Source organism: Pseudochrobactrum kiredjianiae (assembly GCF_030362795.1).
In the GTDB taxonomy this organism is placed as follows: Bacteria; Pseudomonadota; Alphaproteobacteria; order Rhizobiales; family Rhizobiaceae; genus Pseudochrobactrum; species Pseudochrobactrum kiredjianiae.
On sequence record NZ_JAUCBM010000001.1, the window covers coordinates 1,267,053 to 1,323,832 of the forward strand.

Here is a 56,780-nt window from a genome sequence, read left to right on the forward strand (position 1 = left end):
CCGGAGACACAAAGGTCAGCATAATTGCCAGTACAACACCGACACTGCCGCAGAAGACCATGACATAACGACGATCGGCAAAATCTGAGAAGCGTCCCAGCGGATATTGGAAAATCGCCCCGCCAATCACAGCTGTGACCAGCATGGTTGCGATGCTCAGATTATCCAGTCCGTTCTTCTGACCATAGATCGGTGCGAGAATATTCCACGAACCGGCAATAATACCGGATATGAGCGAGCCGATGACAGCCGCCGGAGAACGCTTATACAGGCCGCGAATATCCAGCGACACCTGTGTCAGCGGTTTCGGGGATTCCGCACGCGACAGCGCGGTGGGAATGAGCGCAAGGCTGTAGATCAGCGTACAGATGATAAACAGAGTTTGTGTGGAAGGATCACCAAAAGGCAGAATATACTGGCCGGACATAGTGCCGATCATGGTGGTTATCATATAGACAGAGAAGATCATGCCGCGGCTGTCATTGTTGACACGCTCATTGAGCCAGCTCTCCACCACCATATAGCCGCCAGCGAGAGAAAAGCCCGCCAAGGCACGAAAGCCCATCCAGGCGATCGGATTTATTATCAGCGAGTGCAGCAGCAAAGACATACCAAGAATAGTCAGCAAGACTGTAAAAACGCGCACATGGCCGACATTGCGCACGAAAATTGGTACAATCAGACAACCGGCCGTGAAGGCGAGAGAATAAAAAGTTCCCATCCAGCCGATAGTGATTGTTGACCAGCCTTCCATACCGGCACGGATCGGCAGCAGGAGTCCCGCAAGGCCTCCGGCCATCAGCATCAGAAGCGTACTGAAAAGAAGCGCTGTAATCGGCAACAACTGTGCAGGCATGGCTTTATCCGGACTTAAAGCATTTCCAGCAAAAGTGCGAAGCGGTTTTGCGTAGGATAATGCGTAAAATAAATAATTAGAGCGGTTCCCACTATTCAATCGTAACTGGGACCGCTCTAAACCTTAAACGGCAGAGAGCCGTAAAAGAGAACACATTCAGCAGGACTGTATTGTGAAATCAATGCAGGGATATTGGCATTTTAAGGTCGTGAAAAATTCTCTCTTCACGGATATTTATGTCGTATTTTATGCTCTAAACCACAGATCAGACTTCAATGCCTTCCAGACGCATTTTGACCATCAGCCAGTCCTCCCATGCAAAACGTTTTTGCGCCGGTGTGCGCAATAAGTAATCTGGATGCAGGCTTGGCATAATTGCAACGGTCTGCGCACCGGCAGTTGTCAGGCTATGCCAGTTGCCGCGTAATTTATAGATCGGCTCGCGGGAGCCTGTCAGCGCCTTTGCGGCAGGGTCGCCAAGCGCAACAATTACTTTTGGCGCAACCAGTTCAATCTGCCGGTTGAGGAACGGACGGCAGAGGTCAATTTCCAGCGGCGTTGCAGGGCGATTGCCCGGCGGGCGCCATGGCAAAGTATTGGCCAGATAGGCTTGCTCGCGTTTCAGATTAATGGCTGCGAGAATGCGCTCCAGCATATGTCCGGCAGGGCCGGAGAAGGGGACGCCTTCAAGATCATCGTCACGCCCCGGTGTATCACCGATCACCATCAGGTCGGCATTCGCGGAACCGTCCGCAAAGCAGATATTTTTCGCCGTAAATTTGAGGCGGCAGCCGTCAAAGCCTGCCATCGCCTGCTGCAGCATATCAAGATTGTCTGCGCTGCTAGCAAGTTTGCGGGCTTCTTCCAGCAGGACTTCCGGTGCAATGGAAGCCTGTGCCGCAATGGGAGCTTGCTGCGCTCTTTGTTGCTGGTTTGCCGGTAAGGCGGGATTTTGTCGCGGTGCCTGTTGCGCATTGCCGGCTGGTGCCGCTGCATTGTTGCGCATTGTAGTGTCAGGTTGCGCAACGCGTTTTGGTTGCGCTGCCGCAAGGGCTGCGGCTTCAGCAAAGCGATCAACCGGCGCGTCATGCAGCGCGGAGTCCACTCCGGCTTCCGCGTAAAAGCGAATCAGATCTTCCCAATTGGCAGTTATTGCAGTGTCTGACACACGATTGTTCCGGTTTTAGGCATGTTTACTGCTCTGAGGTCGCAAATTGTCAGAGCTTTGGCAAGGGCTTTCGGACGGGGTTGTTCAAAAACCATTTACATTGACGTTTACGTCAATATTATAGTGATCTGTTAGTGAACAAACGTCATGATCTGCGGCGATTTTGGACAATAGGACGCATTTGAACTGTGTTACAACCCTGTATCAGGGTGAATAGAATATAATAACGGGAACCAGATACCACGCCCGATGCTATGGAGGCTTATATGAGCAACGAACACGAACTCCCGGAACGCGAAAGTATGGAGTTCGACGTTGTGATCGTTGGCGCAGGCCCTGCCGGTCTTGCTGCTGCGATCCGGCTGAAACAAAATAATCCGGAACTCTCGGTCGTCGTGTTGGAAAAGGGCGGGGAAGTTGGCGCCCATATTCTTTCCGGCGCTGTGGTTGATCCTATCGGGATCGACAAGCTGCTGCCGGACTGGCGCGAAGAGAGCGACCATCCGTTTAAAACTGCTGTGACTGACGATCAGTTTTTGCTGCTCGGGCCTGCAGGCTATGTAAGACTGCCGAATTTCGCTATGCCGAAACTGATGAACAATCACGGCAATTACATTGTATCTTTGGGCAATGTCGCGCGCTGGTTGGGCACACATGCTGAAAATCTCGGCGTGGAAATCTATCCGGGCTTTGCTGCTGCCGAAGTGCTTTATAATGAGGCCGGTGCGGTTATCGGTGTAGCCACCGGTGATATGGGCGTTGAGCGCAATGGCGAACCGGGGCCAAATTATACACGCGGTATGGAGCTGCTGGGTAAATATGTGCTGTTCGCCGAAGGTGCGCGCGGTTCACTCTCCAAAGAAGTCATTGCCAAATACAAGCTGGATGAAGGCCGCGAACCGGCTAAATTCGGTATTGGTCTGAAAGAATTGTGGCAGGTCGACCCGTCAAAGAGCAAGCCGGGTCTGGTGCAACATTCCTTCGGCTGGCCGCTCGATATGAAAACCGGTGGCGGTTCATTTCTCTATCATCTGGAAGACAATCTGGTTGCCGTCGGTTTTGTGGTACATCTCAACTACAAAAATCCGTATTTGTCGCCGTTTGAAGAATTCCAGCGCTATAAAACCCATCCGTCAATCCGCCCGACTTTTGAGGGTGCCAAGCGTATTTCCTATGGCGCGCGTGCGATCACCGAAGGCGGCTGGCAGTCTGTACCAAAGCTGACTTTCCCGGGCGGGGCGCTGATTGGCTGTGCGGCAGGTTTTGTTAACGTGCCACGTATCAAAGGCTCGCATAATGCGGTGCTGTCGGGCATTCTTGCAGCCGACAAAGTGGCAGAAGCTATTGCTGCCGGTCGTGCGAATGACGAAGTGGTTGGCATTGAAAATGAATGGCGCGACAGTGCAATCGGCAAAGATCTGAAGCGCGTTCGTAACGTGAAACCGCTCTGGTCGAAATTCGGCACAATCCTTGGCGTAACGCTGGGTGGTCTGGATATGTGGACAAACCAGCTGTTCGGTTTCTCCTTCTTCGGCACATTGAAGCATGGCAAAACCGATGCGGCATCGCTGGAACCGGCAGCCAAACATAAGCCGATTACCTATCCGAAGCCGGATGGCGTGATTACTTTTGACCGTTTGTCATCGGTGTTTTTGTCGAGCACCAATCATGAAGAAGATCAACCGGTGCATTTGCAGGTGAAAAATCTGGAGCTGCAGCTGAAGTCTGAGCATGATGTGTTTGGCGGGCCTTCAGCACGCTATTGCCCTGCGGGTGTTTACGAATGGGTTGAGAAGGACGGCAAGGAAACTTACGTCATCAATGCGCAGAACTGCGTGCACTGCAAAACGTGCGACATCAAAGACCCGAACCAGAATATCAACTGGGTTACGCCACAAGGCGGCGAAGGACCGGTTTACGCAAACATGTAAATGTTTGCGATAATAAACCGTGTCCGTCTCGACCGCCGTCAACGAAGATGTCGGCGAAGGACCGGTTTACGCAAACATGTAAATGTTCGTATTTTTAACGCGTATCTTGTCCGAAAACCGGAAACCACTTTTCGGGATACGCTTGATAAAACCGTGACCGTCTCGACCACCATGATCTAGATGTAAATATATAAAAACGGCGCCTCAAGAGGCGCCATTTTTATATCAGATGCGGACAGCCGCCGGATTAGGTTGCGGATTATCCTCCGCAGGCTCTGAAGCCGGTGCCGGAACAGAGAATTCAAATAGCAGCGGCAGATGATCCGAACCGGCAGGTTCTCCGGTACGCATGTTTCTTGCCTTCACCGTATTGTTGATAAGCACCTGATCAATCGGCAGACCGATCCACGGGCGCAGTATTTCTGGCAGGCGGTTTGTCAGCCATGTCGGGCCGGAACCGGCAACACGTTTTGTGTCGGTGAGCATTTCATATTTGCGTAGGTTGTAGCTCCACGGCGTGGCATTGAAGTCACCGGCAATAATCACCGGAATACCATGTGCATTGGCCATCGGTTCCAGTGCAGGGCGCAACATTTCAAATTGCTGAACCTGCGGAAATGGCCATGGCCATGACTGATGCACGGAAGAGACGAGCACATTGGTGCCGCCAAGATTGATCAGAGCGGTTGCCAGTACACCGTCACCGGTACAAACCGGTGAGCCGAATTCTGCAAAAGGACGGCGCGAGAGAATACCGACACCCCAGCGGTTCGGCAGCGTGCCGCACTGATGACGATACGGATAGCTGCCTTCCAGTATTTTAAGCCATGGCTGCCACTGCTCGGAGCCTTCCTGATAGGTGATAATATCCGGTGCATTACGGGCGACAGCTTGCAGCACTTCTTTCGGATCAGCGTGGTTTTGCAGCAAATTGATCTGCATCAGCCGGTAGGTCACAGTCTCATTCTGATCTGTCGTCTTTTGCGAAGAGCTGTTCCAGTTCACCGTTGTTGAGAAGGCGCTGATACCAAGCAATGCAACCATTGCCGCCTCACGGCGCAGACTGGTGAACAGCAGGAAAATGCCGCCAATTGCCATAATCGCTGCCAGATGCGCACGGAAATGCGCGAAACTGTCTAATGCCGGATGCACGCGGCCAAAGAAGCCCAGCACGAGTGGTACAGATAGCAATACTAATATGATCAGCAATGCAAAGAGCAGGCGGGACGGTTTTTTTACAGCAGGAACTGGCTTTTCAACGGACATAGAGACCACAGAGCAAGAGAAATAAAGAATGCGCTACTGATGGCTGCGAAAAGCAGCTTAATCAAGGCTAAACAAAAGCAGCGCCATTACAGCGCTGTTTTGTCATGTGCTTAAAGTGTTTACTGGAATGCAGTCTCGAAGAAGCTGCGAAGTTTACGCGAATGCAACCGGTCTTGCGGCATCGCAGCAATCTTTTCCATCGCACGGATACCAATCTGCAAATGCTGGGCAACCTGCTTCTTGTAGAATTCTGTTGCCATGCCCGGCAATTTCAGCTCGCCATGCAAAGGCTTATCGGACACGCAAAGCAATGTGCCGTATGGCACGCGGAAGCGGAAGCCATTTGCCGCGATGGTCGCCGATTCCATATCCAATGCTACTGCGCGGGACTGGGAAAGCCGCTGCACAGGGCCGCGCTGATCGCGCAATTCCCAATTACGGTTGTCAATCGTGGCAACGGTACCGGTACGCATGATGCGTTTTAGCTCATAGCCTTCAAGGCCGGTAACTTCTTCCACCGCATCTTCAAGTGCCACCTGAATTTCTGCCAATGCGGGAATCGGCACCCAGATCGGCAGATCATCATCGAGAACATGATCCTCACGCACATAGGCATGGGCGAGCACATAATCGCCAAGTTGCTGGCTGTTGCGCAGACCCGCACAGTGGCCAAGCATCAGCCATGCGTGCGGACGCAACACTGCAATATGGTCGGTAATGGTTTTGGCATTAGATGGGCCGACGCCAATATTGACCATGGTAATACCGGAACCATCCGGCTTGACCAGATGATAAGCTGGCATTTGCGGCAGACGTGCAGGCTCAGCACCTTGCGACGGCGCATTATTACCGGCAAAGGTCACCAGATTGCCGGGCTCAACGAATTTGGTGAAACCACCGCCGCCTTCCGCCATCAGCTTACGGGCATAGGCGCAAAACTCGTCCATATAGAACTGATAGTTGGTAAAAAGCACATAGTTCTGGAAATGTGACGGGCTGGTTGCCGTATAGTGCGACAGGCGTTGCAGGGAATAATCCACACGCTGGCCGGTAAATGGTGCCAGCGGCATCACTTCCAATGTCTGGAATTCTGCATCACCATTGGCGATGCTGTCATCCGTATTGCCGAGATCGGGCACATCAAACATATCGCGCAGCGGGTGCCGGAAAGCATCGGAGACGGACGCTTCGACATAGGTGCCTTCAAGGAACGCGAAATGCAGCGGAATTGGCGTTGAGGATTCCTGAACTGTAACTGGCACGCCGTGATTTTTGATCAGCAGGCGGATTTGTTCCAACAGATAGCTGTCGAAAAGATCGGGGCGGGTCAGTGTCGTTGCATAATCGCCGGGCAGGCTGACATGACCATAGGCGAGACGCGTATCCACATGGGCAAAGCTGGCCGTTGAAAAGCGCAATTCCGGGTAAAAAGCACGGAAACGCTGCGGCGGAACTTCCCCTTTGGCGACCTTATGAAAGGCATCGCGCAAAAAAGCAGTGTTGCGGTCATAGAGAGCACGCAATGCATCAACTGCAGCGCGGGCATCTGTAAATGCTTGAGGAGCAACTGGCTCCGGTGTGGCTATACCCGCAGAAATGACATCTGCGACGGACGTGCCGGTAAAAGTGTCGATTCTTTTGCTCATAGCTTACTATAAGCCGGAATTCTTACAGTTTATATGGCAAGATTACGCTTCGGATTGTGGTTGAGCGGGCTAGAGCGCGGTGTGCCTTGCTTGGCACACAAAGGTCGCTCTAACACTTTAAAATGAGGGCATAATTTTACCTTAAACTGATCCAACTTTGAGGAATTATGCTCTAGTGTCTATTTTTGTAAGCTGACAAATAGTACCAGACCGGTTGCAGTCACCTGTCCGCCGGTATTGGCGGCAATACCGGTAAAAGCCGCAACAGGAGCCACAAAGAATAGGCTGAAAACTATAATCCGCATAGCCAGAAACAAACTATCAGTCAGATTGTTGAGAACGGAAACACTCTTCATGGGCTAACCTCCTTTTCCTGTGTTGCAGTGGTCGTTGTCACAGGCGGATGGGAGGTGTCTTTTTGCGTGGTCGTGTGATGGGCTGTCATAGAGAGCAGGACAGGGCGGCTGGAGTGATTTTCATTCATCAGCAGCAGGCCGAGAAAAGTCGTACCCAGCACAAAGAGGCTGATAATGGTAAACCGGTGATACAACATCGCTTGCCCCCTTTTCTTGTCCTGAATGATCTTGTGCTTACCTTATAGGGAAGGGGCTGAACTCTTTCTGAGAGGCGCGTTCATCGGGCGTTCAAACTCATGAAGCCGGATTAAGCATAGTATCAGCGAGGTAGCGCAAAGTTTTCCCTTGCGGATTGCTTAATATGTAGCGCGGACTATATATTGCTGCATCTGACCAGTCAGGCTGACTGGCTTTACAAAACCTATAATCAGGAGCTGATCTCGATGAGTGCTGAGCCTAAGACCCAAACCAAGCCGATTGAACTTTATTACTGGCCGACTCCAAACGGTTGGAAGATCAGCATCATGCTTGAGGAACTTGGCGTTCCTTACGAGGTAAAATATATCAATATCGGTAAGGGCGATCAGTTCGAACCGTCATTCCTGAAAATCGCGCCGAATAATCGTATGCCAGCGATTATTGATCCGGAGGGGCCGGATGGTCAGCCGATTTCAGTTTTTGAATCCGGTGCAATTTTGCAATATCTGGGGCGTAAATTCGGCAAATATTATCCGACAAATGAGCGCGCCCGCGTGGCTGTGGACGAATGGCTGATGTGGCAAATGGGTGGTCTTGGACCAATGTCCGGTCAGGCAGGCCATTTTCGCGTCTATGCACCGGAGAAAGTCGAATACGGCATCAACCGCTATACCAATGAGGTCAACCGTCTTTATGGCGTATTGAATCGCCAGCTTGAAGGCCGTGATTATATTGCCGGTGATTATTCTATTGCTGATATGGCCTGCGTGGGCTGGATCAGTGCCTATAAAAACTACGATCAGAAACTGGAAGATTTCCCGAACCTGAAACGCTGGTATGAAGCCGTGTCTGCCCGCTCTGCCGTGCAACGCGGTATGGAACTGGGAAAGACTGAACGTGAAAAGAGCAATCTGGCCACGGATAAAGACGCGCAGAACGTGCTGTTTAATCAAAAAGCACGCTGACCGGGTCAGCAAAGATACTCTCTTCCATAGCCATTAAGTGCTTTGGGAGATGTAATTAGGCGTTGCATGACGGAAGTTGTGCAACGCCTTTGTTATTCTTTGCGAGGTTACTGACGTGTCAGTTTCTCAGTCTTACAAATCAGGCCGCCGGCAACACAACCTGCCAGAGATAGTGTGTTACCGCTGACACTGGCTTTGCCGGAATAGGTTTTGCCTTCATCGAGCTTATTGACGGTGCCTTTGTAGCTGCCGTCCGTGCCGGTCATCTTGCCAATGGATTTGCCTTTATATTCGCTGTTCAGCACAGTGCCGCAATAATCATCGCCGCCGCAGTTTTTATATTCAATGATTGTGCCGGTTGAGCGCTTCCATGTGCCGACAATCGGCTCTGCTGCGAGAGCAGGGCTGAGGGATACAGTCATAGCTGCAACGGTAAGCAAAATTCTCTTCATTCGTTCCTCCCGAAGATACGTAATCTTTGATGTGCCTATTATTTACGCTCACGTAAACGTAATCCAATCTTGCGTGCTTGAAAAGAGGGGATTTAAGAGGAGAAATAATGAAATGATGAGGGGGCTTTAAAACCCTTATGTGCGTCTTGGTTAGCAGCAGGTTTAAATTAGCAATATGAGAAAATACGTGATTTTGGCAGAAAGCCCGTAAAACCGGCAGAGTTATTCTTAATGAATTCTGATGTTTACCCATTGTTTGGATTTTGTTGATTGGCTGTTAAGGATGCAATTTAACGGCGGTTTTAACTCTTTCCTGCATTCTGATCACAACAACAGCAGAGATCTGCACGGCACTTCCAGCCCTAAGCAGACCGCAGTTTAACAGGACAGGATCAGAGCAATGTTTGCAGGTTTTAAAGCGAAATCAGAAAATAGCGTCCATGCCATGCAGGCCGAAATGCTGTTTGAGACCGGTATGATGTATTATGCAGGACGTGACTGCGAAGCAGATCGTATCGAAGCTTATAAATGGTTCAATATTGCAGCAATTCGTGGTGATGACCGTGCCCTGCCAATGCGCACGCAGCTCTCATCATTAATGAGCAAGACGGAACTGGTGCGTGCGTTGCGTGAGGCTCGCGAATGGATGGCGCGTCATTAATCGCGCCATACGATTTGTATTAAGTTAGCTTGTGGCCGCGTAACGACTTTGTTTAGCTTGTGGCCGCGTAACGGCCGGGCTTATGATTAATCGCGATAATAACATTCATCACCACTGCGCCGATGACAGAAATCGCAACCTGTTGCGGTGACAGGTAAAACAGCGATACAGCCATAAGCAGCAGATCAAGTGCAAGTTGAGACCAGCCCGCACGGATATTGTAATTATCCTGCAAATACAGCGCCAGAATATTGATGCCGCCAACACCGGCACGATGGCGAAACAGAGCCAGCACGCCCATTCCCATCAGAGTGCCGCCCATAAAAGCCGCAAAAATCGGTTCGAGCGTGGAAAAATCCACCCACATCGGAAACAGACGGGTAAAGACAGACATCAAAGCCACGGCAATAAAGGTGCGAATGGTGAAGTGCCAGCCCATCCGTTTGATGGCCAGATAATAAAAAGGCAGATTGATCAGGAAAAATACCAGAGCAAACTGCCAGTTTGTTGCATAATGCACGAGAAGGGCAACACCGGCGGTGCTGCCGGTCATAAGCTTAGCCTGTGCATAAAGCGTCAATCCGAGGCTCACAAAGCTGGTGCCGATAAGCATCGCCACAACATCTTCATAGAAACGGTGCCTCTCAGTAGGGAGTACTGAGGATAGAGCCGGAATTGCATCTGGTGTTGTGACTTCAGCCATGAAAAGACCCTGCAACTTGCTGCTGCGGCGTAACTTAAAACGTCGGACAGGTAATTGTTAAAACGCAAACTGAAAAACAGCAGAACCTTCACAGAGCGCTGTCAGTGGTGTTTCTAGCGGAAAATAAGAACGAAATCAGCGGTGAGAAAATTGTTATTTTGGCTCTGGCAATAGCGGATTACACGCGGATTTTATGTTTTAATATTCCAATAATTGCGCGTGACTGTGCGGCTATGTCAGGTGAAATGCTGCGGAAATCTGGTATAAATCAAGTTGAATGCGTGTTTTAACGATGCTTTACTGTCGTAAAGCGCGCACGAAGTGTTATTTATTGCATCCGTAATCATTATAAAAATGCTATGTTTAGCGTCTAAAATATAAGCAGTGACAATGCTGGGTCACAGCACGTCAAATCCTTTCAAAAATCGTGAAAAGGTTTTGCATTCGGAATCCTATACGATATTGATGGAAAAACGCTTTAGGCACAGTGTCTTAATAACTTACTCAGGAGAACAGAGATGAAAATTCAAACTCTCAGCAGCCTAGGCGGCGCAGCATTGTTGGCAGGAATGGCCGTCTTTGTACTGTCTTCACCAGCAAGTGCGCTGACAATGGCAGAATGCAGCACGAAATATCAGGCTGCTAAAGATGCCGGTACACTTGGCAATGTAAAATGGAATGATTTCCGTAAAGCACAATGCGGAACCGATTCTTCTGCTGCTCCTGCCGCAGCACCGGCAGCGCCTGCTGCAACTCCGGCAAAGCCTGCCAAACAGGCTGCTGCGCCTCAAGCTGATGAAGCTAAAGGCCTGACCATGCAGCAATGTTCTGCAAAATATAAAGCAGCTCAGGAAACTGGCCTTGCGACCGGTTTGAAATGGAATGCTTTCCGTAAGGAAGAGTGCGGTCCGGGTGCTGACCCTGAAAAAGTAACATCTGTTTCCACAAAAGAGCCAGCAGCTCCGACTGTTGCCGCACCAAGCGGCGTTAAATTCCCGTCTGCAGTATCTGGCAAATATGCCAGCGAGACTGTTGGCAAGCAGCGTATGAAAACCTGCCTCGACCAGTATTATGCCAATAAGAGCGCAAATTCACTCAACGGTCTGCGCTGGATCCAGAAGGGCGGCGGTTATTACAGCCTCTGCAATGCTCGTTTGAAGGGCAATTCCTGATATTTCCAGCTGATTATCAGAGCTGAAACAAAAAATAGCCGCCTCAGTTTTGAGGCGGCTTTTTTATATGAACGGATGATTTGCTCTATATTTAGAAGCCTTATTGCGCGGCTTCGTTTTTCTTCGCAGCTTTTGGCTTGGCCTTAGCTGTCGGTTTGGCCGCTTTTTTCACAGCGCGCTTAGGTGTGGCGGCAGTTGTTGTTGCAGATTTCCCCATCAGCTTCTTCGCAACAGCACCCCAGTTTTCACGCTCCATACGTCCAGCAAAACCAATGTTGCGGTTAATCCAGCCGGTTTGCACTTCATTGAGGTCGGCCAGCTGATCGTAATGAAAAATACCAATCTTAAATAATTTGTCCTGAATGGCTTTGCCAATGCCACTGATCAAAGTCAGATCATCTGCTGCGCCATTGCGTGGTTTTTTGAGAAGATTAGGTTCTGTCGCAGGCGGTGGCGTGACAATAGCTTCCGGTTCTGGAGCAGAAACCGGTGCTGTATCTGTGGTGGCTGGCGCTTCTATGGTGGCAGATGCCACTATAATAGCCTCAGTAGCAGATGTAGCTACGGCCTGCTTGCTATGAGCAGGGCCTACCGGCTCAGCCGCCGGAATAATTGTCTTCGCGGTTTTGGTCTGTTTTGGCGGGCTGGCCTGCTTTGTAACAGCGTCGGATTTTTCCTGCGGCATAACCATTTTGATGGATGACGGAGCAGGGGGCGTTTTGGCAATCGCCGCTTTTTCTAGCGGTGTAGCGACAGTTTCAGAAGATTTCGCAGGCGGAATGGTATTGGCAGCCGGCTGTTTTGCCTTGGAACTGATAAACTTGCTGTAAAGCAGACCAAGGAGAAATACGATTACACCGGTCAGTGCGATCCAGAGTAAAAATTCCATATAAATCTCCTTATGAGTGTTATCCGCTGCACAAACTGAATAGCGCATGAATTATGGCATATTCAGGCTCTGATCTGATTATTGTTCATTGGTTTTAGAACAGGGCAGAGGCAATGTGTGCTGTGAAATATAGCAGAGTGTACGCCGCTGCAAAATGCTGCGTCTCATAAAGCGTGGGGATAAAGCCTGCGTTGTAAATGCCAGAGATCGTTTTGCGTTCAAATCAAAAGGTAAAAACAGAAAACCCGGCAGTATAAACTGCCGGGTCTCTGTAACCTTACGGTCTGTTTTAAGCTGTAAAGCTTAGAACGAACGCTGGAAGCGGATCATACCCTGCCAAGCATCGTCGCCCTTAAGAACCGACTTGTTGTCGCTCCATTTGGTGTAGGATACTTCTGGAGTAATTGTGAAGCCTGGAACCAGCTGGTAAGCTACGTTTGCAGTTGCTGCGAAGGTTTTTGCATCTTCGTAAGCGAGCTGTACGTTGAAGGTTGCTTTGTCGGTAGCTTTGAACTTCGCGCCACCCCAAACAGCCCAATCGCCACCCCATGTGCCGTAGAAGCTGTCAACCAGACGAACGCCGCGCTGATTGCCGTTTGCATCTGTGTAAGCATATGCGTAATGGTCGTTGTTCGACTTGTAGCCGCCCTGTACCCATACGGAGAACTGTTCAGTTACGTTTACATCGAGACGTACTTTACCAGCCCATTCTTCGTTCTGCGCATCGTAAGCAGCAACACCAACGATCGAACCCCAAGCCTGTTCAAATTTCAGACCACCAACGATATGTGGTGTGTAGTCGTCAATTTTAACATCTTTGGTTGTAACGAACTGGTTGTTGAATGTGCGGTATTCGCCAGCTTTATCAGCATCGCCTGTGCCACCCTGTTCCAGAGCGATCATAGCCGAGAAGCCGTTGCCGCCTGTGAATGTGTAGCTGATGGCGTTGGTGCGGTAACCACCACCGAGAATTACGTCGTCGTTCATTACGTCGCCGTAGTAACCTGGGAAGGTTACGAATGCGGATTCGTCAAGACCAACGCGCAGACCGCCGAGCTGGATGTAACCGTAACGCAGGGAACCGGAAGAACCTGCAGTTTCACCGTTTTCGTACTGGAAACGAACGCTGGAGAATGTCTTCAGTGTGCCGAGTTCAGTTTCGGAAGCAGTTGTCATGTTCAGGTTGAAACGTGACATGAAGTTGTATGTGTCGCGGTTCTTCTTAGCGAAGCCTGTGAGGCCAGCTTCTTCAGCGCGGCTTGTCGAACGAGCGTATACGTTGTCGCCGCCTTTGATGTCAGCGCGAACATAACCGCCGATGCGCAGGCATGTTTCTGTACCTGGAATGTAGAAGTAGCCAGCGCCGTATGCATCGCAAACGCGTACATATTCAACAGCTTCTGGTTCTGGTGCAACGATGGCGTCGGCAGCCTGAGCGCCGGATACTGCAACGAGGGCTGCAGCGGAGCCGAGAAGAAGGCTCTTAATGTTCATTTCTGACCTCCAGTCAAAGTTTTAAATGGGTCTGGGCATTTTATTTTGGCTGAAGGACAACCTGCCCCCATCCCCTTGGGTGAAAAAGTCGCTACCGAAGCGCTCCTTCTTCTGCCCTCAAGATACTCAGGCTCAGTTTTGTTGCAACACTGAAAACGCATAAGTAGGGAGTGAGTTGTTGCTATCGGTATATCGTGTTGCAGAAAAGACACGAAACTTACCCTAGGCTGTGGATTTCATTTATGTTTTGTTTATAAACATTAAAGGAAATTAACCTGATTTTGCGGGCTTTTTCGCGTTTTTATGCAAATCACTGCCGACAAACCATCTCGAAGCACCTCTGTGCACATATGTTACACGATCAGAATTTGAGATGTGGCAACGCAGCAAAGACAACAAATCAGTCGCATTATTTCTCTAAAGATTCGACTCGGCTGATGAGGATGGCTTTTTTGCATTACTGGCTTTGATTCTTTCTCCAAAACGCTGATGCTATTCGTGCTAACTCTATAAGTAGGCTTATAATCGCCTGGAATTATCAGATTTTGATGCCTTTTTTAACGATACACTGTTGATGATGCATATTTTTTTGCACTTTACGCGTAAAGTGCTTGAACTCCTGATTATTACCGGCTATTGCGCCTTTACCGGAGAGGTGGCCGAGTGGTCGAAGGCGCTCCCCTGCTAAGGGAGTATACCCGGAAGGGTATCGTGGGTTCGAATCCCATCCTCTCCGCCAGAATTCATAGAATACCCTACAAACCGGCAGATTTTCTGACCGGTTTTTTTGTTGTTTTCCGTCCATTATATGTCCTGATCAGGCATGGTTTTTTCGGAATTTGGAAAACTTTAATTTTCAAAATTTTTTAACATGTTGAATTTATATGATTTTTCATCATCCTTAATGTTTCTGACTGGAGGTCAGAAATGAACATTAAGAGCCTTCTTCTCGGCTCCGCTGCAGCTCTCGTTGCAGTATCCGGCGCTCAGGCTGCCGACGCCATCGTTGCACCAGAACCAGAAGCTGTTGAATATGTACGCGTTTGCGATGCATACGGCGCTGGCTACTTCTACATTCCAGGCACAGAAACATGCCTGCGCATCTCCGGTTACGTTCGTTTTGATCTGTCTGCCGGTGATGATGCTTATTCAGGTAAAGACAGTGATACTTGGGGTACCAATACTCGTTTCACACTGCGTACAAGCACAGCTTCTGAAACAGAGCTCGGTACACTGAAAACCTACACTGAAAACCGTTTTAACTTCGGTGATGGTGAGCAGGGTAGTCACACTCTGAAGCATGCATACATTCAGCTTGGTGGTCTGATGCTCGGTAAAACCGACTCAGCATTCCATTCTTTCACTGGCTATCTCGGCGACATCATCAATGATGACGTGGTAAGTGCAGGTCTCTACAATACAAACCTGATCAGCTACACCTTTACAGGCGGTAACGGCTTCTCGGCAATTATCTCTGCTGAGCAGGGTGAGAAAGCGAAGCCTTTCGGCCACGGTAACTCACTGCCAATCGCTTATGATGCTGTAATCGACGATTACATGCCGCATGTTGTTGGTGGTCTGAAGTTTGAGCAGGCTTGGGGTTCCATCGCTGGTATTGCTGCTTATGACGCTGAGATCGAAGAATGGGCTGGTAAGGTTCGCCTCGATGTAAACGTAACAGACAAGTTCTCCGTATGGGTACAGGGCGGCTATGCTTCTTATGAAGCTCCAGTTGGTATGTACGGTAACTGGGGTGGTGATTGGGCTGTTTGGGGTGGCGCGAAATTCAAAGCTACCGACAAAGCGACATTCAACGTACAGGCTGCTTACGAAGATTGGGGCAAAACCGCTGTTGCTGCAAACGTAGCTTACCAGCTGGTTCCAGGTTTCACCATCACTCCAGAAATCAATTATACTTCTTGGAAGGGTGATCACCCGGTACGTGCTCTTGGTGGTGCGCCTAAGGATGCATTTGGCGGTCTCATCCGCTTCCAGCGTTCTTTCTAAGCCATTGGTTTAGCATAAAAAAATGCCAGCGGCTTCGGTCGCTGGTGTTTTCGTCTCAGAGGAGGCGTTCAAGCGGGGACCATCTTATTCAAGATGCGCTTTTATAAATGATGTAAGATTTTTGTATGCGAAGGGCGAAATAGTAGCTTTTTGAGAGGGGGCATCAGAAACACAACCAAAGTGGTTATCCTATGCTGCGCTATCAAAATTGCTGCCCGGACTTGTTTTATTTTTTGGTTGGCTCTAAGACTCCCCACCATTCAAGCGGCTGGGGGGCCCTATGATGGAGCTGAATCGGGACATTTATATCGATAATTCTGAAGGTTTTGCACCTGTAGTCGGGTATAATCTCAGTTTTACGTCTTCAAATACAAAAACACATCGTATTGTTAATCAGTACACAGTTACTGAATTGTCCGAGCGCTATCTCAATATTTTGTGGGACGATGGCTCCCATAAATACAATGTGAGATTGTTTCTCGGTGAAATAAATGAAATTCTGAAGGGAGAGCGTTTCAGCGGCTTTAGTCAGGAAATGCTCGACAGAATTATCGGTTCCCTGCGTGAACGCAATAACAGCAATGCAACCATTAATAGAAAAATGGCTGCATTAAGCAAGTTACTGCGAAAGGCGTATAAGATGGGGGATATCTTTAGCCTGCCGGAGTTCATTCGTCAGAAAGAGCGGGCAGGGCGAATTCGTTTTCTGGAACTTGAAGAAGAAGCACGGCTTTTTGCTGCGATTAAAAAGCGCTGCGAAAACAGCTATCGTTTGGCCGTTTTTCTGGTTGATAGTGGTTGTCGTCTGGGGGAGGCAATCGGCCTGACCTGGAATGATTTGCACGATCCACGCGTTACATTCTGGCTGACAAAATCGAATCGAAGCCGTACAGTTCCTTTGACAAAACGAGCGAGAAAAGCCTGTAAAATACCGGTTGAACGCCATAAAGGGCCGTTCTCAATGCTGACGCAGGTAGAATTCCGCGCTGTGTGGAAGGATGCTAAATATGAAGTCGGCCTTGGCACGGATACGCAGGTTGTGCCGCATATTCTTCGACATACTTGCGCTTCACGCTTGGTACGCGGTGGGATTGATATCCGCCGTGTTCAGATGTGGCTTGGGCATCAGACGTTGCAGATGACGATGCGTTACGCCCATCTTGCGACCAATGATCTTGATAGTTGCGTGAAAGTGCTGGAAATTCGCTGAGAATATCTGACTTTTAATCAATTTATGAGCTGACTATACAGGAAATCAGTCAAAGGGGCTGGTTTCATCCTGTTTGAAAGTCTGTGCAGTTTTAAATTCATGTCCATTTGCTTTGGTAGATGCCAGCAGCCAGTGCAGTGCATTGGCGTGTCGCGTGTACAAAGCACAAATATTAGAGTATGTCGCAGCTAAATGGGTTCATTTGAGCTAATGCGAACATGCGACAATTAAAGGAATCTAGAGCGAGTGCTGTGGGTACGATCAAACGCGATACGCTCTAGCGCTTCACTTGGTGTAATTAGATAAAATCCTCAGCATTATGCCCCATTTCGCCCAATATCAGCGGGTGAAAAATCTCTCTGTTATGTTCTTGCTCTGTTGAGGCTGTCAGAAGTTCAGAGTGCGCTCCGCAAAATATGAAACAGTCTCTGGGTAAAATATACGTAAAAGCAGATAGATAGAGCGGTTTCAGTAGTTCAGTATTAACTGAAACTGCTCTAAGCCATTGATAAAGCCTGCAATTAGCTGCATTGATGGAAAACTGGTTTATCAAGTTACAGGATTTACGATATGACTGCTGATTTTGAGCGGCTTTTTCTGTTTTTTGCCGGTGTTTCCGGCGCGATAGCAATGGCAAGTTACGCTGCCTCTGCCCATGGCGATCATGCTTTTCTGGGCGTTGTCGCACCGATTCTATTAGGGCATGCAGCAGCATTTATTGGCTTTGCAGTGCTGAGCGCCCGTAGTCGTGCTATTTATTGGGCAGCTGTTCTGGTGCTTGTTGGCCTTGCTTTATTTGCGGGGGATTTGATTCTGCGCGATCTGACCGGCAATAAATTGTTTGCTATGGCTGCACCTGTTGGCGGTACACTGATGATCGGTGGCTGGCTGATGACAGCTTTAGCTGCTTTTATACCTGTGAAAAAGCAGCGCTGATATCTGCTGTTTTATATATCTGTGCTTTCAAGGTAAAGTATCCGGCTAACAATCGTATTATAATGAAAAAGCCCCGCAACATTTTATGCTGCGGGGGTTTTCTTTGGTCATTATAATGTTTTATCCGCGGCGACCGCTAATCAGGTCCTGCTGGATATTGGCATTGCCATAGAGACGCGATTTATAAACCGCATAGTTCTCCATAACGCGCTGCACATAATTACGGGTTTCTGTGTAAGGAATGCGCTCAATCCAATCGACAACCTGATCAAGATTCTGCCCGCGCGGATCGCCATATTTAGCAATCCATTCGCTCGCGCGTCTTGGGCCTGCGTTATATCCCGCGAAGGTCAGAATATAAGAGCCGTTGAAACGCTCAATCTGTTCTCCCAAATAATGCGCGCCAAGCGTAGCATTATAGGCAGCATCGGTTGTCAGGCGCTTGTCGGAATAGGCAAGACCGGCACGCTGAGCGACGCCTTTTGCAGTTCCCGGCAATAATTGCAGCAAGCCACGTGCGCCTGCACTGGAAACAGCTGAAATATTGAACTCACTTTCCTGACGGGCAATCGCATAGGCAAGCGCTGCACCGGAGCCTTTAATATTGGCATTGGCAGGAATAGCGCCCGTCGGATGCGACAGTGCGCCAACATCAAGACCACGACCGGCAGCAATCTTGCCGACACGCAAAGACAGGTAATGATTACTGTTGCGCTCAGCCATCACAGCGAGCAAAGCGAGTTCGCCGGTGCTGCTGAGTTCCTGTGCCATATTGATATAAAGGCTCTGCGCACGGTTACCATAACCAATTGATTCCAGACGGCGAATTGCACGTACCGGTTCACGGCTGTCAAAACGCGAACGGTCTTCAGCGCTAGGCTTCGGATAAGGCAGCTGCAAGACATTGTTGCCAAGTTTGGCCGCGGCAAGCTGACCATAGAATGATGTGCCAAAATAGGAGGCGCGTTGATAAAGCTGTTTCGCATTACCACCACCGCCAGCTTCTGCTGCACGTCCCATCCAATAATAGGCGCGGGATGCCGACATCGGGCGTGAAGAAATCTCAGCAATACGGGTAAAATGCTTTTGTGCCGTTGCAGCATCATTGAGCGCGCGCAGAGCATACCAACCGGCATGGAATTCGGCATCAACAGCCATAGTTGCCGATTCCGCGCTATGGGCTGCAGCCAGACGATAGGCAATTTGCGGCTTTCCGATATCCAGCAACTCGCGGGATAAAACGCGGCGCTCAATCCACCATGCATCCGGATCAACTAGAGATTTGGCGTCACGTGGTGCCTTCAACATCAGGTTCGCGGCTTCTGTATAGCGCTCAGAGCGGCGTAAATGCTGAATATTAGCATAGAGAAACGCCGGATTGGACTGCCATGAACTATGCACGGCTTTCAGCTTTTGTGCAGCGTCCGGCGCACGTTTGCTGACGGCGACAAAAGCTGCATAAAGTGATTCCGCATTGGCAGGCGCAGCTAAGCGTGCAGCCGATGGCAAGCGGTTATCATAGAGCATACGCAGAAAACGTGCCTGATGATCGTCTTTGGTCAATACGCCGGAAAATTCGCGCAAAACCTGCGTTTCATCTTTTACATCGAGCTTGGCCGTTGTCCACCACGGTGCCAGCAATTGACGCGCCTGATTGCGGTTGCCGCTTGCAAGATAGGCGCGACCCAGCAGGATCATACCTTCTGTTGTCTGTGGTTTGCGGGTGCCGAGATAGGAAATTACAGTGCCTGCAGAGGCATTCTCCCGATAAAGTGCCCGTTCAGTATTGCGCTGAACAGTCGTCATACCAGGCCAGCCACGCAATTCAGATGCTGCGGCTAGATAATCAGAGCTTGTCAGCCCTTCTGCTCCCGATAGCGCCAATGCCCATGTCAGGATATGACGGTCGAGATCATTAACGGACATGCCATTACGGATAGCCAGAGCGCGACGCGGATCTTTGGCTGAAAGTGCATCCAATGCGGTTTTCAGACTTCCATTCATCGCTGCCGGTGCTTGTGCTCTTGGAATGGTTGCCGTGGTTGTCGGGTCCGGCTTCATCATTGGCGCAGGCATATTTCGCATTGCGGTTGGTGCGAAAGGACGCAGCAACGGGGTCGGCACATTTTCAGCATCCTGAGCGTAGGCGGACAGGCCATTTGTCGCCACGCTTGCACATAAAAGAGCAAGGGCTAAAATTTTCTGATCTGCTCGCTGTCCGAAAAGTGCAAATTTACGCATGACTGTTCCGTATAACTCTGTTGAAGCAAATTTAAGGCAGAATTTTCAGATATTCGAGTAAAAACTGAGTGTTAAAGAAATGGTGTTCTTTATGATCAGAGGCTCGCAATAGGCTTTCTGATCCTGCCGCTCTTCTTGTCACGGGACTATAATTCATATCTGTGAAAGCATTGTTAATGAAGCCTTACCTTAAATGCTCATTAGAGCGCCGGTGCCCTCATGGGCGCACAAAACTCGCTCTAACACTTTATATACACGCATAATTTTACCTTAAACTGATTCAAGTTTAAGGAATTATGCTGTAAGGAACTGAAGCCGTTTATGCACTGTTCTGTCATGCCGGTTCGATTGCGTGGTGCCCAAATTTTGCCTGTATTCACTGGTGTTGATAGATATGTTTTTCACCTTAGGGTGGTGAGAGCGATTCACAAGTTTCGTCTATATGCATAATCAATATCGTCTAACTGACGATATTGATGTTTAAATTTAGCATAGTGCTGATTTTGCTATGAATATGTATAAATTTACTTGCTGCGGTAGTTATGCGGGACTATGGTGCAGCACTTTTCACAAACAGGTGGTCAGGGTATCATTCTGTATGCGGCTCAACGGCCTGTATGGATTGTAATGCTATGACCTTTTGTCGAATATAATGAAATTCGCATAAGCTGTATATTTGAACTTGTCATTTATACGGATTTGAATATCTGGCATTCTGTTTTACCGAATAACGGCAAGCAGAACACCAGAATGTAATACCAGACTCTGATAAACGATATGTCCGGCCGGAACTCCTCACAGGGTTTGGCAGGCATATTATTCATTTTAAACTCAGACATATTTTTTGGGAGTACCCGATGCTGAAGGGCTCAATCACGGCTATCGTCACACCTTTTACTGAACAGGGTGCATTTGACGAAAAAGCGTTCCGTGGCCTTGTAAACTGGCAGATAGAAGAGGGAACGCACGGTTTTGTACCAGTTGGTACAACCGGCGAAACACCGACACTATCCCATGATGAGCATAAACGGGTGATCGAGGTTTGCGTTGAGGAAGCAAAAGGCCGTGCGCAGATTATTGCCGGCGCCGGTTCTAATAATACGATTGAAGCTATTGAACTTGCCCAGCATGCAGAAACTGCAGGTGCTGATGCGGTTCTGGTCGTGACGCCTTATTATAATAAGCCAAATCAGCGCGGTCTTTACGCGCATTATTCCGCTGTCGCCAAAGCGATTTCTATTCCTTTGGTCATTTATAATATTCCGGGTCGTTCAATCATTGATATGACGCCTGAAACGATGGGTGCGCTTGTGCGCGACCATAAGAATATTATTGGTGTGAAAGATGCCACCGGTAAAATTGAACGTGTATCAGAACAGCGTGCAACATGCGGTGCTGATTTTATTCAGCTCTCCGGTGAAGATGCAACCGCACTTGGCTTTAATGCTCATGGCGGTCGTGGTTGTATTTCTGTGACCTCCAATATTGCGCCGCGTTTGTGCGCGCAGTTTCAGGAGGCTTGTCTGGCAGGGGATTATGCAACCGCACTGACAATTCAGGATCGTCTGATGCCTCTGCATAAAGCATTGTTTTTAGAGCCAAATCCGTCCGGTGTTAAATATGCATTGGCACGCACCGGCCGTATTACCAATCATCTGCGTTTGCCGCTCATGCCGGTAGAAGCAGAAACGGCAGAGAAAATTGACGCAGCACTGCGTCATGCAGGACTGCTTGCTGCCTGATACGCGTACTTGCTAAGTAAACGAACAGTTTAAGCTGTTTATTTTGCTGCAAATCATTTAAAGCCTGCCGGTACATTGATTTATGAACCGGCAGGCTTTTTTACACTCAACTTGTAGTCATTTGAGTGCACTGTCCTCTGGTTTTATAGGGGTCGCATTATCACGACAGCCAAGTTGCTCCAATTTGACTGTGAAATGCTCTAGTAAAGTTGCGGATCAGATATATATTGCTGTCATGAATACGAAAAAAAATGCACCTGCTCGCAAAACCATCGCTGAAAACCGCAAGGCACGCTATAATTTCGAGATCCTCGAAGTTATCGAGGCCGGTCTGGTTTTGTCCGGAACCGAGGTAAAATCTCTGCGTTCCAATCAGGCTAATATTGCTGAGAGCTATGCCAGTTTTGAAAATGACGCTTTTTGGCTGATTAATTCTTATGTACCTGAATATACGCAGGGCAACCGGTTTAATCATGAGCCGCGGCGTTTGCGTAAGCTATTGCTCAATCAACGTGAAATTGTGCGTCTGGCAAATTCTATCGCGCGCGAGGGTATGACAGTTGTACCGCTGAAGCTCTATTTTAATGAGCGTGGCAGAGCCAAGTTGGAAATCGCATTGGCGCGCGGTAAGAAACTGCATGATAAACGCGAGACGGAAAAGAACCGGGACTGGAATCGTGAGAAATCACGTTTGCTGCGTGATCGCGGTTAATATGCGCCAAGTTCAAAGCCCTGTCTGTGACAGGGCTTTTCTTTAAGCGCTATATTTGTGGATTGGCGTTGAGATAATCGCGCACATTGTTGAAAACCGCATGGAACATTGCCTCAGTGAGGACGCCGGTATTGGTGTTATAGCGCGAGCAATGATAGCTGGAAAAAATCCGCAGCGATCCGATTTCTGTTTGCACATTATGGCCGAATTTATGTTTCGAAACCGGTTGGCCGAGTGCGCGGATTGTTGACTGGTGAGCAATTGTGCCAAGTGTAACAATTGCTTGCAGATTTGGCAGACCGGTAATGAACGGAGATAAAAACTGACGGCAGGTATTAATTTCAGCGCCTGTTGGTTTGTTTTCCGGCGGAACGCAACGCACGGCATTGACGATAGCGCAATCATTGAGCGTCAGCGTATCATCAGGCCGCGCTTCAAATGTGCCTTGTGCAAAATCATATTCTTTAAGTGTGGAATAGAGCAGGTCGCCGGCATAGTCGCCGGTAAACGGCCGGCCGGTACGATTGGCACCGCGTAAACCCGGTGCAAGGCCGATAATCAGCAGCCGTACCCGTTCAGGATAGGCGGGCAGGGTGAGCGTGTGCACAGATGTTGCGCTAACTTGCGGATCTGTCGGCAGAAAAGCCGGAACCGGTGCATTGTGCCACGTGGGCTCATTGCCCCGCCAGACTTGAATAAAGTCATGAAGGCGGGGGCAAAATGCACAATCAGGAGATGGTTCCGGATATAACACGATGATGAGAAGAGCCTAAAGCATGTCGCGCTCAAATGACTTCATTTGAGCTAATGCGAACATGCGACAATTAAAAGAATCTAGAGCGAGCGCTATGGTTCAACATGAGCGTAACCCGCTCTAGTAAAGCTCTTCTTCCTCTTCCATACGACGCGCAGGACGCTCAGTCATTTCGCGGCTGATTTCCGGTTTCAGTGTCATCAGGTCGATGAAATGATCTGCCTGACGACGCAACTCATCCGAAATCATAGGCGGCTGCGTGGTGAGGGTCGAAACAACACTCACTTTGCGGCCACGACGCTGAAGAGCTTCTACGAGGCAACGGAAATCGCCATCACCGGAGAAAATCACGAAATGATCGACAGTATCAGTCAGCTGCATGGCATCGACAGCAAGTTCGATATCCATGTTGCCTTTAACTTTGCGGCGACCAGTTGCATCCGTAAATTCTTTGGCCGCTTTGGTAATGACTTTATAGCCATTATAATCAAGCCAGTCGATCAACGGGCAAATAGATGAATATTCCTGATCTTCTACAAGAGCAGTATAGTAGTATGCACGCAGCAAGTAACCGCGTTTTTGAAAAGCTTTCAGCAATTTACGGTAATCAATATCAAATCCGAGCGTCTTAGACGCAGCGTAAAGATTGGCGCCATCGATAAAAAGCGCGATTTTTTCGCGTGAATCAAACATTTTGATAATTATCCATTCTTCAACAAATAATATTTGCTGATTAATTGTCTGCACTTTTCAATTTTATTTTTGAAAAAAGCCTCTCCTATTGTGCGTTCTAAGGCGCGTATCCAGAAAGGCAAGCAATCATAGGTTGTTTTTATTGCGTAGTTGATAAAAGACAGGGAAAATGTGTGATTAACATATCACAAATATCAAATAAATGAAAACTATTCATTAGGGAGCAAGAGTATAAACGGTTTAAGGCCGCTACCGGCAGGTTTCAACAGAGCGTTAAATTTGCATGGATTTTAAAGAATTGCCAGGCGATTCTTGCCTTGCAACATGATCGGTGTTTTGTGGGTTTCGACGTTTACGCTATATTCAAATGGTACGCTGATTGCGATTTCAACGGGCAGTGTCAGTTTTGTGGCTGATCCGGCGCTATAAATATGTTGTGTCATTTCCGGCTCTTGTGTATTTTAGGCGATTGATCGCAGGCTTTGTGCGCTTTTACTTGTTTTTTTCGTCAAGTGACGCTATGGAAGCCAAGAATTCCTGAATTAATTTGAGAGATGAAAGGGGCGATCTATGGCCCGCGTTACCGTTGAGGATTGCGTTGACAAGGTAGACAACCGCTTTGAGCTGGTTCTGCTTGCCAGCCATCGTGCACGTCAGATCTCACAGGGCGGTCAGATTACCATTGATCGCGACAACGATAAAAACCCGGTTGTTGCGCTGCGTGAAATCGCTGACGAGACTCTGTCGCCGGGTGATCTGAAAGAAGACCTGATCCATTCGCTGCAGAAGCATGTGGAAATCGACGAGCCGGAAGCACCAGCTCCATTGCAGATCAGCGGTTCTATGGATGAACTGACCGGTGAAGCGATTGTTGGCGCTGAAGACATTATGACTTTCGACAGCATGAGCGAAGAAGATCTGCTTGCTGGTATTGAAGGTCTTGTTGCACCAGAGAAAAGCGACGATTACTGATTTTTGTTGAAGCGCTTTAAGCTGTTTCAACGGATTTCCGGCTATATTTGTATGATGCCGGTGTCAGTAAAGATCGGATTATTAAAGCGCTGCAGATCACTCTGCGGCGCTTTATTTTGTGCGAAAATGGCTGTTTTAATATTCAGTTGATAAAATGCCGCACAAAAAATGCCGGAACTTGTTGAATTAATGCAGAGTTTTAAACTGGTGCCGCTTTGTACCAGTTGCGTTTTACAGTAAATTCCTGTGTTGCGACAAATGACTTGATTGATGTGTGAGCCGGAATTTATTGTAATAAGAGGAGTGCAGGCTGATGATGCGCCAATATGAGCTGGTTGAGCGGGTGCAGCACTATAAGCCTGATGTAAATGAGGCGCTGCTGAATAAGGCTTATGTTTATGCTATGCAAAAACATGGCAGCCAGAAGCGTGCGTCCGGCGACCCTTATTTCTCTCATCCGCTCGAAGTTGCAGCCATTCTCACGGATATGCGTCTTGATGAGGCGACGATTGCGATCGCTCTGCTGCACGACACAATTGAAGATACCGATGCGACCCGCGCCGAGATTGACCAGCTTTTTGGTCCTGAAATCGGCAAGCTGGTTGAAGGTCTGACCAAGCTTAAAAAGCTCGATCTGGTTTCCAAAAAAGCCGTGCAGGCAGAAAATCTGCGCAAGCTGTTGCTGGCGATTTCCGATGATGTACGCGTGTTGCTGGTGAAGCTGGCTGACCGTTTACACAATATGCGCACGCTTGGCGTGATGCGCGAAGATAAGCGTCTGCGTATTGCCGAAGAAACTATGGATATTTATGCGCCGCTGGCTGGCCGCATGGGTATGCAGGATATGCGTGAAGAGCTGGAAGAACTGGCTTTCCGCTATATCAATCCGGAAGCATGGCGCGCAGTAACTGACCGCCTTGCCGAGTTGATGGAGAAAAACCGCGGTCTGCTCAGCAAGATTGAAGCTGATTTGGCGCTATTGTTTCAGGAAAAAGGCTTGCAGGCAGATGTCTCAAGTCGTCAGAAAAAGCCGTGGTCGGTTTTCCGTAAGATGGAAACCAAAGGTCTGTCTTTCGAGCAGCTTTCCGATATTTTCGGTTTCCGCGTCATCGTTGATAATGTTGATGATTGTTACAAGGCGCTGGGTATTATTCACCGTACATGGTCGATGGTGCCGGGACGTTTCAAGGACTATATTTCAACGCCGAAACAGAATGATTACCGTTCCATTCATACCACAATTATCGGGCCTTCCCGTCAGCGTGTAGAGCTGCAAATCCGCACCCGCGCTATGGATGATGTGGCGGAATATGGTGTGGCTGCCCATTCGATCTATAAAGACGGTCGCAGTAATACCGTGCCGACTGCGATCTCGACAGAGTCTAACGCCTATGCATGGCTGCGCCGGACGATTGAAGCGCTGTCAGAAGGCGATAATCCTGAGGAGTTTCTGGAACACACCAAGCTGGAGCTGTTTCAGGATCAGGTATTCTGCTTCACACCGAAAGGTCGCTTGATTGCGCTGCCGCGCGGCGCAACGCCGATTGATTTTGCCTATGCAGTGCATACGGATATCGGTGACTCGACGGTTGGTGTGAAGATCAACGGCCGCATGATGCCGCTGATGACTGAGCTGAAAAACGGTGATGAAGTCGACATTATCCGCTCGAAATCGCAGGTGCCGCCGACCGCATGGGAATCCATCGTGGTTACCGGTAAGGCGCGTTCTGCTATTCGTCGCGCAACCCGTGCAGCGGTGCGTAAGCAATATTCGGGTCTCGGAATGCGCATTCTTGAGCGGGCTTTTGAACGTAGCGGCAAAACTTTCAGCAAGGATTTGCTGAAGCCTTCATTGGCGCGTCTGGCTCGCAAGGATATTGAGGATGTTTTCGCGGCGGTTGGTCGTGGTGAATTGTCATCCGGCGATGTTTTGAAAGCAGTATATCCTGATTATCAGGATACGCGTGTGACGGCTGGCAGCCCTGCTAAAACCGGTGAAAAGGGTTGGTTTAACCTGCAAAATGCTGCGGGTATGATCTTTAAAGTACCGGAAGGCGGCAATGCTGAGGAAGCACAGAAGCAGGCTGCCGCTCAAAATCATGCAGTGCCGATCCGTGGTGCAAATTCAGATCTGCCGGTACGTTTTGCGCCAGAAGGTGCCGTGCCGGGTGACCGTATCGTCGGTATTTTGCAACCGGGAGTAGGGATTACCATTTACCCGATCCAGTCTTCTGCATTGACCGCTTATGACGATCAACCGGAGCGTTGGATTGATGTGCGCTGGGATATCGACAGTGAAATGCATGAGCGTTTTCCTGCACGTGTATCGGTCTCTGCAATCAACTCACCGGGCTCATTGGCTGAAATTGCGCAGGTGGTTTCTGCGAATGACACGAATATTCACAATCTTTCCATGGTACGCACCGCGCCGGACTTTACGGAAATGATTATTGATCTTGAGGTTTGGGATCTCAAACATCTCAACCGCATTATTACGCAATTGAAAGAAAGCGCCTGTGTCAGTGATGCGCAGCGCGTTAGCGGATAAGAGGCTATTATGAATACTGAAGATGTGCTGGGCGTATTTCGTGAGGCAGGTGCCATTCTTGAAGGGCATTTTATCCTGACTTCCGGTCGCCGCAGTCCTGTTTTCCTGCAAAAAGCACGGGTGTTCATGCATGCCGACAAGACGGAAAAACTGTGTAAAGCACTGGCTGAAAAGATAAAAACCGCTGATTTGGGGCCAATCGACTATGTTGTCGGGCCTGCCATCGGTGGCCTGATCCCGTCTTATGAGACATCGCGCCATCTCGGCGTGCCGTCGATCTGGGTGGAGCGTGAAAATGGTGTATTCAAGCTGCGCCGTTTCGAACTGCCGGAAGGCTCCCGTGTTGTGATCGTGGAAGATATTGTCACAACTGGCCTGTCAATCCGTGAAACCATTGAGACACTGCGCGACCTGAAAGCTGAAGTTGTTGCGGCAGCTTGTATCGTTGACCGCTCTGCCGGTAAAGCTGATGTCGGCACCAAGCTGATCGCCTTGGCTGAATATGAAGTGCCATCCTATGATAAGGATGATTTGCCGCCGGAACTGGCAGCACTGCCAGCTGTTAAGCCAGGCAGCCGCAATATGTAATTGCAAATGTGGCTTTGCATTGGGAAATGCAAAGCCACTCCTTATTTCTTATGAGCGTGTTTTTTGACGCAGGCCTGTTCGGGATATAGAAATTACTGCGCATTCATGGCATGAGGGGCGCATTCTGCATGACATGAAGAGCCAGATGGCTCGTCGCTATTTATTGTTTTTTGCGCTAACCCCGTCGGGGCACTTACAAGGCATCATCGTGGTTTCAGTATTATCAGCTCAGACAAAACAAACTCAGCGTCATCGTGAACCATGCGGTGCCTGTGCTGATTGTGAAGTGCGTAAAATGGCAATCTGTGCTGCATTGCAGGATGATGCACTGGATGCACTCGAATCCATCATGACTTCGCGCAAGCTCGAAACCGGTGAAATGCTGGTGGAAGAGGGCGCGCCGAAGCTTAAAGTCTTCAGCCTGACCGCTGGTCTGCTACGCCTTTTCACGCTGTTGCCAGACGGTCGCCGCCAGATTTCCGGATTTTTATATCCGGGTGATTATCTCGGCCTTGCTGATGACGGGACTTATTCGCAAACGGCAGAGGCTGTTGTGCCTTCCGCCTTATGCAGCTTTTCAGTCAATGAAATGGATGGGCTGATGGAAGCACATCCGGCGCTGAAAGACCGGCTTTATGTGATGACTCGTGAGGCGCTGCGTCAGTCGCGGGATAACCAGTTGGTGCTTGGCCGATTGGCACCGGTTGAGAAACTGGCATCTTTCCTGCTGGTTTTGTCTGCGCAGGCAGAGCGTGTAGGGCAACCTGCAAATCCGGTGCATCTGGCGATGAACCGAACAGATATTGCAGATTATCTCGGCCTGACGATTGAAACTGTCAGCCGTTGTTTTACGAAAATGCGCACGCAGGGGCTTATTCATCTGCCCGACGCCAATACGGTAACTATTCTTTCGCACCGCTCATTGTCAGCGGTTGCCGGTGCAGAATTTAAAAGTTGATTTCTGAAAATCGTTAAAACCGGAACGCGCTGCGGCATTGCGGTGGGTAGAGTGCTGTCTATATTTTGTTGGGATTTTTTTGTTTTTGCGCTCGCGTAATATCAGTGCCGGAGAAGGACTATTTTTTGAAAAATTTTTAATTCGGAGGGAACATGTTCCGGCCACTACTATTTTCAGGACTATTATTATCTGTTTTTTCTAATTTTGCCCATGCGGAAACCGTTTTAAACCGCGGTAATGATATTGATCCGGCGACACTGGATCAGCAACTTACTGTGACAGTTGCCGAAGCGCGATTATTAAGTGATCTCTACCAAGGGCTGGTGATGCAGGATGCAAAAGGTGTAATTATTCCTGGTGTCGCTAAATCATGGGAGGTTTCACCGGATGGGCTAACCTACACTTTCAAACTGCGCGATAATGCCAAATGGTCGAATGGTGATCCGGTAACCGCGTCGGATTTTGTCTTCACTTTTCAAAGGATTATGGATCCGCAGACAGCAGCACCTTATGCCAATGTGCTTTTTCCGATCAAAAACGGCGAAGCGATTGCCACGGGCAAAATGCCTAAGGAGAAACTGGGTGTTGAAGCTATTGATGCGCAGACGTTAAAATTCACTTTGCAAGCGCCAACACCATATTTTGTGCAGCTTATGACACATAATACGGCACTGCCTTTGAATAAAAAAAGTGTGGAAGCCAATGGCAAAAAATTTACTGCGCCCGGTAATCTGGTGACGAATGGTGCCTATCAGTTAGTCAGCTTTGTACCGAATGACAAAATTACCATGAAGAAAAATCCGTATTATTATAATGCGGATCAAGTAAAAATCGATGTCGTAAACTGGTTCCCTTTTGAGGATCGTGCCAGTTGTATGCGCCGGTTTGAAGCGAAGGAAATCCAGATATGCTCCGATGTTCCGGCAGATCAGATGGATTATGTGAAAAAGACCTTTGGTAAAGAGCTGCATGTTGCTCCACTATTGGGAAGTTATTTCCTTGATATCAAAGGCAAGGACGGTAGTTCGTTGAAAGATGTGCGCGTACGCCGTGCGATTTCTATGGCAATTGACCGTGATTTTATCGCCAGTGAAGTCTGGCGAGGAACAATGCTGCCGTCTTATTCTTTGGTGCCGCCCGGTATTGATAACTATGTCAGCGGCGGTGTGAAACAGGATTATGCCAATGTCGATACTCTTGATCGGGAGGATAAGGCAAAGGCGCTGTTGAAAGAAGCGGGCGTCGAGCCGGGCAGTCTGACGCTTGAGCTTTACTATAGCACGTCGGAAAACCATAAGAATGTCATGGCAGCAGTAGCTGATATGCTGAAGAACATCGGTATTAAAGCAAAGCTGAATGAGCTGGAAGGCACGACTTATTTTAACTTCCTGCGCGAGGATGGTGATTTTAATCTGGCGCGCGATGGCTGGGTCGGAGATTACAGCGATCCGCAAAGTTTCCTGTTTCTTTATCAGACCGGCAACAGTTTCAATTATCCGAAATGGTCTAACAAAACCTATGACGCATTGCTTGAAAAGGCGGCGGTAACAAAGGATTTGAAAGCGCGTGCTGATATTTTAGCGGATGCAGAGCGTTTATTGCTGAAAGAGCAGGTGATTATTCCATTGTTGAGTTATGCATCCCGCGCACTGGTTTCTGATCAGGTTGAAGGTTGGCAGGACAATATTATGGATGTTCATGCCACGCAGTGGCTGTCCCTGAAATAATGGTCAGGTAGGAGCTGATTAACGGGCGGGGTATTCTCTGCCCGTTTTCATTTGACGGGCATTGATCAAAATCAATGCGGCAATTTCGCGGCCTGTTACAAATGCCTCTAAGGGGAGGCGGAGTCGTCTGAAAAAGGCGAATTCGGCAAGGCTTAGATTGTTTACTAATTTAGTATCGCCTTTTTTAATAAAGGGTGCATAAATAAGCGACGTCACAAAATAACGTGGCAGATCTGCATGTAAACCGTCGGTCTACCTTAGGATAAAAGGCTGAAACTATGATTGACTTTACTGTCGTTGATTTATCAAGATTGCAGTTCGCTGCAACAGCTATGTATCATTTTATCTTCGTTCCCCTGACACTCGGCCTGTCTTTGCTTATGGCAATTATGGAAACCGTTTATGTTATGACCGGTCGCGATATCTGGCGCCGGATGACAATGTTCTGGGGCGTGCTGTTTGGCATTAACTTTGCCATGGGCGTCGCCACAGGGATCGTGATGGAATTTCAGTTCGGTATGAACTGGAGTTACTATAGCCATTATGTAGGCGATATTTTTGGTGCACCGCTGGCAATTGAAGGCCTGATGGCTTTCTTCCTCGAAGCAACCTTTATCGGCCTGTTCTTTTTCGGCTGGACGCGTATGTCGCGCGTGGCGCATTTGATCGTCACATGGCTGATGGCGCTGGGCGCTAACTTCTCCGCATTGTGGATTTTAATTGCGAATGGCTGGATGCAAAATCCGGTCGGTGCGGTTTTCAATCCTGATACAATGCGTATGGAAGTCACAGACTTTATGGCTGTGCTGTTCAATCCGGTTGCGCAGGCTAAATTCGTTCACACTGTAAGTGCCGGTTATGTAACGGGCGCCATGTTTATCGTTGCGATCAGCAGTCTTTATCTGCTGCGCGGTAAGCATGTGGAAATCGCAAGACGCTCGATCACTGTTGCGGCTTCTTTCGGTCTGGCTGCGGCTTTGTCCGTGGTCGTGCTGGGTGACGAAAGCGGTTACGTTGCAACAGAACAGCAGAAGATGAAAATCGCTGCGATGGAAGCGATGTGGGAAACAGAACCTGCACCTGCCGGTTTCAACCTGTTTGCAATTCCGGGTGATGGCCAGAACAGCTACGAAGTTCATATTCCATATGTTTTGGGTCTGATCACCACACGCAGTCTGAGCACAGAGCTGCCGGGTATCAATGATCTGGTTGATATGGCTGAAAGACGTATTGAAAACGGTATCAAAGCTTCCGTTGATCTTGATCGTGTCCGCGCCAATCCGAATGATGCTGAAGCCCGTGAAGCCTTCAACGCCAATTGGCAGGATCTCGGCTATGGTCTGTTGCTAAAACGCTACCGCGATGATATTCAGAATGCGAGCCCGCAGGAAATCCGCAAAGCTGCTGAAGACACAATTCCAAGTGTCGGCACCTTGTTCTGGTCGTTCCGTCTCATGGTGGCACTGGGCTTCTACTTCATCGCATTCTTTGCCGTGGCCTTTGTTCTGGCCAGCATGCACCGCATCCACCAATATACCAATCGTACCCTGCTTAAAATTGCGGTGATCTCTTTGCCGCTGCCTTGGATCGCGATTGAAGCAGGCTGGGTTGTTGCTGAATATGGCCGTCAGCCATGGGCAATTGAAGGTGTGCTGCCGACATTCTATGCAGCTTCCAATCTCACAATGACTGATCTGGTGATCAGCCTTGGTTTCTTCCTCACTGTCTATACCGCTTTGTTGGTTGTGATGATCTGGCTGATGGTTCGTACCGTCAAAGCCGGACCAAAAGAACCGGTACGCCCTGATGTCGACATGGCACAGGATCCCGTACTCCTGAAAATGCAGAACAACGGTTAATCAGGGATAAGGAACGAGATCATGACAAATATTCCTTTAGACTACGAAACAATGCGCCTGATCTGGTGGCTGTTGCTCGGCGTATTGCTGATCGGTTTTGCGATCATGGACGGTTTTGACTTGGGCGTTGGTACGCTATTGCCTTTCGCAGCCAGAACAGATGAAGAGCGTCGTCTATTGATCAACCTGATTGGCCCGACATGGGAAGGCAATCAGGTCTGGCTTATCCTTGGTGGTGGCGCAATTTTTGCGGCATGGCCTGCACTTTATGCGGTGTCTTTCTCTGGTTTTTATCTGGCGATGATTGCCATTTTGCTGGCGCTGATCCTGCGTCCGGTTGGCTTTAAATTCCGCAGTAAAGTGGAAAATACCACATGGCGTTCCACTTGGGACTGGGCACTGTTCATTGGCGGTTTCGTACCGGCTCTGATTTTCGGTGTTGCCGTCGGTAATGTTCTGCTTGGTGTGCCGTTCCGTTTCGATAATGCCATGCGCATTTATTACGACGGCAACTTCTTCGGCCTGTTGACACCTTTTGCACTGCTCTGCGGTCTAGTCAGTCTGACTATGCTGGTGGCTCATGGTGCAACAGTTATCGTGGCCCGAGTTCCGGGAATTGTCGGCGAACGCGCACGCAGCTTCGGTAAAGTCGCAGCTCTGCTCAGTGTTGTCTTGTTCGCGCTTGCAGGCGTCTGGCTGGCCTTCGGTATCAATGGTTATGTCGTGACATCTGTTCAGGATGTGGCCGGACCATCGAACCCGATGCTCAAAACAGTCACAACCGGCTCCGGCGTATGGATGGAAAATTACACCAAACATAGCTGGATGCTGATTGCACCGGTACTCGGCTTTGCCGGTATGGCTCTGAGCTTCATTGCTCTGCATTGCCGCAAAGGTACGCTGGCCTTCTTGTGCAGCAGTGCCGGTATCTTCGGGATTATCAGCACAGCGGGCGTGTCTCTGTTCCCGTTCCTGCTGCCAAGCTCGGTAATGCCGAATGCAAGCCTGACTGTATGGGATGCATCTTCCAGCCATCTGACTCTGTTTATCATGCTCATCGCGACAGTGATCTTTCTGCCGCTCATTCTTCTCTATACCAGCTGGGTCTATAGCGTGATGCGCGGACCGATTACGAAAGACAGTGTCGATAATACGCCTAATGCTTACTAATCCTTTGAAGAGACAAGAAAAAGGAACAATGACATGTGGTACTTTTCCTGGATACTTGGATTGGGACTTGCCGCTTCCTTCGCAATTTTCAATGCCATGTGGTTTGAGTTGCGCAACGACGTGCTGGTGCGCGCCCCGGCGCTTGCGCCGAAAATGAAAAATAAGCCGGTTACGCCGAAAGTGAAAAATGTGTCGGTTACGCCGGAAATGAAACAGAAAGAACAGGCAGCTGCTGCCGGTAAAGGACAAACAGTATGACGGAGATTGCGGCAAGACATTATGCTTCTCTTGCCGTACCCCGCTATACATCTTATCCGACTGCCGCGGATTTCTCTCCGGTAGTCGGGAAAGATCAGTATGAGGCGTGGTTACGGCGATTAAGGCAGGGGGAACCGGTTTCTCTCTATCTTCATGTGCCTTATTGTCGTGACCTCTGCCACTATTGCGGTTGTCATGCCAAGATTGCGCGGCGTGATACGGTAATTGAGGCCTATGCCGATATACTGATCCGTGAAATTCGCCAGACAGGGCAATATCTGACCGAGCGCCCGAAAGCAGTTCATCTGCATTGGGGCGGCGGTACGCCAAGTATTCTGGGTGGTGAAGGCATTGGCCGTATCACGCAGATTTTGCGTGAGCAGTTCGACTTTGCTGATGATATGGAGCATGCGATTGAGCTTGATCCACGCAAAGTTGACAAGAAACTGTGCCGTGATCTGGCAGATATTGGTGTGAGCCGTGCGAGCCTTGGTGTGCAGGATCTTAATGCGGAAGTGCAGGAGGCCATCGGCCGTGTGCAGCCGATTGAGCAGGTTGAGGCTGCGGTCAATTCGCTCTGGCAGGTTGGCATTACCAGTCTGAACTTCGATCTGATTTATGGTCTGCCGCTGCAAACGGTTGCGACATTGCGCGAGACTTGCAAACGGGTGGCGGCATTCCGTCCGAGCCGTATTGCCTGCTACGGTTACGCGCATTTGCCTGCGCGCCGTGCCAATCAGCGTCTGATCGACACCAGCCTGTTGCCTGATGCCGATGCCCGTTATGAACAGGCGCAGATCGTCGGTGAAACATTCATGGCCATGGGCTATGAGGCCGTGGGCATCGACCACTATGCGCTGCCGGAAGATGCAATGGCCGTGGCTGCCAAAGCCGGTCAGCTGCGCCGTAATTTTCAAGGCTATACGGATGATGACTGCCCGACATTGCTCGGTTTCGGCGCATCGTCAATCTCGCAGTTCCGCGAAGGCTATACGCAGAATATTGCCGACATCGGTCAGTATAAAGCGGCTGTTCTTGGTGAGCGGGCTCCTGTCATTCGCGGTTATGCCTTCAATGACTCAGACCGCTTGCGGGCAAAAATCATTGAAAAACTGATGTGCGATTTCCGTGTTGATTTGAACGAGGTTGCACCGGGCGGTAACTTCTCCGACGAGCTGGCATTGCTACGGCCTTTAAGCGTTGACGGTATTGTTAATGTTCAGGGCGCGGTGATCACCATGACACCCGAGCATCATTCTCTGGTGCGGTTGGTTGCAGCCGTCTTTGATGAGTTTCGCAGAGAATGCGCGCATAGTTTCAGCATGGCCGTTTAAAACGGCCATGTAACAGAGCTTCGCATTAGCCGCGGGGGCGCGGGCAGATGCGGAGAAAGGGGCAGGGACTGCAAGCTGAAGGGGTAAGCTTCAGCGCGGAAATTGCCTGCAAAAGGCATCGCCTGATCAGCCACGGGGGCGCGGCGGATCAGTGCGATGCTTACTTTGTATTTGGGGGTAAAACAGGCTGAAATATTGCACTGTTTACAGGGTTCCCATGTGTTGCGGCACTTTCACGCTCTGTGCTTGCAAGAAATGACTGTTAAAAAAGCCTTAATATCGTATTATGTCAGTAGCTTCATGAGGCTTTCCGGCCTATGAAGCCTTGATTATGGCTGTCGGTAGCAGAATTATCTGCGGATAATAATGCATGACGCAGCCGCTATATGAAACAGGATGGTAACAGAGAGTAATGTTGTTCAGACGCAGAGAACCCTTGAGCTACAGGGAGCGCCTTCGTACAATGATCTGGCCGCGCCGTTCTTTTTCACGCTCATTGCGCTATATGGGCAAGCGGATTACCCGCATTACGGCCAGTCCGCATGCGGTTGCTGCCGGTCTTGCCGTTGGTGTTTTTGCGGCCTTTACACCATTCTTCGGCTTTCATCTTATTCTCGCGATTATCCTCGCTTATTTGATTGCCGGTAATATTGCTGCTGCGGCGATCGGTACGGCTTTGGCCAATCCGCTGACCATCCCGTTTATCTGGGGTGGAACATACGAAGTCGGCCGTATGATCGTTGATGAAAACGGTCAGTCGCAGGCATTGCCGCTGACCCGTATTCTGGAGAGTGAAATCTTCAAGCAGATGAGTTTTGCAGAGCTTTGGCAGCCGATTTTGAAGCCGATGTTGTTCGGCTCGCTGGTGCTGGGTCTTGGTTGTGCGCTGGCTGTTTATGTTGCCGCACGCTGGGCTACAATGAATTATCGCCATAAGCGCTTGCAGCGGATAGTCGTGAAGAAAAATCTGGCCGCGCAGCAGGGCATGTCCCGATGATTATTGGTATCGGCAGCGATCTGATTGATATCCGTCGCATTGAAAAGACGCTTGCACGTCATGGCAGTCGTTTCACTGAGCGGGTGTTTACAGAGCGGGAACGTGCCAAGGCTGAAAGCCGTAAACGTCAGGCCGATACTTATGCCAAGCGTTTTGCAGCCAAGGAAGCCTGTTCGAAAGCTTTGGGCACCGGTCTCTCGCACGGCGTGTTCTGGCGGGATATGGAAGTGATCAACCTGCCTTCCGGTAAACCAACCATGAGCCTGACCAATGGCGCTGAGACGCGTTTGCAATCACTGATGCCTGAAGGCATGAAAGCCGTGGTGCATCTGAGTATTACGGATGAATATCCGATGGCACAAGCTTTTGTGATTATTGAAGCTGTGCCAGCCTGAAGGTAGAAGACAGCGCCCGCATAATACGGGCGCTCTTTTATTGCAGCATAAAGAGTTAGAGCGACTTTTGTCCGCCCAATAGGGCGCACGGGGCGCTAAAGCATTTTGCGATATTGGATGAAACCGGATTTATCGGCAACACGGTCATAGAGCACCATCGCATCTGTATTGGTCTCATGGGTCAGCCAATAGACGCGGGAGCAACCGGCTTCTGCTGCAACCTTATAGACATGCTCAATCAATGCGCGGCCAATGCCTTTGCCGCGGATTTCCGGATTAACGTAGAGATCCTGCAAATAGCAGTAATCGCCTGTCGCCCATGTGGAGCGGTGGCGGATATAATGAACAAGACCAACGGCCTGACCATCGACAAAAGCCAGCGCACCATTCATCGGTTCTGCTGCATCCAGTAATCTTTCCCAGCTTTTATCGGTAACATCATCAGCAATACTGGTTTTGTAAAAATCCTGATAGGCTTTCCATAATGGCAGCCATGCGGCTTTGTCTTGTGCGGTGAAGAGACGGATTTCGACCGGTTGTGTCATGATCTTTATATTCCCCTGCGTTTTATTCAGTAGCTGACGTTCTTTTGATGAGACCGGTTGAATACTGATTTTCAATATTGTGGCACAGAATACATCATGGAATTTTCACGATAACCAGAATGAAAATGCTAGTCTGTGCAATAATTTGAACAATTTTCAGGATCAGAACGGTTCGTCTTTTAGTCATGAATCGCGGGTCATAAAAGCAAGAGCCGGTATGGTGTTTTTTATTGAAAAACCGGCCTGAAGCATGCCGCGGAAAAGTGGGAACCGGTTTTCCGGTAACGGCATGCGTAAAAGCAAACAGATAGAGCGAGCGCAGCGGATAGAACTAAACGCGGCACGCTCTAAATGCGGGTTTTATGCAACGCAGGCGGAGCGCAGTTCTTTGATCTGCGAGTTCCTGATTGCTTCATGGCTTTGTAGAGGTTAAGAGTCGCACAATAAACACGCGCAAAAGCGGAGAAGGTCGAGCTTGTCTAACAAGAGTGAAGTGAAAAAATCCGGCGGCGCCGGTGAACTCGTCAGTATTATTGTGCAGGCTTTGCTGCTGGCGCTTGTCATCCGTACTTTGCTGTTCCAGCCATTTAGCATTCCGTCCGGCTCAATGCGTCCGACGCTGTTGGAAGGCGATTATCTGTTCGTCTCCAAATATGCTTATGGCTATTCGAAATATTCTCTGCCGTTTTCGCCGGATTTGTTCGAAGGCCGCATCTGGGGTGCTGAGCCGAAGCGCGGTGATGTTGCTGTTTTCAAACTGCCGAGCGACACTAATATTGATTATATCAAGCGCGTGATCGGTCTGCCTGGCGATAAAATTCAGGTACGTGAAAGCGTTCTTTATATCAATGATGTCGCGGTGCCGCGTGAAAAAGTCGGTGAAATTTCCAATCCGGATGTGACCGACGAAAATCGTCCGATTGAAGTCTATCGTGAGACACTGCCAAACGGCGTTTCTTATGAAACGCTGGACGTAAGCCCGAATGCAATGGGTGACAATACGCGGGTCTTTGAAGTGCCTGCCGGTCACTATTTCATGATGGGTGATAATCGTGATAATTCACTGGATAGCCGCTATTCTGTTGGCTATGTGCCGTATGAAAATTTCGTTGGTCGCGCCAATGTGATCTTCTTCTCTATTTCCGGAAAATACAGCCCGCTGGAACTGTGGCGCTGGCCGACCAATCTGCGGTTTGACCGCTTGCTGAACTGGGTCGGTGCAACGGAAAATCCTAAATCTGTTGTAACGACAAATAACTGATGTGTGTTTTGACTAAATTAAAACTTGATAATGTTGTCGGTCAGGAGCCTGAAAATGGTTTCTGATCGCCAGCGTATAAAAATACTGCAAGAAAAAACCGGCCACACTTTTATCGATCTTGCGCGCCTTGAGCGCGCATTGACGCATTCCAGTGCCCGACCGCAATCCGGCTCGAACTATGAGCGTCTGGAATTCTTAGGTGACCGTGTTCTCGGGCTTATCATTGCGGATATGCTGTTCTCAGCCTTTCCTGATGCGCCGGAAGGTGAATTGTCAGTGCGCCTTAATGCGCTGGTGAGTGCTGAGGGTTGTGCATCTGTTGCCGATGAAATTGGCTTAGGTGATCTGATTGAAACAGGCTCTGACATCAAAAGTCTGAATGACAAACGTCTGCTGAATGTGCGCGCCGATGTGATCGAGGCACTGATTGCCACGATCTATCTTGACGGTGGCTTAGAGGCCGCGCGCGGTTTCGTGTTGAAATACTGGGAGCCGCGCTCACGTGAAAGCGATGCGGCGCGCCGTGATGCCAAGACCGAATTGCAGGAATGGGCGCACCAGCAAGGTAAGCAGCAAGGCAAATTACAGCCGGTTTACCGGATTGTCAGTCGTACAGGGCCGGATCATGAACCGGTCTTTGTAGTGGAAGTGGCAATCTCCGGCTTTCAGCCTGCGACCGGAACAGGACGTTCCAAGCGGATTGCTGAACAGGACGCTGCTGAAAATCTGCTGCACCGCCAAGGCGTCTGGCAGAAATAACTGATCTTATAAAACTTCCGTATTTACGCTAAACTTAAGCACATCCCGAAAAGTGGGAACCGGTTTTCGGAATAAGATGTGCGGTAAAATAAAGAGCTAGATCATTTTTAATAATTTAAAATGAAACGAAAATGATCTAGCTAGGGCTCGTTAAACCTGCGCAGGTTCTTCAGAGCATTTCCGATACAGCGCTTGGCTTAAAAGAGATAAAAATGACTGAAATCAACCATCCGCAGGATGACAGTGCAGCCACACCGGAAACACAAACCCGTTCGGGCTTTGTGACGCTGATTGGTGCGCCGAATGCGGGCAAGTCCACTTTGGTGAACCGCTTGGTCGGTACCAAAGTTTCGATTGTGACCCATAAGGTGCAGACAACCCGTGCGCTGGTTCGCGGGATTGTAACCGAAGATCAGACACAGATCGTGCTCGTTGATACACCGGGTATTTTTAAGCCGAAGCGCCGTCTCGACCGCGCTATGGTCACAACTGCATGGGGCGGTGCCCGCGATGCCGATCAGGTGCTGATCCTGCTTGATGCGCAGAGCGGCATGAATGAATCCGCTGAGGCTTTGCTGGAAAGCGTTGAAAAGACCTATCAGAATAAAATTCTGATCCTGAATAAGGTCGATCGCGTTGATCCGCCAAAATTGCTGAAACTGGCAGAGGCAGCCAATGAGAAAGTGAAGTTTGATAATACTTTCATGATCTCGGCATTGACCGGTTCAGGCTGTAAGGATCTGCTGAATTATCTAGTTTCCAAAATGCCATACGGCCCTTGGTATTACCCGGAAGATCAGATTTCCGATATGCCGATGCGTCAGCTTGCGGCGGAAGTCACCCGCGAAAAGCTCTATCTGCGCCTTCATGAAGAACTGCCTTATTCCTCGACGGTAGAAACCGAGAAGTGGGAAGAGCGCAAAGACGGTTCGGTACGTATCGAACAGGTCGTTTATGTTGAACGCGACAGCCAGAAGAAGATCGTACTTGGTCATAAAGGCGAGACGATTAAAGCCATTGGTCAGGCATCCCGTAAGGAAATGTCAGCTATTCTCGAGCAGCCGGTTCATCTGTTCCTGTTCGTGAAAGTGCGCGATAATTGGGGCAATGATCCTGAGCGTTATCGCGAAATGGGACTGGAATTCCCGAAAGCATAAGGCATAACGGATTATGGAGTGGCGCGACGAGGGCATCATTCTTGGCACAAGACGACACGGCGAGAGCAGTGCGATTGTGGAAGTGATGACCCGCGCCCATGGCCGACATATGGGCGTGGTGCGCGGCGGCCGCTCCAAACGTATGCAACCGATGCTGCAGGTGGGCAACCATGTTTCCCTGCATTGGTGGGCGCGGCTTGATGAACATTTAGGCTCTTATCAGATCGAGCCGTTGAGCTTCTCAGCAGCACGGCTGATTGATCTGCCGGTGGCGCTGTTCGCTATTCAGTTGGCAGCGGCGCATTTACGGTTGTTGCCTGAACGCGACCCGCATGAAAATCTTTATGAGACATTGCAGCTATTGCTGGAGCATTGCGAGACACCGGTTACTGCGGGTGAGCTGGTACTACGCTTTGAGTTGATGTTGCTGGAAGAACTGGGTTTCGGCCTTGATTTGAAAAGCTGTGCCGCAACCGGCGGCACCACAGATCTGATTTATGTGTCTCCGAAAAGCGGACGAGCCGTATCTCGTGATGCCGGTGCGCCTTGGGCAGACCGGCTGCTGGCGATGCCGGAATTCGTTTGCAATTCCCGTGTCAGAGCCGAGACTGTGCCCGATATCTGTACGGCGTTTAAACTGACGGGCTTTTTCTTCACCCGCCATGTGTGGGAGCCGCGCGGACAGCAACAGCCGGAGTCGCGCTCCGGCTTTATTTCTGCTTTAAATCGGGCAGCTTAATCAGGCTGCAGAGAGAGCAGGGCGCTGCACAGCGACTTCGCGGATCGGCAGATGAATGAGTGCTGCAAACAATCCGAGAATAATGCTCAGCCACCACACCGCATCATAGCTGTTGTAAATCTGGTAGAGCGTACCACCCAGCCAGACGCCGATGAACGAGCCGATCTGGTGCGAGAAGAACACCATGCCGCCAAGTAGCCCAAGATGGCGGGTGCCGAACATTGTGGCGACAAGACCATTGGTTGGCGGAACGGTTGAAAGCCAGAGCAAACCCATTAATCCAGAGAAAATCAGCACACTGGTTCCCGATTGCGGCAGCAGGATAAAGCCGGCAACTAATATTGAGCGCAGCAGATAGATCAATGCCAGTATTTTTGGCTTGGAGTGGGTCTGACCGAGAAAACCGGCACCAAGCGACCCGATAATGTTGAAAAAGCCGATCAGCGCCAGCCCCCAGACCGCATAATGTTTATCCACGCCGATATCGGAAATATAGGCCGGAAAATGCGTGGTGATGAAAGCGACCTGAAAGCCGCACACAAAAAAACCGGCCGTGAGGAACAGGTAGCTTTTGTGGCTCAGTGCTTCTTTGAGCGCTTCAACGGCAGTTTGCTTGGCGCTCATATCAGGCATACGCGCATTGGAGGCATTACCGCGCAGCGGAATAGCAAGCAGTGGCACCAATAGCATGGCAAAACCAAGCCAGACCAGCGCATCCGACCAGCCAAAACGTTCAATCAACCCCAGCGAAATCGGTGCGAATGCGAACATACCGGCAGAACCGGCAGCAGTCCCCAGGCCAAAAACCATACTGCGCTGCTGAGCGCTGACATGGCGGGCAAAGGCCGAGAGAATAATCCCGTAAGAACCGGCCGCAACACCAAGACCAACCAGAACACCACCGCCGATATGCAGAGCAATTGGCGCATCCGCATGTGCCATTAGCAACAAGCCGGAAGCATAGAAAATACCGGACATCAGCAGCACGCGCCATGAGCCGTATTTATCGGCAATCATACCGAAGATCGGCTGACCGGCACCCCAGAACAGGTTCTGCAAAGCCATAGCCAGACCATAGGTGCTGCGATCCCAGCCCTTATCACCGATGATCGGCAGCTGGAAAAACCCCATGGCCGAGCGCGGGCCAAAGGTCAAAAATGTGATGAGACAACCGGCGATAATGATCAGCCACGGCATAGATGCACTTTGATAGTTTTGCGAGCGAGTGGACATGCTGTTCGGTGCCTTCAGCGAAAATATCGGTAAAATGATTTTGTAATAGCGATTACATTATTTTTTTTACGCATGAAAGAGGCTTGAGAGAGAATGCCGCATTTGTATGCCTTACCAATTGATTTTGATGCATTTTCAGAAATTTTGGTAGCGTGGTTTTGAGCCTTGTGAATGAGGTGATGATTAATTTTACTCACTTTGAGCAAAATAATTTCTTGTCATGAAACTGTAATAAGCATAAAGATTCGCGCCACGGTATTGAGCAGTTTCAGGAAAAGTGTTTACGGTTTTCCGTTCGAAACTGCGTCATAGAAAATGACCGTTTTTCTTTTGGATATTATTATGCTCTATTTGAGTATAAATATGAAGGAAGCGGTTAAGGGGAAAACGGAGAGGGCAGCTTTATTGCTGCTTTATGAGGCAGATTATGACCACAGCCACCACAAAAGAGAACCTGAATAAAGGTGAAATCCGCAGCGCGGCAGAGCGTTTTGGCGTTTTGGAAATGCCGTCTCTGGAATTTACACCGGAGATCGCTGCGGAGACCGAGCATCTCTATCAGCGCGTGGCGCATCATATTCCGCGCATTGAGTGGCCTGCCTATGCGCCTTATGTGGCGGCAATCAATCGTATTAAAAAACAGCGCAATGCCGTTATCCTTGCCCATAACTACCAAACGCCGGAAATCTTTCATTGCGTGGCAGATATTGTCGGCGATAGCTTGCAGCTGGCGCGTGAGGCTGAGAGAGTGGATGCCGATATTATCGTGCAATGCGGCGTGCATTTCATGGCGGAAACTTCAAAACTGCTCAGCCCTGAAAAGACCGTGCTGATACCGGATATGAAGGCAGGCTGTTCGCTGGCTGAATCCATTACTGGTGCCGATGTGCGCTTGCTGCGCGAAACCTATCCGGGTGTGCCGATTGTCACCTATGTTAACACCTCTGCCGATGTGAAGGCCGAGAGCGATATTTGCTGCACCTCTGCCAATGCTGTGCAGGTGGTGGAGAGTTTCGGTGTTGATCGCGTGCTTTGTATTCCCGATGAATTTCTGGCGCAGAATGTGGCGGCTCAGACTTCCGTTAAAGTGCTGACATGGAAAGGCCGTTGTGAAGTGCATGAGCGCTTTACCGCAGAGGAACTGCTGGCATACCGTGCCACTGATCCGTCTATTCAGATTGTTGCTCACCCTGAGTGCCCGCCGGAAGTGGTAGCCGTAGCTGATTTCGCCGGTTCTACCAAAGGCATGATCGACTATGTGCGCAATAACCGTCCGGCTAAAGTGATGCTGGTGACCGAATGTTCAATGGCCTCCAATATTGCAGCGGAAGTGCCTGATGTGGAGTTCGTCAAGCCGTGCAATCTCTGTCCGCATATGAAACGCATTACCCTGCCGAAAATTCTCGATACTTTGGTGAATATGAGCGGCGAGGTTTTTGTCGACGCGACAATGGCTGTCAAAGCGCGGCAGGCTGTTGAACGTATGATTAATCTGAAAAACTGACGGCGTGGCGATGAGCACGAAACCCAATCAGATTGTAATTGTCGGTGGCGGGCTGGCAGGTCTGTTTTGCGCTTTGCAACTCAGTCCTTTGCCGGTCACGGTGATCGCGGCTGCTCCCATCGGGCAGGGCGCATCTTCCGCATGGGCGCAGGCCGGTATTGCTGCGGCTGTGTCATCCGATGATACGGTGGAAAGTCATGTAACCGATACGCTTATCGCCGGTGACGGTATTGTGGATGAAGATGTTATCCGCATGATGGCCACTTCGGCCTCAGATCGCGTGCATGACCTTCTCGAACTTGGCGTGCCGTTTGACCGCGATCTTGCCGGTCATTTGCAAGTATCGCGCGAGGCCGCGCATAGTCATAACCGTATCGTGCGTGTGCGTGGCGATATGGCTGGCCGTGCAATTATGCAGGCACTGGTTGCCAAAGTGCGCGAAACGCCGTCCATCACATTGATTGAAAATGCTTCGGCCTATCAGCTGATTTCGGATGCGAATGGTATCAGCGGCCTGACTATCCGTCGCACGGATGGCTCGGATCAGATTTTACCTGCCCGTCAGGTGGTAATCGCCAGCGGCGGTATCGGGCATCTCTATCAGGTGACCACCAATCCGGTTGAGGCCAGCGGTTCCGGCATCGGCATGGCGGCACGGGCCGGTGCGCTTTTGGCGGATATGGAATTTGTACAATTCCACCCGACAGCGCTGGATGTGAAAGCAGATCCGGCACCTCTGGCAACCGAGGCTCTGCGTGGTCATGGCGCACACCTCGTCAATAAGGCTGGTGAACGCTTTATGCAGCGTCATGATCCTGCGGCAGAAATGGCACCGCGCGATGTGGTCGCACGCGGCATTTATGAAGAAGTGATGAGCGGACGCGGTGCTTATCTCGATTGCACTCAGGCAATAGGTGAGAGTTTTGCGCAGGAGTTCCCGACTGTTTATGCCTATTGTCAGGCGGTCGGTATCGATCCTGCACATGATCTCATCCCCGTCGTGCCTGCCGCCCATTATTTTATGGGTGGTATTCTCACCGATATGGATGGACGTACAACGGTCAAAGGTCTGTGGGCTTGCGGCGAAGCGGCTTCTACCGGTGCGCATGGTGCCAATCGCTTGGCGTCCAATTCTTTGCTTGAAGCGGTGGTGTTTGGTACGCGCGTTGCTGATGCGATCAGGCAGTTGCCACAGGAAACAGCGGAACTGTTGCCTATTGTTGAAGTTTTGCCATTTTCTGATCGGTGTGCCAGTGCTGATGTGATGCAGCAATTGCGGGCGGTTATGAGCCGCAGTTTCGGCGTTATCCGCAGGAAGGATCAGATGTTGCAGGGACTGCAACAAATCCGGCAACTGGCGCAGGATAATCATGATCCGCTATTCGCCAATTGTTTGGCAACTGCGGAAGTGCTGGCCGTATCGGCTTTGGCACGCAAAGAAAGCCGTGGCGGTCATTATCGCAGCGACTATCCTGAAAGCTCAGTTATCTGGCAGCATCGGTCGATGATGACTTTGCAAGACGCCCAAGAGACTTATCAAAAATTAGCGGAAACTGCCTGATGAAAACTGCTTATCCTTCTGTTCTGCCTCGTCCGTTGGTTGAAGAGGCTGTGCGCCATGCGCTGCTCGAAGATCTGGGACGTGCCGGAGATATTACCAGTCATGCCACGATTTCTCCTGAGAAACAGGCAACAGCGATACTGACCAGCCGTGAGGATGGTGTGCTTGCCGGTCTGGATTTTGTGCGTGCCGCTTTCGCACAGATTGATCCGTCTTTGGAGGTTTCGATCGCTGTCACAGATGCAACCCGCATCAAAGCCGGACAGGAAATTGCCCGTATCAGCGGTAATGCCCGTTCCATACTGTCAGCTGAGCGTGTGGCGCTCAACTATCTGATGGTACTGTCCGGCATTGCGACTTACACGGCACGTTTCGCGGACAAGATTGCCCATACACAGGCGAAAATCTGTGACACCCGCAAAACCATGCCCGGTATGCGTTCATTTGCCAAATATGCGGTGCGCTGCGGCGGCGGTGCCAATCACCGTTTTGGCCTCGATGATGCGGTGCTGATAAAAGACAACCACATTGCCGTTGCCGGCGGTGTTAAACCGGCGATTGAAGCCGCCCGCAGCTTTGTCGGGCATCTGGTGAAGATCGAAGTTGAAGTCGATACGCTGGAGCAAATGACAGAAGCGCTCTCTATGCAGGCGGATGTGATTCTCCTTGATAATATGCCGCCGGAAACCCTTGTTAAGGCAGTGGAAATTAATGCCGGACGCGCAAAGCTTGAGGCGTCAGGCAATATTAATTTCGATATAGTGAAAGCTGTGGCTGAGAGCGGCGTTGACTATATTTCAACATCAAAAATCACAATGTCTGCACCAACTTTGGATGTTGGACTGGATATTGTTGTTGAATGATGAGACAGAGCCGTTACGACTATCGGGAAATGAGCATATGCAGCTGATACGCACGATTTCAGATTTACGGACGGCTCTCAAGGCTGAGCGCAGCCGTGGCAAGAGCATCGGCTTTGTGCCGACGATGGGCTATCTGCATATCGGCCATCTCACCTTGGTTAAAAACAGCCAACAGCATTGCGATGTGTCTGTGGTGTCGATTTTCGTCAATCCCACGCAATTCGCGCCCAATGAAGATCTGGCGCAATATCCGCGTGATCTGCCTCGTGATTTGAAATTGCTGGAAGAGCAGGGCTGCGATTATGTTTTCGCGCCGGATGTGAATGAGATGTATCCGGACGGCAGCGGCAAAACATCGACCTATGTCGATGCAGGGGAGCTTTCTTCCATTCTGATGGGAGCATTGCGTCCGCATCATTTCCGTGGAGTGGCTACGGTGGTGAGCAAGCTGTTCAACATTGTGCAGCCGGATAAAGCTTTCTTCGGCGAAAAAGACTACCAACAGCTCGCTGTTATCAAGCGTATGGTGACTGATCTCAATCAGCCGGTGGATGTGGTCGGCGTGCCGACTGTACGCGAGCCGGATGGGCTGGCCTGTTCATCGCGCAACAGTCTTTTGAGTGCGCAAGACCGCGCCGCAGCTGTTATCCTGCCGCAAGCGATGCAACTGGCTCAAACCTTGGTCGATCAGGGCGAGCGTTCTATTGCTGCATTGCACCAAGCTGTTGTCGATAAATTGCAGCAGGAATCACGTGGTGAGATTGAGGCCGTGGATATCTGCGATGCAGAAACACTAGCTGAAACAGCGGAGCAGCTCACCGCAGCGGCGGTGCTGTTGCTGACAGTGCGTTTTGGCAAAACCCGCCTTATCGACCAGCATGTGCTGCGTTTTTAATGTCTAATCAAAGGAAACGGCCATGAGTGTCCAGAAACAAATCCGCCGTATCACAGTGCCGGAAATCCGTGCCCGCAAGGGCGGCGTGCCGCTGGTATCTCTCACGGCCTATCATGCCCATACGGCTGGCATTGTCGATCGCTATGCGGATTTTATGCTGGTGGGCGATAGTGTCGGCATGGTGATGCATGGCATGGATTCAACCATCGGCGTGTCTATGGAAATGATGATTATGCACGGGCAGGCGGTGATGCGCGGCTCATCTCGTGCGCTGGTTGTGGTGGATATGCCGTTCGGCTCCTATGAGGAAAGTCCGCAGATCGCTTTTCGTAATGCGGTGCGGATCATGGCGGAGACCGGTTGCGGTGCGGTCAAGCTTGAGGGCGGCGTGCAAATGGCAGAGACGATCAGCTTTTTGACCAAACGCGGCATTCCGGTGCTGGCGCATATTGGTCTCACCCCGCAAGCCGTGCATGTGATGGGCGGTTATAAAGTGCAGGGGCGCGATCAGGCGCTGTGGGATTTGATCAAACAAGATGCACAGGCCGTTGCCGATGCCGGTGCATTCGGTATTGTGCTGGAAGGCATTGTCGAGCCGTTGGCGCGTGAGATCACCGCACAGGTTGCTGTGCCGACCATTGGTATCGGCGCATCTGCGGAATGTGACGGGCAAATTCTGGTGCTGGAAGATATGCTCGGCCTGAACGACAAGCCTGCGAAATTTGTCCGTCAATATGGTGCCATTGGTGCAGCCATTGACGAAGCAGTGAAGACTTACGCGGAAGATGTGAAAAGCCGCAGCTTTCCTGATGAGAGGCATATCTATCGCTAAAGTATTTCCAGAAAAAGTGGCCGCCGGTTTTCCGTCTGAAACTGCTAAAATTATCTTTGCGAGAGCGTTACCTTTAAGCCCGGTGCAGGGCGCTCTTCCAGAACCGCACGGCGGAAACGGTAGAGCGCTGCCGGACGTCCGCGTTGCTGGCTGAGGCTGGCACCGGTTGGCTCAACCAGTTCGGCATTTTCCACCAGACGACGGAAATTCTGCTTATGCAGATGACGGCCGGAGATTGCTTCAACGGTTTCTTGCAAGGCTGTGAGGGTGAAACAATCGGGCATCAGCTCGAAGATCACCGGGCGGTATTTCAGTTTGGCACGCAGGCGGGCAATTGCGGTCGCGAGAATACGGCGATGGTCGAACACCATGGCTTTGCCGGTATGGCGCTGTAATTCGTCCAGCTGTGCGCTCGGGCTGACAGTACCGTCAATGGTTGCTTCACGTACCAGACCAGCCTCATAAAGCAGCTCGTAGCGCTCAAGTGCGCGCTCCTCATCCCATTGAATACCATCGGTACCGAAGGCAAGGCGCAGACGTGTCAGGCGCGGCAACTGATGCAGATCATAGGCCGGATGGCTGCGTTTGTCGCTCTGCGCCCATTCACGCAAGGCGGGGATGATGAGCTGGTCGATGAGCGGTGGTTTGCCATTACGCCAGTCTTCCCAAGGCAGAAAATCATACCAATATTGCCAGTCATTATCCGGCTGTTCTCCGCTCTGGCGGGTCAGCGCCAGATAGCCGACAGAGATTACATGGGTATCATCGGTGGGCGTTGAAGACTTGGCACGGCCACGATCGCCAAACGTATAAAGCTGTTCGACATAACCAAGGCGCAAAGCTGTCTGCGCTTCCACCCACAAACGCAGGCCGGCTTCCAGTGTGCGGTGTTTCAGCGGATCAAACCGCCCGTAAGGCAGCGAAAGCGCGCCGGAAACCTCATGGGCTGCAGGCATTTCATGGTCATCCGAGCAGAGAATAACCGGACGGTTATTGCTGATTGTAACAACCGCAGCACTCAAGCCCACCTCAACGACAGCGGAAACATCAGCCATGAATTTGTGTCTCCAATGTGTTGAAACGATTGATAAAAGCCTGTTCTATCTCTGCGGTTGGCCGTGGTGATAAATCAAAGTGACCGGCATGAAAACCGCGCGGTCTGCCAAAAAACTCTGAAGCCTCAGATGCGCTGAAACCGGCCAGTTCTGTTGCCTCAAAATAAGCGGAAACAATGTCGGCTTTCTTAATGGCTTTTTTCAAAGTAGCAGGCACAGTCGCAGGCAGGGAAAAACGCAGATGAATGGCTGTCTCTAACCGTGCCTCAATCTGTTTATAGGCGCCGCCCATCACAGCTTTAAAAGGTGAAATCATATCGCCGATCACATATTCCGGTGCGTCATGCAGCAAAGCCAGCAGTTGATGTTGCAAGGAAGCATCCGGATTTTGCTCGCGGAAAATCTGCTCCACCAGCAGTGAATGCTGCGCCACAGAATAAGCATGGGTGCCACGGGTCTGGCCGTTCCAGCGGGCAACGCGCGCCAGCCCGTGGGCAATATCACTGATTTCAATATCCAGCGGCGAAGGATCAAGCAAATCCAGCCTGCGGCCGGACAACATACGCTGCCATGCCCGAACCGGTTTTGTTTTGGAGCCGCCGGATACTGCCATTAGTCTGCTGCTCCTTCCGGAAATGCGAACTTGGCATAGGCAGGAATTGTCAGGCTGACCTCCGTTTCACCGGCGAGCAGCGGAATATTTTTATCCATTGCGTCTTTCACGCGGTCAATACGCACCAGAGCGAGCGCGTTGCTGCCAGCGACACTACGCAAGGTTCCGACTTCTTTGCCACCGGCAGTAATCGGCGTGTCGGAAGCAGGCAGATCGGCCTGTGCTGTTACCTGCAAAATCCGGCGTCGTGCAGTGCCGCGATGCTGCATACGGGATACAACTTCCTGTCCGACAAAACAGCCCTTCTTGAATGACACGCCGCTGAATTGTTCGAAATTAATATCATGCGGGAAAACATCATTCATGATGAAATCCGCACCGCCTTCAGCGATGCCATAGTGAATACGCAAAGCTGCCCATGCATCGCGCTCGGCTTGCGTGGCAGGGGAGGCGCTGCCACTTTCAGCGTAATGGCGCAGGACATTCGCTTCTTCAGGAAAGCGCTCATCACGCACAGACTGATAATCTTCGCCTGTAATTGAATCACTTTCTGAACTGCTTGAATCAGTTTTCCAGCTCAGCCTGATAATTGATTCATTTAAAACGATAATTTCCGCTTTGGCACGCAGGCGATAGAGCGTGAGGCGCTTGGCAAAAACCTCAGCCACATCTTTGGCGAGATCAATGCGGAAGCCGTCTTTAATACGCGAAATCAGAAAATCAAATTGGATTTTACCCTGCGGACTCAGCAGTGCCGATGCCCGCAAAACATCGTTTTCGAGGGAGGTCAGATCAGCCGTAAAAATGGATTGCAGAAATGTTTCCGCATCAGGACCGCGCACAAGAATCTGTGTTCGGTCATCGAAATTTCCGGTTGATCCGGTAAACAGAGTTAAAGGTTCTGTCGTTGTCATATCAACTTTCCGGTTTATAAAGCAGAGCAGATGCAATTATCTTGATATTCATCACTTTGTTACGTAAGCCGCATTACGAGTAATCGCAAGTCAGGAGAGCCGCGAATGACCACAACATTCGATACGATTTTCAAAGGCGCAACGGTCGTCAATCATGACGGCAGCGCCGTTCGAGATATCGGCGTTAAAAACGGACGCATTACCGCTATTGGCTCCCTGTCAGAGAATGCCGCTGGCGAGGTTATCAACTGCACCGGCCTGCATATTCTGCCGGGCGTTGTGGATAGTCAGGTGCATTTCCGCGAACCAGGTCTGGAACATAAAGAAGATTTGCAAACCGGCTCGCTCGCAGCCGTGCTTGGCGGCGTGACCTCTGTTTTCGAAATGCCGAATACCAAGCCGCTGACGACTTCGCCGGAAGCGCTGGCTGATAAGGTGAAGCGCGGCACACATCGTATGCATTGCGATTTCGCTTTCTGGGTTGGCGGTACACGCGACAATGCCAAAGATGTAGCCGAGTTGGAGCGCCTGCCGGGTGCTGCAGGTATTAAAGTCTTCATGGGGTCTTCAACTGGTGACCTGCTGGTGGAGGATGATGAAGGCGTTGCCTCCATTCTCCGCAATACACGTCGTCGTGCAGCATTCCATTCGGAAGATGAATTCCGTCTGCGTGAGCGTGAAGGTCTGCGCATTGAAAACGATCCGTCCAGTCATCCGGTCTGGCGTGATGAGGTTGCAGCGCTGACCTGCACCCAGCGTCTGGTGCGCATTGCCCGCGAAACCGGTGCGCGTATCCATGTGCTGCATATTTCGACTGCGGAAGAAATTGAATTTCTGAAAGACTACAAAGATGTGGCGACCTGTGAGGCGACCCCACATCACCTGACATTGTCTTCAGAAGATTATAAAACACTCGGCAATCTCATTCAGATGAACCCGCCGGTACGTGATACACGTCACCGCGATGGTATCTGGCATGGTATCGGGCAGGGTGTTGTTGATGTGCTGGGTTCCGACCATGCGCCACACACATTGGAAGAAAAGCAGAAGCCTTATCCGGCATCACCATCCGGTATGACCGGTGTGCAGACGCTGGTGCCGATCATGCTCGATCACGTCAATGCCGGTCGTTTGTCGCTGGAACGCTTTGTTGATCTGTCGTCACATGGCCCGAACCGCATTTTCGGCATGTCCCGTAAAGGTCGTATTGCAGTCGGTTATGATGCAGATTTGACGATTGTTGATATGAAACGCAGCGTGATGATTACGCATGAACAGGCTGGCTCGAAAGCAGGCTGGACACCATATCACGGCAAGACAGTAACCGGCTGGCCGGTCGGCACAATTGTACGCGGCCATAAAGTAATGTGGGAAGGCGAGATCGTTAATCCTGCACTAGGCGAGCCTGTGGAATTTCTCGAGGCTCTTCCTAGACATTAAGAAAAGCGGCTTTGCCGAGAGATTGCACTAAGAAATAAAAAAGCCGCCTGATAAGGCGGCTTTTTATTAAAGATTTTGAGATGCTCAGTCTCCGGCCACAAAGAACTTCCATGAGCCATCCGGTGTAATGCCGAGGCGGTAGAAGATATAGGCGCCAACGCCTTTCATTTCTTCATAATCACCGGCAGTGATAAGCTGATAAAGCTCAACCATCTGCCGGTCATCCAGCTTGTCCAGCGGGTAGGCAAAGAAATAAGGCCAGACATAAACCTCGCTTGGCGTGCCTGCATCAAGATGCGCATAGCCGGACTCAAGCAGATCTACCAGAATAGCCAGCAGTTCCTGACCATTGCTATCGCCGGAGAGGCTTTTCAGAAATTCCAGCGGTGTGCCGTCATATTCTCCGAGTGAAAGCAGCGGGCTGGTTTCGCCCCCATCGCCGAGCAATGGTTTCAGCGCATCAATTTTACCGGCTTTGGCAATGTCGAGAATTTTTTTGCGGGTATCCTGCACAGCCTGCGGAAGTTTGGAATAATCGTAGGAAACTTCCGGAATCTTGCCATTCGTGGAAACCTGCGGACGCGTTATATCGCGTTCAGCCGCACCGTTTGCAGCAGGGGGTTCAGCTCCGGGGGCGCGGTAGGTCTCGGTCGGTACCTGACGCAGCGGTCCCGGTAATGGTACCTGTGCCGGATTAACCTCTTCTTCGTCGCCAGCCGGTGTCTCGCTGAGTGCGAGAATCTGAGGGCTCTTATTGAGAGAACCTGCAGAGGCCGGAACAGAGGCCGAGGCGGCGATCATAGCAAAAGCCAATCCGGTGAGAAAAGACTTGCTCAGAATTGTGTCTGAACTCAGCTTGCTCAGCCGGCGGCGAAATGAAAGCAACATCGAAAACTCCGGTAGAGAAATATTTTTCAAAATATATGCATAATTTGCTCTGGCGTACAAATTATGGCAAGCGCTGCCAGTTGCAGAAAATTACTGCAGAATGCGGTTTGGCAGAAAATCACCGGCAATAATCTGTTCGCGCAATTTGTCGAGCAGACCAAGAGCAGCGTCTTCACCGGTGCTGCGCAGCAATTCAGTCAGTGCATTGGCAAAAGCTGCCTCTGCGAGAATTTCCGGCTCAATACCTTCAGAGATTCCGTCTGCCCATGCTTCATGCTGATATTCAATTGCGGCTTGCTTCTTCTCATGGGCAATGAGTTCATCAAGTTCTGACAGAGAATGATTCATTAAAATATCACCTTGGCTTAATGCCGTTGGACACTGCATCGCAGAAGACGGACAGGACTTAAAGTGAAGTGCTGTCATAAAGCCATTCAGAGCAGAAACGACGATCCGAAGACCGTTTCTTACACCATCAGACGAAGCATCTCCATCAATAATTTAATCTCTTGTTAACAGATTGCGAGTGTTTGTGAATGATTGTTTGCTGCTTTATCGCGATGAATGAAGTTTTGGTTAATTGCCGTAATGGGCTACCAGCGCTTCAGTGAGTTTTTCGCCTTGTTGTTTGAACCGTTCAATGGCTTTCAGCGCCTGATCGGTACATTGGCTGTAATTATCGGAATAGGTACGGTAGCTGTTATTAAACGCGGAAATCAGCACTTTCCGTCTGTTGGTATCTGCTTTTTCTGCGGTGATGAGTTCATTCATCTGATCGCGCCAAAGATTGTTTTTATCACTGCACAGATTGCTCAGATAATGCAGGGAACCGAGTGTTTCTGCGAGTTGGATCATCTGGTGTTCATAGGGCGGGCCACTGATATCCTGCGCATTTGCGGAACTGCCACTGACAGTAAGACCTGCCAGCAATAGCAGGGAAACGAAATATCTGGTCATAACACGCTCCGCACCTTCACTATAAATTGTGCAGTAATCAGGCCGTTTCAAGGCAGTATCAGCCTTCTTCCTGTAAAATACGGCGGGCAAAGGCCAGCGTGCTGACAGTGGCAGGATAGCTCAGCATCTCCTCAATAGTGAGCCAGTGCAGGGAAACGGCATCATCACCGGCTTGTTCCTGACCGCTCAGATCAAGCGCGCGGTAAATGCTGAGATTATAGGTTTTGCCATAGAGCCCTTCTTTGGAAAGGTCGATGGTATCCACCAGCCGCAATATTTTGCAACATAGTCCGGTTTCTTCCATGAGTTCGCGATGGGCTGCTTCTTCGCCACCTTCACCTGCTTCCACACCGCCGCCGGGAAAAGCGAGCGAGCCTTTGAGCGGTTCTTTACCGCGCTTCACCAGCAGAAAGCGGTCTTCATTCCGGCAAATCATTGAAACGCCGTGCGCGATAATCGGGAGAGGGGAAATGTCCTGTGTCATAAAATGAGTGGTAAAAACCTGCCCGCTGATTTGCAAGCTTTGTTTATCAGGCACCTTGACCTTTGCGGTAAAACTCGCGACACCAAAACCTATGTGTGGACGTTTTGCTTTACTGGCGACAATTGATGAGGTGGAGGCGCATTTCGGCGTGATTGTCGATGAAGCCTTTCCGCCGCGTTATAATATTTCACCGACACAACCGATTATGATTGTGATGAATGGTGAAACACCGGCGCCCGGCAGCAACAGGCCAGACCGGATTGCCATGCTGGTGCGTTGGGGATTTGTGCCGTCATGGACAAAAGACCCGCTGAATTTTCCGCTGATGATCAATGCTCGTTCTGAGACAGCACATGAAAAGCCCTCTTTTCGCACAGCTATGGAACATCGCCGTAGCTTGCTGCCAGTCAGCGGTTTTTATGAATGGCGAAAACTGGGTGATGGCAGAAAGCAGGCCTATTGGATTAAGCCGCGTAATGGCGGCATGATCGCCTTTGGTACGCTAATGGAAACATGGATGAGCGGTGACGGTTCGCAGATGGATACAGCTGCAATCCTGACAACGGCTTCCAATAATGCATTGTCGCATATTCATGATCGTCTGCCGCTGGTGATCCATCCTGAGGATTATCAAGAATGGCTGGATTGCAAGCGCAACCGTGCCAAAGATGTTCAGCATCTGATGAAACCGGTTCAGGACGATTTTTTTGAGGCGATTCCCGTATCGGATAAGATCAATCATGCCCGCTATTTCGGCACGGATGTCCATGAGCGGGTGGAAGAACCGGTGATTTCGCAAGCGGGAAAGCTCCAAAAGCCGGTTAAGCCTAAAAAAAATGCTGCGAAGAAGAAAACAGATGACAATGATGATCAGTTCAGTATGTTTTGACTAACTCTTTCAAAAATATACAGCGCATCCCGAAAAGTGGAGGCCGGTTTTCGGACGAGATGCGCGTTGAGATAATGTTGCATCCCGAAAAGCGGCAGCGATTTTCGAATAAAATGCGCGTTAAATCTAAGAAGAATAGGTCAATCGTGGGAACAGCAGCAATTTCGGGCTTTCTGCTCGGACTATCACTCATCGTCGCCATTGGGGCGCAAAATGCATATATTCTAAGACAAGGGCTGCTACGCCAACATGTTTTTATCCTCAGTCTGATTTGTGCTTTATCAGATGCGGTGCTGATTATCGCCGGTGTGGCCGGTCTCGGCACATTGATTGCGCAATCACCAACATTGATCACGGTGGTAACCATTGGTGGCGCAGCTTTTCTGCTCTGGTACGGTTTTTCCGCGTTTCGTCGTGCCATGCATCCGGATGGCATGCGTGCGGCCAATACCGGCACAGTAAGCCTGAAAGCGGCAATCGGAACCTGTCTGGCGCTCACTTTCCTCAACCCGCACGTTTATCTCGATACGGTTGTGCTGGTTGGTAGTCTGTCTGCCCGCTTTGAAGGTGAGGCGCGTATCGCTTATGGAGCCGGCGCAGTCGCAGCTTCATTCGTGTGGTTCTTCTCGCTCGGTTATGGTGCTCGTCTGTTGCAGCCGTTTTTCGCCAAGCCATCGGCATGGCGTATTCTCGACTGTCTGATCGGCATCATTATGTGGATGATCGCGTTCAGCCTACTTAGCCGTCTGCTGTGGCCGTAAGGCTTTGTCAGAAGGCAAATAAGAAATATGCAGCCGCTTGGTATCTTCACGGCGGCTGCGCGGGGCAGCCATTAAAGCGGCCACCAGCGAAGCAGGGCCGATTGCGCGATACTGCTCGGTGAGCAGATCTTTTTTATATGAGCTGAATGTCTTTTTCATAATGTTTCCTTCCCGTTTTAGAGCGCCGTGCGCCTTCTCAGGCGCACAAAAGACGCTCTAACAGTTTATATTGGCAGCATAATATTAGCTTGAGAATTAGGTCTGAAGCATGGCTGCATAATGCGGAAATCGGGGTATTGTCGCGGCGGTATATTGCGCAGTGATCGCGTTGCAGCCCCGATATGGCCCTGATACAGCCTTGATACAGATTCTAAAAATCTGAGGTTACTCTCTTGACGCGAAGCAGGATCAGAGAGATAAGTACTGTCATGAAAACACCATTCGCAAACACCATTTGTATTATTGCGACCATTATTCGCTAGCAGATTGCTGGCTCGGATGTTTTCGTCTTTCCTTTACTTTGAAGCAGACAAATGCACCGGCCAGCAGGCTGCGCAAATGTTGTTTTGCGT

Annotated in this window: 56 protein-coding genes and 1 tRNA gene (1 of these 57 only partly in view); 33 read left to right on the forward strand and 24 right to left on the reverse strand. The window is 50.1% G+C overall.

Annotated features, from left to right (window positions below; all coding sequences use genetic code 11):
* On the reverse strand, positions 1–856 hold the 5' portion of the coding sequence (locus QUF18_RS05590) for an MFS transporter (protein WP_289385959.1). 410 nt of this gene lie to the left of the window's left edge; 856 of the gene's 1,266 nt are visible here — the first part of the coding sequence; the start codon lies at positions 854–856; the stop codon falls past the left edge of the window.
* A 265-nt stretch (positions 857–1,121) separates the two neighbouring features.
* Positions 1,122–2,024, reverse strand: coding sequence for a uracil-DNA glycosylase (locus QUF18_RS05600; protein ID WP_289385960.1), 903 nt, complete (start codon positions 2,022–2,024; stop codon positions 1,122–1,124).
* 266 nt (positions 2,025–2,290) lie between these two features.
* Here QUF18_RS05600 and QUF18_RS05605 point away from each other — a divergent pair, with 266 nt between their 5' ends.
* Entirely contained in the window at positions 2,291–3,955 is a 1,665-nt protein-coding gene (locus QUF18_RS05605) for an electron transfer flavoprotein-ubiquinone oxidoreductase (RefSeq protein ID WP_289385961.1), read from the forward strand.
* 225 nt (positions 3,956–4,180) lie between these two features.
* Here QUF18_RS05605 and QUF18_RS05610 read toward each other — a convergent pair whose 3' ends face one another.
* From QUF18_RS05610 to QUF18_RS05625, 4 genes are all read right to left on the reverse strand, one after another.
* Complete coding sequence (locus QUF18_RS05610) at positions 4,181–5,221, reverse strand: endonuclease/exonuclease/phosphatase family protein (RefSeq protein WP_289385962.1); 1,041 nt, start codon at positions 5,219–5,221, stop codon at positions 4,181–4,183.
* A 119-nt stretch (positions 5,222–5,340) separates the two neighbouring features.
* A complete protein-coding gene (locus QUF18_RS05615) occupies positions 5,341–6,867 on the reverse strand; it encodes an AMP nucleosidase (protein WP_289385963.1) in 1,527 nt (508 codons plus the stop codon).
* A gap of 179 nt (positions 6,868–7,046) precedes the next feature.
* Positions 7,047–7,223 carry a hypothetical protein gene (locus QUF18_RS05620; RefSeq protein WP_289385964.1) on the reverse strand — a complete coding sequence of 59 codons (177 nt, stop codon included), beginning with the start codon at positions 7,221–7,223 and terminating at the stop codon, positions 7,047–7,049.
* On the reverse strand, positions 7,220–7,420 hold the full coding sequence (locus QUF18_RS05625) for a hypothetical protein (RefSeq protein WP_289385965.1): 201 nt from the start codon (positions 7,418–7,420) through the stop codon (positions 7,220–7,222). The genes QUF18_RS05620 and QUF18_RS05625 overlap by 4 nt, the downstream gene beginning before the upstream one ends.
* 246 nt (positions 7,421–7,666) lie before the next feature.
* On the opposite strand from QUF18_RS05625, the gene QUF18_RS05630 reads away from it, so the two are divergent.
* Positions 7,667–8,386, forward strand: coding sequence for a glutathione S-transferase N-terminal domain-containing protein (locus QUF18_RS05630; RefSeq protein ID WP_289386163.1), 720 nt, complete (start codon positions 7,667–7,669; stop codon positions 8,384–8,386).
* A gap of 107 nt (positions 8,387–8,493) precedes the next feature.
* Here QUF18_RS05630 and QUF18_RS05635 read toward each other — a convergent pair whose 3' ends face one another.
* Positions 8,494–8,838, reverse strand: coding sequence for a DUF2147 domain-containing protein (locus tag QUF18_RS05635; protein ID WP_289385966.1), 345 nt, complete (start codon positions 8,836–8,838; stop codon positions 8,494–8,496).
* Positions 8,839–9,238: 400 nt separating this feature from the next.
* On the opposite strand from QUF18_RS05635, the gene QUF18_RS05640 reads away from it, so the two are divergent.
* A complete protein-coding gene (locus tag QUF18_RS05640) occupies positions 9,239–9,499 on the forward strand; it encodes an SEL1-like repeat protein (protein ID WP_289385967.1) in 261 nt (86 codons plus the stop codon).
* 52 nt (positions 9,500–9,551) lie between these two features.
* Here QUF18_RS05640 and QUF18_RS05645 read toward each other — a convergent pair whose 3' ends face one another.
* Positions 9,552–10,202, reverse strand: coding sequence for a YitT family protein (locus QUF18_RS05645; protein ID WP_289385968.1), 651 nt, complete (start codon positions 10,200–10,202; stop codon positions 9,552–9,554).
* A 518-nt stretch (positions 10,203–10,720) separates the two neighbouring features.
* On the opposite strand from QUF18_RS05645, the gene QUF18_RS05650 reads away from it, so the two are divergent.
* Positions 10,721–11,374 carry an antifreeze protein gene (locus QUF18_RS05650; RefSeq protein WP_289385970.1) on the forward strand — a complete coding sequence of 218 codons (654 nt, stop codon included), beginning with the start codon at positions 10,721–10,723 and terminating at the stop codon, positions 11,372–11,374.
* Positions 11,375–11,474: 100 nt separating this feature from the next.
* Here QUF18_RS05650 and QUF18_RS05655 read toward each other — a convergent pair whose 3' ends face one another.
* Positions 11,475–12,263: a helix-hairpin-helix domain-containing protein gene (locus tag QUF18_RS05655; RefSeq protein WP_289385971.1), complete on the reverse strand. Its 789-nt coding sequence runs from the start codon at positions 12,261–12,263 to the stop codon at positions 11,475–11,477.
* Between the two features lie 303 nt (positions 12,264–12,566).
* Positions 12,567–13,757, reverse strand: coding sequence for a porin (locus QUF18_RS05660; protein ID WP_289385972.1), 1,191 nt, complete (start codon positions 13,755–13,757; stop codon positions 12,567–12,569).
* 649 nt (positions 13,758–14,406) lie between these two features.
* Here QUF18_RS05660 and QUF18_RS05665 point away from each other — a divergent pair.
* The 4 genes from QUF18_RS05665 to QUF18_RS05680 all read left to right on the forward strand — a co-directional run bounded on the left by QUF18_RS05665 (position 14,407) and on the right by QUF18_RS05680 (position 17,910).
* A tRNA-Ser gene (locus tag QUF18_RS05665) sits at positions 14,407–14,496 on the forward strand.
* A gap of 188 nt (positions 14,497–14,684) precedes the next feature.
* Entirely contained in the window at positions 14,685–15,764 is a 1,080-nt protein-coding gene (locus QUF18_RS05670; RefSeq protein ID WP_289385973.1) for a porin, read from the forward strand.
* A 283-nt stretch (positions 15,765–16,047) separates the two neighbouring features.
* Complete coding sequence (locus QUF18_RS05675) at positions 16,048–16,974, forward strand: tyrosine-type recombinase/integrase (RefSeq protein WP_289386164.1); 927 nt, start codon at positions 16,048–16,050, stop codon at positions 16,972–16,974.
* Positions 16,975–17,544: 570 nt separating this feature from the next.
* Entirely contained in the window at positions 17,545–17,910 is a 366-nt protein-coding gene (locus QUF18_RS05680; protein WP_289385974.1) for a DUF423 domain-containing protein, read from the forward strand.
* A 120-nt stretch (positions 17,911–18,030) separates the two neighbouring features.
* Here QUF18_RS05680 and QUF18_RS05685 read toward each other — a convergent pair whose 3' ends face one another.
* Positions 18,031–20,151, reverse strand: coding sequence for a lytic transglycosylase domain-containing protein (locus QUF18_RS05685; protein WP_289385975.1), 2,121 nt, complete (start codon positions 20,149–20,151; stop codon positions 18,031–18,033).
* An 857-nt stretch (positions 20,152–21,008) separates the two neighbouring features.
* Between QUF18_RS05685 and dapA the strand changes: the two genes are divergently transcribed.
* A complete protein-coding gene (gene dapA / locus QUF18_RS05690) occupies positions 21,009–21,893 on the forward strand; it encodes a 4-hydroxy-tetrahydrodipicolinate synthase (protein WP_289385976.1) in 885 nt (294 codons plus the stop codon).
* Positions 21,894–22,128: 235 nt separating this feature from the next.
* Entirely contained in the window at positions 22,129–22,605 is a 477-nt protein-coding gene (gene smpB, locus QUF18_RS05695) for an SsrA-binding protein SmpB (protein ID WP_289385977.1), read from the forward strand.
* Positions 22,606–22,654: 49 nt separating this feature from the next.
* Here smpB and QUF18_RS05700 read toward each other — a convergent pair whose 3' ends face one another.
* The 3 genes from QUF18_RS05700 to QUF18_RS05710 form a co-directional block, all read right to left on the reverse strand.
* Complete coding sequence (locus QUF18_RS05700) at positions 22,655–23,359, reverse strand: uracil-DNA glycosylase (RefSeq protein WP_289385978.1); 705 nt, start codon at positions 23,357–23,359, stop codon at positions 22,655–22,657.
* 120 nt (positions 23,360–23,479) lie between these two features.
* Complete coding sequence (locus QUF18_RS05705) at positions 23,480–24,052, reverse strand: LabA-like NYN domain-containing protein (protein WP_289385979.1); 573 nt, start codon at positions 24,050–24,052, stop codon at positions 23,480–23,482.
* Between the two features lie 290 nt (positions 24,053–24,342).
* Positions 24,343–24,495, reverse strand: a complete 153-nt coding sequence (locus QUF18_RS05710) for a hypothetical protein (RefSeq protein WP_289385980.1) — start codon at positions 24,493–24,495, stop codon at positions 24,343–24,345.
* A 127-nt stretch (positions 24,496–24,622) separates the two neighbouring features.
* Here QUF18_RS05710 and rpoZ point away from each other — a divergent pair, with 127 nt between their 5' ends.
* The 11 genes from rpoZ (at position 24,623) to acpS (ending at position 36,858) form a co-directional block, all read left to right on the forward strand.
* Entirely contained in the window at positions 24,623–25,024 is a 402-nt protein-coding gene (gene rpoZ / locus QUF18_RS05715) for a DNA-directed RNA polymerase subunit omega (RefSeq protein WP_289385981.1), read from the forward strand.
* Between the two features lie 313 nt (positions 25,025–25,337).
* Positions 25,338–27,572 (forward strand): RelA/SpoT family protein, encoded by a 2,235-nt coding sequence (locus QUF18_RS05720; protein WP_289385982.1) that lies wholly within the window; start codon positions 25,338–25,340, stop codon positions 27,570–27,572.
* 9 nt (positions 27,573–27,581) lie between these two features.
* The gene (gene pyrE / locus QUF18_RS05725) at positions 27,582–28,160 is read left to right on the forward strand and encodes an orotate phosphoribosyltransferase (protein ID WP_289385983.1); all 579 of its coding nucleotides are present in this window, start codon (positions 27,582–27,584) and stop codon (positions 28,158–28,160) included.
* Between the two features lie 295 nt (positions 28,161–28,455).
* On the forward strand, positions 28,456–29,118 hold the full coding sequence (locus QUF18_RS05730) for a helix-turn-helix domain-containing protein (RefSeq protein ID WP_289386166.1): 663 nt from the start codon (positions 28,456–28,458) through the stop codon (positions 29,116–29,118).
* Between the two features lie 152 nt (positions 29,119–29,270).
* A complete protein-coding gene (locus tag QUF18_RS05735; protein ID WP_289385984.1) occupies positions 29,271–30,845 on the forward strand; it encodes a peptide ABC transporter substrate-binding protein in 1,575 nt (524 codons plus the stop codon).
* Positions 30,846–31,123: 278 nt separating this feature from the next.
* Entirely contained in the window at positions 31,124–32,704 is a 1,581-nt protein-coding gene (locus QUF18_RS05740) for a cytochrome ubiquinol oxidase subunit I (RefSeq protein ID WP_289385985.1), read from the forward strand.
* A 21-nt stretch (positions 32,705–32,725) separates the two neighbouring features.
* Positions 32,726–33,874, forward strand: a complete 1,149-nt coding sequence (gene cydB, locus QUF18_RS05745; protein ID WP_374806763.1) for a cytochrome d ubiquinol oxidase subunit II — start codon at positions 32,726–32,728, stop codon at positions 33,872–33,874.
* Positions 33,875–33,907: 33 nt separating this feature from the next.
* On the forward strand, positions 33,908–34,132 hold the full coding sequence (gene cydX, locus QUF18_RS20495; RefSeq protein WP_374806765.1) for a cytochrome bd-I oxidase subunit CydX: 225 nt from the start codon (positions 33,908–33,910) through the stop codon (positions 34,130–34,132).
* Positions 34,129–35,466 carry an oxygen-independent coproporphyrinogen III oxidase gene (gene hemN, locus QUF18_RS05755; protein WP_289385986.1) on the forward strand — a complete coding sequence of 446 codons (1,338 nt, stop codon included), beginning with the start codon at positions 34,129–34,131 and terminating at the stop codon, positions 35,464–35,466. Before cydX ends, hemN begins: the two co-directional genes overlap by 4 nt.
* Positions 35,467–35,878: 412 nt before the next feature.
* The gene (locus QUF18_RS05760) at positions 35,879–36,463 is read left to right on the forward strand and encodes a DUF2062 domain-containing protein (protein ID WP_289385987.1); all 585 of its coding nucleotides are present in this window, start codon (positions 35,879–35,881) and stop codon (positions 36,461–36,463) included.
* Positions 36,460–36,858 carry a holo-ACP synthase gene (gene acpS / locus QUF18_RS05765; protein WP_289385988.1) on the forward strand — a complete coding sequence of 133 codons (399 nt, stop codon included), beginning with the start codon at positions 36,460–36,462 and terminating at the stop codon, positions 36,856–36,858. Before QUF18_RS05760 ends, acpS begins: the two co-directional genes overlap by 4 nt.
* Before the next feature lie 95 nt (positions 36,859–36,953).
* Here the strand turns inward: acpS and QUF18_RS05770 are convergent, their stop codons facing one another.
* Positions 36,954–37,403: a GNAT family N-acetyltransferase gene (locus QUF18_RS05770; RefSeq protein WP_289385989.1), complete on the reverse strand. Its 450-nt coding sequence runs from the start codon at positions 37,401–37,403 to the stop codon at positions 36,954–36,956.
* Positions 37,404–37,878: 475 nt separating this feature from the next.
* Here QUF18_RS05770 and lepB point away from each other — a divergent pair, with 475 nt between their 5' ends.
* From lepB to recO, 4 genes are all read left to right on the forward strand, one after another.
* The gene (gene lepB, locus QUF18_RS05775) at positions 37,879–38,664 is read left to right on the forward strand and encodes a signal peptidase I (RefSeq protein ID WP_289385990.1); all 786 of its coding nucleotides are present in this window, start codon (positions 37,879–37,881) and stop codon (positions 38,662–38,664) included.
* 54 nt (positions 38,665–38,718) lie between these two features.
* Positions 38,719–39,423 carry a ribonuclease III gene (gene rnc / locus QUF18_RS05780; protein ID WP_289385991.1) on the forward strand — a complete coding sequence of 235 codons (705 nt, stop codon included), beginning with the start codon at positions 38,719–38,721 and terminating at the stop codon, positions 39,421–39,423.
* A 212-nt stretch (positions 39,424–39,635) separates the two neighbouring features.
* A complete protein-coding gene (era, locus tag QUF18_RS05785; protein ID WP_289385993.1) occupies positions 39,636–40,580 on the forward strand; it encodes a GTPase Era in 945 nt (314 codons plus the stop codon).
* Between the two features lie 13 nt (positions 40,581–40,593).
* Entirely contained in the window at positions 40,594–41,319 is a 726-nt protein-coding gene (recO, locus tag QUF18_RS05790) for a DNA repair protein RecO (RefSeq protein WP_289385994.1), read from the forward strand.
* Here the strand turns inward: recO and QUF18_RS05795 are convergent, their stop codons facing one another.
* Positions 41,320–42,552: an MFS transporter gene (locus QUF18_RS05795; RefSeq protein ID WP_289385995.1), complete on the reverse strand. Its 1,233-nt coding sequence runs from the start codon at positions 42,550–42,552 to the stop codon at positions 41,320–41,322.
* A gap of 427 nt (positions 42,553–42,979) precedes the next feature.
* Here QUF18_RS05795 and nadA point away from each other — a divergent pair, with 427 nt between their 5' ends.
* Genes nadA through panB form a run of 5 tightly spaced genes read left to right on the forward strand, consistent with a single transcriptional unit; the run spans position 42,980 to position 48,207 of the window.
* Entirely contained in the window at positions 42,980–44,056 is a 1,077-nt protein-coding gene (gene nadA / locus QUF18_RS05800; RefSeq protein WP_289385996.1) for a quinolinate synthase NadA, read from the forward strand.
* Positions 44,057–44,066: 10 nt separating this feature from the next.
* Positions 44,067–45,617: an L-aspartate oxidase gene (locus tag QUF18_RS05805; protein ID WP_289385997.1), complete on the forward strand. Its 1,551-nt coding sequence runs from the start codon at positions 44,067–44,069 to the stop codon at positions 45,615–45,617.
* On the forward strand, positions 45,617–46,480 hold the full coding sequence (nadC, locus tag QUF18_RS05810; RefSeq protein WP_289385998.1) for a carboxylating nicotinate-nucleotide diphosphorylase: 864 nt from the start codon (positions 45,617–45,619) through the stop codon (positions 46,478–46,480). Before QUF18_RS05805 ends, nadC begins: the two co-directional genes overlap by 1 nt.
* Before the next feature lie 37 nt (positions 46,481–46,517).
* Positions 46,518–47,375 carry a pantoate--beta-alanine ligase gene (panC, locus tag QUF18_RS05815; protein ID WP_289385999.1) on the forward strand — a complete coding sequence of 286 codons (858 nt, stop codon included), beginning with the start codon at positions 46,518–46,520 and terminating at the stop codon, positions 47,373–47,375.
* 22 nt (positions 47,376–47,397) lie between these two features.
* A complete protein-coding gene (gene panB / locus QUF18_RS05820; protein ID WP_289386000.1) occupies positions 47,398–48,207 on the forward strand; it encodes a 3-methyl-2-oxobutanoate hydroxymethyltransferase in 810 nt (269 codons plus the stop codon).
* Positions 48,208–48,257: 50 nt separating this feature from the next.
* Here the strand turns inward: panB and QUF18_RS05825 are convergent, their stop codons facing one another.
* From QUF18_RS05825 to ygfZ, 3 genes are read right to left on the reverse strand one after another with little or no spacing between them, the layout of a single operon-like run.
* On the reverse strand, positions 48,258–49,262 hold the full coding sequence (locus QUF18_RS05825) for an NUDIX hydrolase (protein WP_289386002.1): 1,005 nt from the start codon (positions 49,260–49,262) through the stop codon (positions 48,258–48,260).
* Entirely contained in the window at positions 49,255–49,875 is a 621-nt protein-coding gene (locus QUF18_RS05830; RefSeq protein WP_289386003.1) for a YfbR-like 5'-deoxynucleotidase, read from the reverse strand. The genes QUF18_RS05825 and QUF18_RS05830 overlap by 8 nt, the downstream gene beginning before the upstream one ends.
* Positions 49,875–50,765 (reverse strand): CAF17-like 4Fe-4S cluster assembly/insertion protein YgfZ, encoded by an 891-nt coding sequence (gene ygfZ / locus QUF18_RS05835; protein ID WP_374806905.1) that lies wholly within the window; start codon positions 50,763–50,765, stop codon positions 49,875–49,877. Before ygfZ ends, QUF18_RS05830 begins: the two co-directional genes overlap by 1 nt.
* A gap of 129 nt (positions 50,766–50,894) precedes the next feature.
* Here ygfZ and QUF18_RS05840 point away from each other — a divergent pair, with 129 nt between their 5' ends.
* Positions 50,895–52,229, forward strand: coding sequence for a dihydroorotase (locus QUF18_RS05840; protein ID WP_289386005.1), 1,335 nt, complete (start codon positions 50,895–50,897; stop codon positions 52,227–52,229).
* An 84-nt stretch (positions 52,230–52,313) separates the two neighbouring features.
* On the opposite strand, the gene QUF18_RS05845 is transcribed toward QUF18_RS05840, so the two are convergent.
* From QUF18_RS05845 to QUF18_RS05860, 4 genes are all read right to left on the reverse strand, one after another.
* The gene (locus QUF18_RS05845) at positions 52,314–53,117 is read right to left on the reverse strand and encodes a hypothetical protein (RefSeq protein WP_289386007.1); all 804 of its coding nucleotides are present in this window, start codon (positions 53,115–53,117) and stop codon (positions 52,314–52,316) included.
* 90 nt (positions 53,118–53,207) lie between these two features.
* On the reverse strand, positions 53,208–53,465 hold the full coding sequence (locus tag QUF18_RS05850) for a hypothetical protein (RefSeq protein WP_289386008.1): 258 nt from the start codon (positions 53,463–53,465) through the stop codon (positions 53,208–53,210).
* A 228-nt stretch (positions 53,466–53,693) separates the two neighbouring features.
* The gene (locus QUF18_RS05855; protein ID WP_289386009.1) at positions 53,694–54,074 is read right to left on the reverse strand and encodes a TIGR02301 family protein; all 381 of its coding nucleotides are present in this window, start codon (positions 54,072–54,074) and stop codon (positions 53,694–53,696) included.
* A 58-nt stretch (positions 54,075–54,132) separates the two neighbouring features.
* Positions 54,133–54,558 (reverse strand): NUDIX domain-containing protein, encoded by a 426-nt coding sequence (locus tag QUF18_RS05860; RefSeq protein ID WP_353074491.1) that lies wholly within the window; start codon positions 54,556–54,558, stop codon positions 54,133–54,135.
* A gap of 91 nt (positions 54,559–54,649) precedes the next feature.
* Between QUF18_RS05860 and QUF18_RS05865 the strand changes: the two genes are divergently transcribed.
* Complete coding sequence (locus tag QUF18_RS05865; protein ID WP_289386168.1) at positions 54,650–55,447, forward strand: SOS response-associated peptidase; 798 nt, start codon at positions 54,650–54,652, stop codon at positions 55,445–55,447.
* Positions 55,448–55,560: 113 nt separating this feature from the next.
* Entirely contained in the window at positions 55,561–56,208 is a 648-nt protein-coding gene (locus tag QUF18_RS05870) for a LysE/ArgO family amino acid transporter (RefSeq protein WP_374806776.1), read from the forward strand.
* Here QUF18_RS05870 and QUF18_RS05875 read toward each other — a convergent pair.
* Positions 56,182–56,367, reverse strand: a complete 186-nt coding sequence (locus tag QUF18_RS05875) for a hypothetical protein (RefSeq protein WP_289386013.1) — start codon at positions 56,365–56,367, stop codon at positions 56,182–56,184. The genes QUF18_RS05870 and QUF18_RS05875 overlap by 27 nt on opposite strands.
* Between the last annotated feature and the right edge of the window lie 413 nt (positions 56,368–56,780).

Bases quoted from the DNA above. Each gene is read 5' to 3' on its own strand.
- QUF18_RS05605 (WP_289385961.1), top strand. From the start codon at position 2,291: ATGAGCAACGAACACGAACTCCCGGAACGCGAAAGTATGGAGTTCGAC.
- QUF18_RS05610 (WP_289385962.1), bottom strand. From the start codon at position 5,221: ATGTCCGTTGAAAAGCCAGTTCCTGCTGTAAAAAAACCGTCCCGCCTG.
- QUF18_RS05615 (WP_289385963.1), bottom strand. From the start codon at position 6,867: ATGAGCAAAAGAATCGACACTTTTACCGGCACGTCCGTCGCAGATGTC.
- QUF18_RS05620 (WP_289385964.1), bottom strand. From the start codon at position 7,223: ATGAAGAGTGTTTCCGTTCTCAACAATCTGACTGATAGTTTGTTTCTG.
- QUF18_RS05625 (WP_289385965.1), bottom strand. From the start codon at position 7,420: ATGTTGTATCACCGGTTTACCATTATCAGCCTCTTTGTGCTGGGTACG.
- QUF18_RS05630 (WP_289386163.1), top strand. From the start codon at position 7,667: ATGAGTGCTGAGCCTAAGACCCAAACCAAGCCGATTGAACTTTATTAC.
- QUF18_RS05635 (WP_289385966.1), bottom strand. From the start codon at position 8,838: ATGAAGAGAATTTTGCTTACCGTTGCAGCTATGACTGTATCCCTCAGC.
- QUF18_RS05640 (WP_289385967.1), top strand. From the start codon at position 9,239: ATGTTTGCAGGTTTTAAAGCGAAATCAGAAAATAGCGTCCATGCCATG.
- QUF18_RS05645 (WP_289385968.1), bottom strand. From the start codon at position 10,202: ATGGCTGAAGTCACAACACCAGATGCAATTCCGGCTCTATCCTCAGTA.
- QUF18_RS05650 (WP_289385970.1), top strand. From the start codon at position 10,721: ATGAAAATTCAAACTCTCAGCAGCCTAGGCGGCGCAGCATTGTTGGCA.
- QUF18_RS05655 (WP_289385971.1), bottom strand. From the start codon at position 12,263: ATGGAATTTTTACTCTGGATCGCACTGACCGGTGTAATCGTATTTCTC.
- QUF18_RS05660 (WP_289385972.1), bottom strand. From the start codon at position 13,757: ATGAACATTAAGAGCCTTCTTCTCGGCTCCGCTGCAGCCCTCGTTGCA.
- QUF18_RS05670 (WP_289385973.1), top strand. From the start codon at position 14,685: ATGAACATTAAGAGCCTTCTTCTCGGCTCCGCTGCAGCTCTCGTTGCA.
- QUF18_RS05675 (WP_289386164.1), top strand. From the start codon at position 16,048: ATGGAGCTGAATCGGGACATTTATATCGATAATTCTGAAGGTTTTGCA.
- QUF18_RS05680 (WP_289385974.1), top strand. From the start codon at position 17,545: ATGACTGCTGATTTTGAGCGGCTTTTTCTGTTTTTTGCCGGTGTTTCC.
- QUF18_RS05685 (WP_289385975.1), bottom strand. From the start codon at position 20,151: ATGCGTAAATTTGCACTTTTCGGACAGCGAGCAGATCAGAAAATTTTA.
- dapA (WP_289385976.1), top strand. From the start codon at position 21,009: ATGCTGAAGGGCTCAATCACGGCTATCGTCACACCTTTTACTGAACAG.
- smpB (WP_289385977.1), top strand. From the start codon at position 22,129: ATGAATACGAAAAAAAATGCACCTGCTCGCAAAACCATCGCTGAAAAC.
- QUF18_RS05705 (WP_289385979.1), bottom strand. From the start codon at position 24,052: ATGTTTGATTCACGCGAAAAAATCGCGCTTTTTATCGATGGCGCCAAT.
- QUF18_RS05710 (WP_289385980.1), bottom strand. From the start codon at position 24,495: ATGACACAACATATTTATAGCGCCGGATCAGCCACAAAACTGACACTG.
- rpoZ (WP_289385981.1), top strand. From the start codon at position 24,623: ATGGCCCGCGTTACCGTTGAGGATTGCGTTGACAAGGTAGACAACCGC.
- QUF18_RS05720 (WP_289385982.1), top strand. From the start codon at position 25,338: ATGATGCGCCAATATGAGCTGGTTGAGCGGGTGCAGCACTATAAGCCT.
- pyrE (WP_289385983.1), top strand. From the start codon at position 27,582: ATGAATACTGAAGATGTGCTGGGCGTATTTCGTGAGGCAGGTGCCATT.
- QUF18_RS05730 (WP_289386166.1), top strand. From the start codon at position 28,456: ATGGCAATCTGTGCTGCATTGCAGGATGATGCACTGGATGCACTCGAA.
- QUF18_RS05735 (WP_289385984.1), top strand. From the start codon at position 29,271: ATGTTCCGGCCACTACTATTTTCAGGACTATTATTATCTGTTTTTTCT.
- QUF18_RS05740 (WP_289385985.1), top strand. From the start codon at position 31,124: ATGATTGACTTTACTGTCGTTGATTTATCAAGATTGCAGTTCGCTGCA.
- cydB (WP_374806763.1), top strand. From the start codon at position 32,726: ATGACAAATATTCCTTTAGACTACGAAACAATGCGCCTGATCTGGTGG.
- cydX (WP_374806765.1), top strand. From the start codon at position 33,908: ATGTGGTACTTTTCCTGGATACTTGGATTGGGACTTGCCGCTTCCTTC.
- hemN (WP_289385986.1), top strand. From the start codon at position 34,129: ATGACGGAGATTGCGGCAAGACATTATGCTTCTCTTGCCGTACCCCGC.
- QUF18_RS05760 (WP_289385987.1), top strand. From the start codon at position 35,879: ATGTTGTTCAGACGCAGAGAACCCTTGAGCTACAGGGAGCGCCTTCGT.
- acpS (WP_289385988.1), top strand. From the start codon at position 36,460: ATGATTATTGGTATCGGCAGCGATCTGATTGATATCCGTCGCATTGAA.
- QUF18_RS05770 (WP_289385989.1), bottom strand. From the start codon at position 37,403: ATGACACAACCGGTCGAAATCCGTCTCTTCACCGCACAAGACAAAGCC.
- rnc (WP_289385991.1), top strand. From the start codon at position 38,719: ATGGTTTCTGATCGCCAGCGTATAAAAATACTGCAAGAAAAAACCGGC.
- era (WP_289385993.1), top strand. From the start codon at position 39,636: ATGACTGAAATCAACCATCCGCAGGATGACAGTGCAGCCACACCGGAA.
- recO (WP_289385994.1), top strand. From the start codon at position 40,594: ATGGAGTGGCGCGACGAGGGCATCATTCTTGGCACAAGACGACACGGC.
- QUF18_RS05795 (WP_289385995.1), bottom strand. From the start codon at position 42,552: ATGTCCACTCGCTCGCAAAACTATCAAAGTGCATCTATGCCGTGGCTG.
- nadA (WP_289385996.1), top strand. From the start codon at position 42,980: ATGACCACAGCCACCACAAAAGAGAACCTGAATAAAGGTGAAATCCGC.
- QUF18_RS05805 (WP_289385997.1), top strand. From the start codon at position 44,067: ATGAGCACGAAACCCAATCAGATTGTAATTGTCGGTGGCGGGCTGGCA.
- nadC (WP_289385998.1), top strand. From the start codon at position 45,617: ATGAAAACTGCTTATCCTTCTGTTCTGCCTCGTCCGTTGGTTGAAGAG.
- panC (WP_289385999.1), top strand. From the start codon at position 46,518: ATGCAGCTGATACGCACGATTTCAGATTTACGGACGGCTCTCAAGGCT.
- panB (WP_289386000.1), top strand. From the start codon at position 47,398: ATGAGTGTCCAGAAACAAATCCGCCGTATCACAGTGCCGGAAATCCGT.
- QUF18_RS05825 (WP_289386002.1), bottom strand. From the start codon at position 49,262: ATGGCTGATGTTTCCGCTGTCGTTGAGGTGGGCTTGAGTGCTGCGGTT.
- QUF18_RS05830 (WP_289386003.1), bottom strand. From the start codon at position 49,875: ATGGCAGTATCCGGCGGCTCCAAAACAAAACCGGTTCGGGCATGGCAG.
- QUF18_RS05840 (WP_289386005.1), top strand. From the start codon at position 50,895: ATGACCACAACATTCGATACGATTTTCAAAGGCGCAACGGTCGTCAAT.
- QUF18_RS05845 (WP_289386007.1), bottom strand. From the start codon at position 53,117: ATGTTGCTTTCATTTCGCCGCCGGCTGAGCAAGCTGAGTTCAGACACA.
- QUF18_RS05850 (WP_289386008.1), bottom strand. From the start codon at position 53,465: ATGAATCATTCTCTGTCAGAACTTGATGAACTCATTGCCCATGAGAAG.
- QUF18_RS05855 (WP_289386009.1), bottom strand. From the start codon at position 54,074: ATGACCAGATATTTCGTTTCCCTGCTATTGCTGGCAGGTCTTACTGTC.
- QUF18_RS05860 (WP_353074491.1), bottom strand. From the start codon at position 54,558: ATGACACAGGACATTTCCCCTCTCCCGATTATCGCGCACGGCGTTTCA.
- QUF18_RS05865 (WP_289386168.1), top strand. From the start codon at position 54,650: ATGTGTGGACGTTTTGCTTTACTGGCGACAATTGATGAGGTGGAGGCG.
- QUF18_RS05870 (WP_374806776.1), top strand. From the start codon at position 55,561: ATGCGCGTTAAATCTAAGAAGAATAGGTCAATCGTGGGAACAGCAGCA.
- QUF18_RS05875 (WP_289386013.1), bottom strand. From the start codon at position 56,367: ATGAAAAAGACATTCAGCTCATATAAAAAAGATCTGCTCACCGAGCAG.